The 57,671-nt window shown below is 72.4% G+C and carries 45 protein-coding genes (1 of these 45 running past the window's edge); 31 read left to right on the top strand and 14 right to left on the bottom strand.

All coding sequences use genetic code 11. The features are described 5' to 3' along the window. Both ACIBSV_RS32295 and ACIBSV_RS32290 read right to left on the bottom strand, forming a co-directional pair. Positions 1 to 766, bottom strand: partial view of a hypothetical protein gene (locus tag ACIBSV_RS32295; RefSeq protein WP_395869346.1) — the start only. It extends 854 nt beyond the left edge of the window; only the first 766 of its 1,620 coding nucleotides appear in the window; its start codon is at positions 764 to 766; its stop codon lies beyond the left edge, outside the window. 155 nt (positions 767 to 921) lie between these two features. Continuing rightward, positions 922 to 1,476, bottom strand: a complete 555-nt coding sequence (locus ACIBSV_RS32290) for a hypothetical protein (RefSeq protein ID WP_395869344.1) — start codon at positions 1,474 to 1,476, stop codon at positions 922 to 924. 358 nt (positions 1,477 to 1,834) lie between these two features. Here ACIBSV_RS32290 and ACIBSV_RS32285 point away from each other — a divergent pair, with 358 nt between their 5' ends. Beyond that, complete coding sequence (locus ACIBSV_RS32285) at positions 1,835 to 2,428, top strand: TIGR00730 family Rossman fold protein (RefSeq protein ID WP_395869342.1); 594 nt, start codon at positions 1,835 to 1,837, stop codon at positions 2,426 to 2,428. A gap of 69 nt (positions 2,429 to 2,497) precedes the next feature. Here ACIBSV_RS32285 and ACIBSV_RS32280 read toward each other — a convergent pair whose 3' ends face one another. Both ACIBSV_RS32280 and ACIBSV_RS32275 read right to left on the bottom strand, forming a co-directional pair. Next, positions 2,498 to 4,114, bottom strand: a complete 1,617-nt coding sequence (locus ACIBSV_RS32280; RefSeq protein WP_395869340.1) for a hypothetical protein — start codon at positions 4,112 to 4,114, stop codon at positions 2,498 to 2,500. A gap of 70 nt (positions 4,115 to 4,184) precedes the next feature. Continuing rightward, positions 4,185 to 5,561 (bottom strand): MFS transporter, encoded by a 1,377-nt coding sequence (locus ACIBSV_RS32275; protein WP_395869338.1) that lies wholly within the window; start codon positions 5,559 to 5,561, stop codon positions 4,185 to 4,187. Between the two features lie 121 nt (positions 5,562 to 5,682). On the opposite strand from ACIBSV_RS32275, the gene ACIBSV_RS32270 reads away from it, so the two are divergent. The 7 genes from ACIBSV_RS32270 (at position 5,683) to ACIBSV_RS32240 (ending at position 13,916) form a co-directional block, all read left to right on the top strand. After that, positions 5,683 to 6,207, top strand: a complete 525-nt coding sequence (locus ACIBSV_RS32270; RefSeq protein WP_395869336.1) for a winged helix-turn-helix transcriptional regulator — start codon at positions 5,683 to 5,685, stop codon at positions 6,205 to 6,207. Between the two features lie 210 nt (positions 6,208 to 6,417). Then, positions 6,418 to 7,914 carry a hypothetical protein gene (locus tag ACIBSV_RS32265; RefSeq protein ID WP_395869334.1) on the top strand — a complete coding sequence of 499 codons (1,497 nt, stop codon included), beginning with the start codon at positions 6,418 to 6,420 and terminating at the stop codon, positions 7,912 to 7,914. A 321-nt stretch (positions 7,915 to 8,235) separates the two neighbouring features. Then, a complete protein-coding gene (locus ACIBSV_RS32260; protein ID WP_395869594.1) occupies positions 8,236 to 8,916 on the top strand; it encodes a ribonuclease HII in 681 nt (226 codons plus the stop codon). Between the two features lie 77 nt (positions 8,917 to 8,993). Continuing rightward, on the top strand, positions 8,994 to 9,902 hold the full coding sequence (locus ACIBSV_RS32255) for a DUF2510 domain-containing protein (protein WP_395869332.1): 909 nt from the start codon (positions 8,994 to 8,996) through the stop codon (positions 9,900 to 9,902). Between the two features lie 165 nt (positions 9,903 to 10,067). After that, entirely contained in the window at positions 10,068 to 12,635 is a 2,568-nt protein-coding gene (locus ACIBSV_RS32250) for a TerD family protein (protein ID WP_395869330.1), read from the top strand. A 231-nt stretch (positions 12,636 to 12,866) separates the two neighbouring features. Then, positions 12,867 to 13,451 carry a hypothetical protein gene (locus ACIBSV_RS32245; RefSeq protein ID WP_395869328.1) on the top strand — a complete coding sequence of 195 codons (585 nt, stop codon included), beginning with the start codon at positions 12,867 to 12,869 and terminating at the stop codon, positions 13,449 to 13,451. A 96-nt stretch (positions 13,452 to 13,547) separates the two neighbouring features. Next, positions 13,548 to 13,916, top strand: a complete 369-nt coding sequence (locus ACIBSV_RS32240; protein ID WP_395869326.1) for a hypothetical protein — start codon at positions 13,548 to 13,550, stop codon at positions 13,914 to 13,916. Between the two features lie 13 nt (positions 13,917 to 13,929). On the opposite strand, the gene ACIBSV_RS32235 is transcribed toward ACIBSV_RS32240, so the two are convergent. After that, positions 13,930 to 14,592, bottom strand: a complete 663-nt coding sequence (locus ACIBSV_RS32235; protein WP_395869324.1) for a hypothetical protein — start codon at positions 14,590 to 14,592, stop codon at positions 13,930 to 13,932. 201 nt (positions 14,593 to 14,793) lie between these two features. Continuing rightward, positions 14,794 to 16,941: a RecQ family ATP-dependent DNA helicase gene (locus ACIBSV_RS32230; protein WP_395869322.1), complete on the bottom strand. Its 2,148-nt coding sequence runs from the start codon at positions 16,939 to 16,941 to the stop codon at positions 14,794 to 14,796. Positions 16,942 to 17,111: 170 nt separating this feature from the next. Between ACIBSV_RS32230 and ACIBSV_RS32225 the strand changes: the two genes are divergently transcribed. The 4 genes from ACIBSV_RS32225 (at position 17,112) to ACIBSV_RS32210 (ending at position 22,290) form a co-directional block, all read left to right on the top strand. Continuing rightward, on the top strand, positions 17,112 to 18,083 hold the full coding sequence (locus tag ACIBSV_RS32225) for an aldo/keto reductase (protein WP_395869320.1): 972 nt from the start codon (positions 17,112 to 17,114) through the stop codon (positions 18,081 to 18,083). Positions 18,084 to 18,274: 191 nt separating this feature from the next. After that, positions 18,275 to 19,372, top strand: coding sequence for a DUF4192 domain-containing protein (locus ACIBSV_RS32220; RefSeq protein ID WP_395869318.1), 1,098 nt, complete (start codon positions 18,275 to 18,277; stop codon positions 19,370 to 19,372). A 149-nt stretch (positions 19,373 to 19,521) separates the two neighbouring features. After that, positions 19,522 to 21,465: a glycogen debranching N-terminal domain-containing protein gene (locus ACIBSV_RS32215; RefSeq protein ID WP_395869316.1), complete on the top strand. Its 1,944-nt coding sequence runs from the start codon at positions 19,522 to 19,524 to the stop codon at positions 21,463 to 21,465. A 117-nt stretch (positions 21,466 to 21,582) separates the two neighbouring features. Beyond that, positions 21,583 to 22,290, top strand: a complete 708-nt coding sequence (locus ACIBSV_RS32210; RefSeq protein WP_395869314.1) for an NUDIX domain-containing protein — start codon at positions 21,583 to 21,585, stop codon at positions 22,288 to 22,290. 70 nt (positions 22,291 to 22,360) lie between these two features. On the opposite strand, the gene ACIBSV_RS32205 is transcribed toward ACIBSV_RS32210, so the two are convergent. Continuing rightward, the gene (locus tag ACIBSV_RS32205) at positions 22,361 to 22,813 is read right to left on the bottom strand and encodes a hypothetical protein (protein WP_395869312.1); all 453 of its coding nucleotides are present in this window, start codon (positions 22,811 to 22,813) and stop codon (positions 22,361 to 22,363) included. A 189-nt stretch (positions 22,814 to 23,002) separates the two neighbouring features. Between ACIBSV_RS32205 and ACIBSV_RS32200 the strand changes: the two genes are divergently transcribed. The 6 genes from ACIBSV_RS32200 (at position 23,003) to ACIBSV_RS32175 (ending at position 31,098) form a co-directional block, all read left to right on the top strand. Beyond that, positions 23,003 to 24,619, top strand: a complete 1,617-nt coding sequence (locus tag ACIBSV_RS32200) for an ATP-binding cassette domain-containing protein (RefSeq protein WP_395869310.1) — start codon at positions 23,003 to 23,005, stop codon at positions 24,617 to 24,619. Next, positions 24,616 to 25,377, top strand: coding sequence for a hypothetical protein (locus tag ACIBSV_RS32195; RefSeq protein ID WP_395869308.1), 762 nt, complete (start codon positions 24,616 to 24,618; stop codon positions 25,375 to 25,377). Before ACIBSV_RS32200 ends, ACIBSV_RS32195 begins: the two co-directional genes overlap by 4 nt. A gap of 150 nt (positions 25,378 to 25,527) precedes the next feature. Continuing rightward, positions 25,528 to 26,382, top strand: coding sequence for a FadR/GntR family transcriptional regulator (locus ACIBSV_RS32190; RefSeq protein ID WP_395869307.1), 855 nt, complete (start codon positions 25,528 to 25,530; stop codon positions 26,380 to 26,382). 225 nt (positions 26,383 to 26,607) lie between these two features. Then, on the top strand, positions 26,608 to 28,239 hold the full coding sequence (locus ACIBSV_RS32185) for a SpoIIE family protein phosphatase (RefSeq protein ID WP_395869305.1): 1,632 nt from the start codon (positions 26,608 to 26,610) through the stop codon (positions 28,237 to 28,239). A gap of 259 nt (positions 28,240 to 28,498) precedes the next feature. Further along, a complete protein-coding gene (locus tag ACIBSV_RS32180; protein ID WP_395869303.1) occupies positions 28,499 to 30,073 on the top strand; it encodes an RNA polymerase sigma factor in 1,575 nt (524 codons plus the stop codon). Positions 30,074 to 30,303: 230 nt separating this feature from the next. After that, positions 30,304 to 31,098, top strand: coding sequence for a S1 family peptidase (locus tag ACIBSV_RS32175; protein WP_395869301.1), 795 nt, complete (start codon positions 30,304 to 30,306; stop codon positions 31,096 to 31,098). A gap of 133 nt (positions 31,099 to 31,231) precedes the next feature. Here ACIBSV_RS32175 and ACIBSV_RS32170 read toward each other — a convergent pair whose 3' ends face one another. Then, the gene (locus tag ACIBSV_RS32170; protein ID WP_020555816.1) at positions 31,232 to 31,462 is read right to left on the bottom strand and encodes a hypothetical protein; all 231 of its coding nucleotides are present in this window, start codon (positions 31,460 to 31,462) and stop codon (positions 31,232 to 31,234) included. Positions 31,463 to 31,848: 386 nt separating this feature from the next. On the opposite strand from ACIBSV_RS32170, the gene ACIBSV_RS32165 reads away from it, so the two are divergent. The 3 genes from ACIBSV_RS32165 to ACIBSV_RS32155 all read left to right on the top strand — a co-directional run bounded on the left by ACIBSV_RS32165 (position 31,849) and on the right by ACIBSV_RS32155 (position 36,340). Further along, positions 31,849 to 33,969: a type IIA DNA topoisomerase subunit B gene (locus tag ACIBSV_RS32165; RefSeq protein WP_395869300.1), complete on the top strand. Its 2,121-nt coding sequence runs from the start codon at positions 31,849 to 31,851 to the stop codon at positions 33,967 to 33,969. 380 nt (positions 33,970 to 34,349) lie between these two features. After that, complete coding sequence (locus ACIBSV_RS32160) at positions 34,350 to 34,730, top strand: DUF485 domain-containing protein (RefSeq protein ID WP_395869298.1); 381 nt, start codon at positions 34,350 to 34,352, stop codon at positions 34,728 to 34,730. Between the two features lie 17 nt (positions 34,731 to 34,747). Beyond that, entirely contained in the window at positions 34,748 to 36,340 is a 1,593-nt protein-coding gene (locus ACIBSV_RS32155) for a cation acetate symporter (RefSeq protein WP_395869592.1), read from the top strand. Here the strand turns inward: ACIBSV_RS32155 and ACIBSV_RS32150 are convergent. Then, entirely contained in the window at positions 36,334 to 37,299 is a 966-nt protein-coding gene (locus ACIBSV_RS32150) for a sucrase ferredoxin (RefSeq protein ID WP_395869296.1), read from the bottom strand. The genes ACIBSV_RS32155 and ACIBSV_RS32150 overlap by 7 nt on opposite strands. 114 nt (positions 37,300 to 37,413) lie before the next feature. Here ACIBSV_RS32150 and ACIBSV_RS32145 point away from each other — a divergent pair, with 114 nt between their 5' ends. Next, positions 37,414 to 37,887 carry an HD domain-containing protein gene (locus ACIBSV_RS32145; RefSeq protein WP_395869294.1) on the top strand — a complete coding sequence of 158 codons (474 nt, stop codon included), beginning with the start codon at positions 37,414 to 37,416 and terminating at the stop codon, positions 37,885 to 37,887. Positions 37,888 to 37,974: 87 nt separating this feature from the next. Here the strand turns inward: ACIBSV_RS32145 and ACIBSV_RS32140 are convergent, their stop codons facing one another. Beyond that, entirely contained in the window at positions 37,975 to 40,443 is a 2,469-nt protein-coding gene (locus tag ACIBSV_RS32140; RefSeq protein WP_395869292.1) for a DNA topoisomerase (ATP-hydrolyzing) subunit A, read from the bottom strand. Between the two features lie 250 nt (positions 40,444 to 40,693). Here ACIBSV_RS32140 and ACIBSV_RS32135 point away from each other — a divergent pair, with 250 nt between their 5' ends. The 4 genes from ACIBSV_RS32135 (at position 40,694) to ACIBSV_RS32120 (ending at position 46,294) form a co-directional block, all read left to right on the top strand. Then, entirely contained in the window at positions 40,694 to 40,939 is a 246-nt protein-coding gene (locus ACIBSV_RS32135) for a DUF2630 family protein (protein WP_395869290.1), read from the top strand. 128 nt (positions 40,940 to 41,067) lie between these two features. Further along, positions 41,068 to 42,387: a M16 family metallopeptidase gene (locus ACIBSV_RS32130; protein WP_395869288.1), complete on the top strand. Its 1,320-nt coding sequence runs from the start codon at positions 41,068 to 41,070 to the stop codon at positions 42,385 to 42,387. After that, positions 42,384 to 43,748 (top strand): M16 family metallopeptidase, encoded by a 1,365-nt coding sequence (locus tag ACIBSV_RS32125; RefSeq protein WP_395869286.1) that lies wholly within the window; start codon positions 42,384 to 42,386, stop codon positions 43,746 to 43,748. Before ACIBSV_RS32130 ends, ACIBSV_RS32125 begins: the two co-directional genes overlap by 4 nt. Positions 43,749 to 43,825: 77 nt before the next feature. After that, entirely contained in the window at positions 43,826 to 46,294 is a 2,469-nt protein-coding gene (locus tag ACIBSV_RS32120; RefSeq protein ID WP_395869284.1) for an HAD-IC family P-type ATPase, read from the top strand. A gap of 68 nt (positions 46,295 to 46,362) precedes the next feature. On the opposite strand, the gene ACIBSV_RS32115 is transcribed toward ACIBSV_RS32120, so the two are convergent. Continuing rightward, the gene (locus tag ACIBSV_RS32115) at positions 46,363 to 46,782 is read right to left on the bottom strand and encodes a hypothetical protein (RefSeq protein WP_395869282.1); all 420 of its coding nucleotides are present in this window, start codon (positions 46,780 to 46,782) and stop codon (positions 46,363 to 46,365) included. Between the two features lie 176 nt (positions 46,783 to 46,958). Between ACIBSV_RS32115 and ACIBSV_RS32110 the strand changes: the two genes are divergently transcribed. After that, positions 46,959 to 47,645 (top strand): hypothetical protein, encoded by a 687-nt coding sequence (locus ACIBSV_RS32110; protein WP_395869280.1) that lies wholly within the window; start codon positions 46,959 to 46,961, stop codon positions 47,643 to 47,645. Positions 47,646 to 47,689: 44 nt separating this feature from the next. On the opposite strand, the gene ACIBSV_RS32105 is transcribed toward ACIBSV_RS32110, so the two are convergent. Continuing rightward, on the bottom strand, positions 47,690 to 49,414 hold the full coding sequence (locus tag ACIBSV_RS32105) for an AMP-binding protein (protein WP_395869278.1): 1,725 nt from the start codon (positions 49,412 to 49,414) through the stop codon (positions 47,690 to 47,692). 210 nt (positions 49,415 to 49,624) lie between these two features. Between ACIBSV_RS32105 and ACIBSV_RS32100 the strand changes: the two genes are divergently transcribed. After that, complete coding sequence (locus ACIBSV_RS32100; RefSeq protein WP_395869276.1) at positions 49,625 to 50,920, top strand: four-carbon acid sugar kinase family protein; 1,296 nt, start codon at positions 49,625 to 49,627, stop codon at positions 50,918 to 50,920. A gap of 79 nt (positions 50,921 to 50,999) precedes the next feature. Here the strand turns inward: ACIBSV_RS32100 and ACIBSV_RS32095 are convergent, their stop codons facing one another. Then, positions 51,000 to 52,010 carry a pseudouridine-5'-phosphate glycosidase gene (locus ACIBSV_RS32095; protein WP_395869274.1) on the bottom strand — a complete coding sequence of 337 codons (1,011 nt, stop codon included), beginning with the start codon at positions 52,008 to 52,010 and terminating at the stop codon, positions 51,000 to 51,002. Between the two features lie 30 nt (positions 52,011 to 52,040). Then, complete coding sequence (locus ACIBSV_RS32090) at positions 52,041 to 52,379, bottom strand: VOC family protein (protein ID WP_395869272.1); 339 nt, start codon at positions 52,377 to 52,379, stop codon at positions 52,041 to 52,043. A gap of 123 nt (positions 52,380 to 52,502) precedes the next feature. Between ACIBSV_RS32090 and ACIBSV_RS32085 the strand changes: the two genes are divergently transcribed. The 3 genes from ACIBSV_RS32085 (at position 52,503) to ACIBSV_RS32075 (ending at position 57,581) form a co-directional block, all read left to right on the top strand. After that, positions 52,503 to 55,235: a GNAT family N-acetyltransferase gene (locus ACIBSV_RS32085; protein ID WP_395869270.1), complete on the top strand. Its 2,733-nt coding sequence runs from the start codon at positions 52,503 to 52,505 to the stop codon at positions 55,233 to 55,235. Between the two features lie 595 nt (positions 55,236 to 55,830). Beyond that, positions 55,831 to 56,418, top strand: coding sequence for a DUF5998 family protein (locus ACIBSV_RS32080; protein ID WP_161365428.1), 588 nt, complete (start codon positions 55,831 to 55,833; stop codon positions 56,416 to 56,418). Continuing rightward, positions 56,415 to 57,581, top strand: coding sequence for an alkaline phosphatase family protein (locus ACIBSV_RS32075; protein ID WP_395869268.1), 1,167 nt, complete (start codon positions 56,415 to 56,417; stop codon positions 57,579 to 57,581). Before ACIBSV_RS32080 ends, ACIBSV_RS32075 begins: the two co-directional genes overlap by 4 nt. Positions 57,582 to 57,671 lie beyond the last annotated feature (90 nt).

Below are 57,671 nucleotides of genomic sequence, written 5' to 3'. Positions count from 1 at the left end.
GGACCAGGGCCAGGCCCACTCCGGCGAAGCCCAGGATCGCGGCGAACCGCCACAGCGGGAAGGAGAAGTCGCCGCCGCCGGGGAAGATCAGGGACATCACCAGGCCGATCACGGCCGGGGCGAGGCTGAACCGGGTCGCCCACACCCGCTCGGCGGGTACCCAGGCGAGCGCGATCATCAGCAGGAACGCGGCGGCCAGCGGACTGGCCAGGCCGCAGAACCCGGCCGCGACCGCCGCCCACGCGCGATGCCCGGAGCGGGCACCCAGGATCGCCATCAGCCCGGCGGCGACGCCGAGCACGAACGGGGTCCGCCCGATCAGGTACTCGATGCTGACTATCACCGCGAACCAACAACTGCCCACCCGCCGGGCCAGGTCGCCGCGGCCCAGCCGCAGCCGGGAGAACGCCCACGCCGCGGCGACGCAGGAGATCGCGGTGAGCAGGCGGGTGCCGATCCCGCCGGCCAGGATCGGGGTGATCACGCTGTAGCCGGGCAGCAGGTGTCCGCCGTACCACTGGTTGTTCCACAGCACGGCGCCGTGGTCGCGCACCAGCCAGGCACGGAAGATCTGCGCGGGCCAGTCGGCGCCGTTGATGCCCAGCACGGTCAGCAGGCCGACCAGGGCCAGGGTGATCACGTAGGGATGCTCGGCGACGGCGATCAGGACCCCGCGCAGGTGCCGCCGCCGGGTGCGGCGAGCGGTGCCGCCCGCATCCGACGTGGGCTCCCCGAGGGGTATGCGGCCGTCCAGAGCATGTGTCATGACGGCCTAGTTTTTCAGATCGGGGCCGATGAGGTGCAGGTGGGCACTGAGGTAGGACACCGGATTGTCCGATGTATGGCGTGCCATGGCGCAATGTCCACCGTGGAATCACCGGTGCGGTGCGAAAAAATCCTTCGTTCGGATGAAACGCCGGCTCAGACCACGGGGCCGGACGAGGGGTCCGGCGGGGGGCCGGACGGGTCATCCTCGGGGGGCTCGGGCGGGTTGGGCAGCCCCGCACGGGCGCGCAGGTCGCGCGGGTCGCGCGGGCCCTCGATCCGGCGGATCACCGAGAGCGCGGCGGTGTGGAACGCCTCCAGGAACGCCTGCGCGGTGGATGCCGGCCACTCGGCGCGCTGCACCGCGTGCATGTTGTGATCGGTGTCGCACCAGCACGCGACCTCGACGGTGGCGGTGACGCTGACGAACGGGCCGTCCAGTTGCCACACGTCCAGGCCCAGTTCCAGCCAGTCGCCGTCGGCCTCGTACAGCAGCAGCGCGGTGCCCAGGATGTGCGGGGACGGCTCGGGCTCGGGCTCGGGACTCAGCGGGTCCGGTTCGTTCCAGAACCAGCGCGCGGGATCGTCGAGGGAGCGGCGCAGATCGAGCGCTTGAGCGGCGGCGACCAGGCGTTCACGGCCATGGTCGTCGAGATCGGGAAACAGCCGCTCGAACGGGATGTCCGAGGCAGGGCGCTCGGTGGCGGGCACGCGGGCATTCTGCCGTGGCGGGGGGTCTTCCCGTCAACGTCGGGTTGCGTGACCACCACCGACGTTGGCCGAATTTGCCCGCCTATGCCGGGACTGTACTGGCGCCATATCGCGAGAGAGGCGATTCATCGACTCGATTCGCCATCGATTCGGCACCGACTCGGAGACCTCGCGGTACACGCTTGCGCGAGTGGTCCGCCGCCGGGTCCGAGGCCGGCGCTCGGCGTCCGCGGCTCGGGTTCGGGCTCGGATTCGTGTCGGGATTCGGGCTCGGCGTGTCGGGGCCGGGTTGGCAGACTGCGTACCGAACCATTTCGGTACACACCACTTCGGTGGTCTGCAACGCAGGGAGCCTGGCATGCGGGTAGCGGTTTTCGCGGGATCGGCGTCGGGTGCCTCGCCCGGGTTCCGGGAGGCGGCGGTCGAGCTCGGTCGTGGGCTCGCCGAGGCCGGCGTCGGGATCGTCTTCGGCGGCGGGCACGTGGGTCTGATGGGCGCGGTCGCGGACGCGTGCCTGGCGGCGGGCGGCGAGGTGATCGGGGTGATGCCGCGCTCGCTGGTGGAGCGCGAGATCGCGCACCGGAGCCTGACCGAGCTGCTGATCACCGAGACCATGCACGAGCGCAAGGCGGCGATGGCGGACCGGGCGGACGCCTTCGTCGCGCTGCCCGGCGGCGCGGGCACGCTGGAGGAACTGTTCGAGGTGTGGACCTGGCAACACCTGGCGATCCACGCCAAACCGGTCGCGCTGCTGGAGGTGGGCGACTTCTGGCGCCCGCTCCTGGACGCGCTGGACACGATGACCGCGAACGGCTTCCTCAAGCCGGAGCTGCGCTCGACCCTGCTGGTCGCGCGGGACAGCGCGGACCTGCTCGGCCAGGCGAAGGCGTGGCGGGCCCCGACGCCCAAGTGGGTGGGCGGCTTGGACCCGGCGGCGCCGCCGAGGCCGTGAGCCGGCGGGGCGGTCCGCGCGGACCGCCCCGGGACCGGTCCGCGGGTGCGGCACCGGATCAGGGTGCGATCAGGGTTTGCCGCCCATGCCCTTGAAGAGTTTGGCGTCGCGCGCGGACACCGTGACCGGGCCCGGCCGATCGACGGTGATCTCGCTCCACTCGTCCGCGGTCGACTTGATCACGATCTCGGGTCGGTCGGGGGTCACCCAGAACGTCGGGTGGATCTTGACCACGAACGTGCCGGCCGTGTGCGCGTCGAAGGAGAACCGGCTGGGCGTCAGCTCGGTCAGTTCGCCCGGCCCTATCACGATCGGCGTCGCGTTCTCCACCTCCCAGATCTTCCAGTGCCCGTCCGTGTAGACCGGCTTGAGCCACGGAATGCCGTTGCGGATCAGGTCCGCCTCGGGAATCGCCGAGGGGTCGATCGGGATGTCCGGCAGCGCCACGAAGCGCACGCCCGTGTCGTCGATCCAGTCGCGGTACTCCTGGAGCGTGAGGTCCTTCTGGTAGAGCACCGCGTTGTAGTTGCGGTCCAGTTGACGCTCCCAGCCCCGGGCCAGGGGCATCTTCTCGGCGACGAACACCGACTCCCAGTGCCCGCGGGTGAACGGGATCTCCACCCGACCCACGGGGTGGGTGTTGTTCTTCTGCAGGAATTCGAGCATGCCCGTGTAGTACTGCGGCTTCTCGCCGGGCGAGTCCTTGATGTCGTGCGTGATGGCCAGCGCGGCGGACTGGAACTGCCAGACCAGCAGCGGCAGGGCCAGCAGCACCACCAGCCGGCGCCGGCCGACCGAGAGCAGCACGACCGCCATCAGGGGCCCCGCGGTCAGCTCGCCGAGCCGGGCCAGGTTGCCGCCGAGCGAGGTCGGCACGAAGAAGAAGATCACCGCGGTCGCCGCGTACAACCACAGGAATCGCCGGGCGCTCTGCTGCTCCTTGGGCAGTATCAGCAGGCCGACCGCGGCGAACGCCAGGATCGGCAGGAACCGCCACCACGGGAAGGGGAACATCCCCTCGTTGGGGAACGCGAGCGCGGCGACCAGGCCGATCGCGGCGGGGGAGAAGCACAGTCGGGTCGGCCAGACCCGCTCCCTGGGCACCCAGGCGAGCGCGACCAGCATCAAGAACGCGCCGGACAGCGGGCTGGAGAGGCCGCACAGGAGGGCGGCGAAGCCGGCCCAGAGCGGGTGCCGGCGGCGGGCGGCCAGTATCGCGAGCATGCCCGCGGCGACACCGAGCGCGAACGGCGTGCGGCCGATCAGGTAGTCGACGCTGCACATCACCGCGAACCAGCAGCTCCCCACCTGGCGGGCGAACTCGTTCGCGCCGACCCGGAGCTTGTCCCAGGCCCACGCGGACGTCACGCAGGACAGCGCGGTCAGCGTCGCGGTGCCGATCTTGGAGGCGATCACCGGCGCGAGGATGCTGTAGCCCGGCAGCAGGTGGCCGCCGTACCACTGGTTGTTCCACAGGTAGGTGCCGTGGTCGCGGATCAGCCAGGTCCGGAAGTACTGCGCCGGCCAGTCGGGGCCGTTCACGCCGGTGACGATGATCAGGCCGATCAGGCCGGCGGTGATCAGGTACGGACGTTCGACTATCGCGTTCCCGAGTGCCCGAAAACGACGGCGACCCGCCGGCGCTGCGGGTCGTTCCGTCGTTGGGCTCTGCACATCGCTCGTCACATGACCCGAGTTTTCCAGACGCGGCGCTCGACGTCGCCGGCGGGTGTCCGGGATAGGTGCTTTTGTGGGTTTATTCGCTTTGGCGAAGAGTGAGGGTGACGAGGGCGCCGAGTACGGCCAGGCCGACCGCGACCAGGATCGCCAGGTCCATGCCGCCCGCGTCGACCAGGGCGACCACCAGCGCCGCGCCGATCGAGGCGCCCATGTAGCGCGCGGTGCTGTTGGCGCCGGAGCCCATGCTCGCCCGCTCGGCCGGCACGCTCTCCACCGCGAGGCGGGCCAGCGCGGTGTTGACCAGGCCCACGCCGAAGCCGCCGACCAGCAGGCCCGGTACCGCGCGCGACCACGAGTCGGCGGGGGTGAGGCCGTACAGGCCCAGAAAGCCGACGGCGGCGACGAGCAGGCCCGCGGCGAAGCGGTGTCGGGCGTCGGGCAGCACGTGCACCCGGCCGAACGCGAACGAGGTGAGCGCGGCGGCGGCCGACCACAGGCCGAGCAGGAGCGCGGCGCCCAGGCCGCTCAGGCCCAGGGTGCCCTGGAAGACGGTGCCCAGGAAGGCGGCGATGGCGATCACCGCGACGCCCGTGATCAGCGCGCCGAAGGTGGCGACGGCGAACGCGGGCCGGGCGAACATGCGCAGGTCCAGCATCGGCGCCCGGCCGCGCAGGGCGGTCGCGACGTAGCCCGCGAGCAGGAGCACGGCGATCACCATCAGCGTGTCGACGACCGGTCGTTGCCAACCCTGCCGGCCCTCGATCAGCGCGGCGGTCAGCGCGATCAGACCCGGACCCAGGGTCAGCGTGCCCCACACGTCCGGCCGGCGCGGGTGCTCGGCGCGCGATTCGGGCATCCGTCGGGCGACCGCGGCCACCGCGAGGGCGGCGACGACGGTGAACCAGTAGGGCGCGGAGCGGTGTGCCAGTGCCAGTCCGGCGCCGATCAGCGGCCCGACCACCATGCCCGCGCCGATCGAGGAGCCGTACGCGGCCATCGCCCGGCCGCGCGCGGCGCCGTGGTGGTTGTGGGCCAGCAGGCCGAGCCCGGCGGACATGATCGCCGCGCCCGCGACGCCTTGGAGGGCGCGTCCGACCACGTACAGCGGCAGTGAGGGGGCCAGTGCGGTCAGCGCCGAGGCCAGCGCGAGGCCGAGCGTGCCCGCGGTGAAGACCCGGCGGCGACCGAAGTCGTCGGCGAGGCTGCCGGTGATCAGCAGGGCCGCGGACAGGCCCAGGCCGATCGCGCTGAGGATCCAGGCCGGGCCGCCGGGGCCCGCGTGCAGGTCGCGCACGGTGTCCGGCACGATCGCGATCGGCATCGTGTAGGTGGCCAGCAGCAGCAGCGTGCCCAGGGCCACCACCGGGACGGTCGCGCCGGGCGAGCCGCCGCCGGCGACGGGTGCGGATGGCCGGTACGCGGTGCGCGGTGCGGTGGATGTGGCGATGGACATGGCGGTGCTCCCCGGATCGTGACTCCTGGCCGAGTCGGTTCGTTGAATGAACCAACGCTGCCCGGAGAACGTAGCACTTGATGGTTCGGTGAATGAACCGACCCGGGGTTAAAGTGCTCGTATGGCTTTGGGCAAGGACTACGGGCAGCAGGACTGTGCGCTCGCTCGCACCCTGGAACTCGTCGGCGAGCGCTGGACGCTGCTGATCGTGCGGGACGCGTTCTACGGCGTCCGGCGCTACAGCGATTTCCTCGCCCATCTGGACATCCCGCGGGCGGTGCTCTCGGGCCGGTTGCAGACGCTGGTCGACGCGGGGGTGCTCGACAAGCGCCGCTACCAGGAGTCCCCGCCGCGGGACGAGTACGTACTCACCGAACGCGGCGTCGACCTGTGGCCGATCATCCGCACGATGGCCCGCTGGGGCGAGAAGCACGTGCAGAACGGGGTGGTCTGCCGAATCTTCCGGCACCGAGGCTGCGGCGGGACGGTGGACCCGAACGGGGTCTGCGCGGTCTGCGCGGCGATGGTCACCCCGGGCGAGACCGAGGTGGCCCCGGGCCCCGGCGCCGACCTGCTGCACCGCGACGACGCGGTCACCCGCGCGATGCGGGTGCCGCACCGGCTGCTGGAGCCGCTGCTGCCCTGAGCAGGCGATCCGGGGCCGGCGACGTGCACTCGGGCGACTCGGGCGGACCCGCGACCGGGGCTTCGCGCCGGCGACGCGGCGACCCGGACCCGGTGCCCGGATCGGATACCCCGGCCGGTGCGGCCGGATCGCGACGGGATCCGGCGGTTGCCGAGAGGCAGGCCCTAGGGTCGTCCTCGAACGGGTGAGTCATCGCTTAGAGGGGGATCCATGGGCGCAGGGACGGGGCTTCGCGCACTCGCCGGAGTGGTGCTCCTGGGCGTGCTGTACGTCGTGCTCGCGCTGCCGCTCCTGTTCGTGACGTTCGTGGTCGGCGCGATCGTCGACCACGGGCGGTTCTTCACCTCGGGCGCCGCCGTGTTGTGGGCGCTCGGCGCGGTCGCGCTGGTGGCGCTGCTGGTGGAGCTCACCGGACCGCGCCGGCTTCCGGCCGGGCTCGCGGTGGACGCCGAGGCGCAGCCGGTGTTGTGGGAACTGGTTCGGGACGTGGCCGCCGATCTGCGGGTGCCGGTGCCGGACGGGATCGTGCTGACCGGCGGCGCGGGTTGCGAGGTGCGGGCGGTTCGCCGCCCCGGGACCTGGCTGCACCGTCATCTGGTGCTGGGCACCGCGCTGCCGTACGTGCTGACCGGCCGGCGGCTGCGGGTGGTGATCGCGCACGCGCTCGGACACGGTCGCCGGCGCCGTCCGCCGCTCGCGGACCGGATCGCGTGCCACGGGGTGGACGCGGTGGTCGGGCTGGCCGAGGCACTCGACGGGCGCGGTCGCCGAGGTCGCGCGGCGGCCGGCTACGCGGCGCTCTACCAGCGGGTGTGCGCACCCGTGGTGCGTTTCGAGGAGCGCGCGGCGGACCAGGCCGCGGCCCGCGCGTACGGCACCGCGGCGGTGACGGACGCGCTGGGCGAACTCGCGGCGGTCCGGGCGGACTGGGGCCGATTCCGGGACGACCTGGTGACTTTGGGGATCGAGGCGGGCTGTGTGCCCGGCGATCCGATCGCCGGCTTCCGGGCCTTCCGGGCCGCCCGCGGCGATGCCGAGTCGGCGCCCGACGCGGCGACGGCGGCGCGGATCGAACGGCTGCGCGCGCGGCCGTCGGACGGCCGGGGCACCCCCGGCGGCACCGACCTGGCCGGCGGCACGCTGCTGGTCGAGCCGGTTCGCCTGCTCGCGCACGTACACCCGTACCTGCTGGTCACCGACGACGACGGGCACCTGGGCCCGCGCGGGTTCGCGGCGTTGGACGGCATGGTCAAGCTGGCCGAGGAGGCGTACCTGGAGCACGTGGTCGGCTTCGCCCAGGCCCGTCGGGCGGCCGCGCTCGGGATCTCCGCGCGGCGTGCGGGCGTGGAGTACCCGGTGACCCTGGGCGGCGTGCTGGGGCTGCTGGTCGAGGGCCGGGGGGACGAACTGATCGCCGCGCACGGCGAGGGCGCCGCCGACGCGCTGGCCGCGCTGCTCGCCCGCGCGTGGGTCGAGTCCGGGCGCGGCCGGCTGCGGCCGACCTGGACCGGCACCGACACCGTCACCGACCACCTCGGCGCCGAACTGGACCCGATTGCCTCGGCCGAGGCCGCGCTCGCCGGGTCGGCCGGGGCCAGGGCGCTGCGCGAGCGCTTGGCGGCGGCGGGCGTCTCGACCCACTACGAGCCCCGACCGCCGGTGTCGATCGCCGTCGGCGAGCGGGAGACGGTGGTCGGCAGGCGCTGATCGTTGACCTACGGTGGTGGGGTGAACGAGTCGAGCACCGAGCACGCGGACGTACCCGGGATCGACGCCGATCCGGGCTCCGCGCACACGACCACCACGCGGCAAATCGTCGAAGGGACGGCTGCCGCCGCGCGCATCGTCGCCGGCGAGCCGGCGGCACCGGGGACGCGAGCGGCACCCGGGAAGCTCGCGGCGAGGAAGGCCGCAGGCAAGAAGGTTGCCGCGAAGAAGGTCGTCGCAAAGAAGGTTGCCGCGAAGACGGTCGCCGCGAAGAAGGTTGCCGGCAAGAAGGTCGTCGGGCCGCGCAAGCCCGCCGGTCGCATCGCGCCGCCGACCTACGACGTCGAGCGCGAACTGATCACCCGGGGCGCGCAGGTGATCGCCGGGGTGGACGAGGTCGGGCGCGGCGCGTGGGCGGGCCCGGTGCTGGTCGCGGCGGCGATCACCGACCTGTCCGTGCCGCCGGCCGGGCTCACCGACTCCAAGCTGCTCACCGTGCGCCGCCGCGAGGAGGTCGCCGCCGCGGTCGACCCGTGGGTGCGCGCGTACGCGTTCGGGACCGCGGACCCCGAGGAGATCGACACGCTCGGGATGACCGCCGCGCTGCGGCTGGCCGCCGAACGCGCGCTGACCGCGCTGCCGGTGCGTCCGGACGCGATCGTGCTCGACGGCAAGCACGACTTCCTCGGCGCGCCGTGGTCGGTGCGCTGTGTGATCAAGGGCGACCAGTCGTGCGTCAGCGTCGCGGCCGCCTCGGTGCTCGCCAAGGTGCACCGCGACGGCATGATGGCCGGGATCGGCGAGGGGTACCCCGAGTACGGCTTCGCCGGCAACGCCGGCTACCCGGCGCCGGTGCACCGCGCCGCGCTGGCCGAGTACGGCCCCACGCCGCACCACCGGATGTCCTGGGCGTACTGGGACGACCTGCCCGCGTGGCGACACCTCAAGCGACCCCGGGTCGAGCTCGTCGACGACGGCCAACTCGGCTTCGACCTGGGCTGATCGGCGTCGGTTTCCGAACGGTCACATTTGCCGGGGGACGCTCGTGCGCCGCACGGGCCGGTTGTAGCGTCACGCGGGTGACTGCCTCGATTCCTCCCGGCTGGTACGAAGACCCGTCCTCGCCCGGTTCCGAGCGCTGGTGGGACGGCGCGCAGTGGACCGCCTCGACCCGGGCCCGCGCGCAGGGCGAGATCCCGCCGCCGCCGGTCGGCGCCCCGCCGGCCGCGATGCAGGCGGGCTACCCCCAGGGCGGATACCCCGGCGGCTACCAGCCGATGGGCCCGCCGCCGGGCGCCGTCCGGCCCGGTCGCGGCAAGGCGATCGGCCTGACCGCGCTGGCGCTGGTCGTGGTGGGCGGCATCATCGCCGCGCTGATCGTGGTCCTGAGCGGGGACGACGGCGGCTCCGGCGGTAAGTCGGCGGCCACGGACGGCACGGTCACCGACCCCACCACCGGACTCACCGTGCCCAGGTTCAAGGGCTGGGTCGCCCCCGACCCCGACGACGCGCCCGCGGACCAGGCGGTGGAGCGCCCCTGTCCCAGCAAGTCGGCGACCCGCAGCGGGTCCGGAGCCGAGACGAAGCTGCAGGCCGAGCGCAAGTGCTATCGGGCCGGCCTGGAGCTGGTGACCCACAAGGCCGACTCCTTGGACGAAGTGATCGCCGACCTGAAGAAGGAGGTGACCGGAAGCAAGGGCAAAATCAAGGTGGAAACCATGGAACTGGACAAACCGATCACGGTGGACGGTCACCCGGGCTACGTGCTGCGGGCCAAGGTCAGCGGCAAGCCCGAGGACCTGAGCCTGGACTCGGACACCGCCTGGGCACAGGCGGTGGTGATCGACGCGAAGAACGCGGACGGCGAATACCCGTGCGTGCTGCTCAAGATGGAGATCTCCGCCTCGGCACCGGACAAGGCCACGCTCGACACGGTGCTCAAGGGCATCAAGGTCGGTACGCCGCAGCCCTCGGAGAGTACGTCCTGACCCTGCGTCATATCTGACGCGACGTCACCAGCGGTACGGTACGCCCGATCGGTCGCGCCGTACCCCGCATCGGTCGCGAGCGCGTACCGTGGACGCGCGCGCCGCAGGTCGGGCTTGCCGGGATGCGACTGAAGGAGGCCGCATCGGGCACATCATCATTGGGGGGTGACTGTGCGCATCGGTGATCGCCTCGCATGCCCCGGCTACTCGGTGGTGGCCGTGGAGACGACGGGTTTGTCCCCGCATCGACATCGCATCATCGAGATCGCGGTCGCGCAATGCGATCTCGACGGACGCGTGACCGAGTTCTTCACGACCCTGCTCGACCCGCAGGGTCCGGCCGGCGACTTCCAGGCGCACGGCCTGTTCGACGACGACGTGGTCAGCGCCCCGACGTTCGCCGAGGTCGCGCCGTGGTTGGTGAACCTGTTCCGGCAACGGGTCGTGGTCGCGCACAACGCGCGCTTCGACATCGGCTTCGTCGAGCGCGAGTTCCAACGCCGGGGCCGGCCCACCGTGCCGCCGCTGACCACCCTGTGCACGATGCGCGAGGCGCCGCACCACCTGCCCGAGGCGCCGCGCTTCACGCTGCTCGCGTGCTGCGAGGCGGCCGAGGTGCCGGTGGACAGTGGGCACGGCGCCGCGGCCAAGGCGATGGGCACCGCGCGGCTGCTGGAGCACTACCTGCGCCAGGGCGCGGGCGAGGCCCGGCACTGGCAGCAGGCCCGGACCGTGGCGGCCTCGCTGAACTGGCCGCGCCGCAGCGCCGATTTGTCGCGGGTGTTCACCCGCGACGACGCGCACATGGCCCGTCGGGCGCGTGAGGAGGCCGAGCAGGTGCGCCGCCGGGACGCGGTGTCGTACCTGGAGAAGGCCCGCGCGTACGGTCCGCCGACCGGTGTGGGCGAGGGACCGGACAGCTACCTCGCGGTGCTCGACGCGGCCCTGGAGGACCGGGTGATCACCCCGCAGGAGGCCATCGACCTGGCCGAACTCGCGGTGTCCCTGGGTATTTCCGAGGAACAGCGCAAGGACCTGGACCGGCTGTACGTGACCGCGCTGGCCGCTTCCATGGTCGCGGCCGGACCGGTCGACCGCGAGGAGCGGGCCGACCTGACCCGGGTCGCCGCGCAGTTGGGCATCCCGCGCATCGCGCTGGACGAGATCGTCGGGATGGCCCGATCCACGGTCGAGCAGGGTCGCGGCGGGCCGCGCATCCTGGCCCGCGGGCGCCCGCTGGAGTCGGGTCTGGCGGTGCTCTTCCACGGCTATCTCGCGATCACCCGGGGCGAGTTGGAACGCCGGATGGCCCGCGCCGACCTGTCCGTGGCGTCCGGCATCCACGATCGGGTGGACGTGCTCGTGGTGGCCGACCCGGACGAATCCGCGGACCGGACCTACTGGGCGCGCCAGCGCGGCATCCGGGTCCTGATCGAGCCGGTGTTCCTGGCGCTGCTCGCCGACCTCGAGCGTGGGCGCAGCAGCGCGGCAGACGCGGCCTCCCAGGTGGCCGCCGCCTCGCTCGCGCACGCCGTGCCCAGGGCGCCGCGCACCACCAGTGGCTTCCTGCTGCCCCGGCCGGGCACCTCGGCGCCGGCCGCCGCATCCTTCGCACCCAGTCCCTACCGGCCCTACGACACGCCCGTGGACGGCGTCTCGGACGTGCTGCCGACCGAGGCATTCGCGCCGACCGAGGCCTTCACCGCGGGCGAAGCCGCCGCGCCGACCGAGGCGTTCACGCCCACGGAGGCGTTCGCGCCGACCGAGGCGTTCGAGGTCACCGAGGCGCAGTCCACGCCGGCCACGCCGGTGTCCGGGTCCGCCTCCGCCACCACGCCCGCTCCGGTGCCGGGCACCGGGGCCACGCTGCCGAGCATCCCGCCGCCGCCGACCGCCGCCGATCTGCCGGTGGCGCCCGGAGCCTCGGCCGCCGAGGTGCTCCAGGCCACCGTCCCGGACGTGCTCCCGCCGCCGCCCGAGGTGCCGGCGACGCACGACACCCAGCCGACCACGCCGCCGCCGGTGCCGGGCCCGGAGACGCCGCCACAGCCGATGCCGACGGTGCCGCCGGTCCGGGACCGGCCGCCGGCCGCCGCCGAGTCGACGCCCGCGTCCACGCCCGAGCCGGTTCCGCCGCGGCCCGTCGTGCCGCCCCGGCCCGCGGACGCGCCACCGCGCGCGCTGACCCGGGGCCAGGCCGTCACGATCGAGGACCTGGGCCCGTTCGCGGGCACGGTGCGGATCGAGGCGGCGTGGTGGGCGCCCGGTCAGGCGGACGGCGACACGGTGGCCCTGGTGTTGGACGACGACCGCCGAGTGGGTGACGACGGCGACCTGGTGTTCTTCAACCAACCGGTGCACGCCAGCGGCGCCGTGCGGTTGGCCGGCAAGTTGCAGACCGGGACCACCAACGACGTGGAACCGGGCTCCGATTCGGTCGAGATCGACGTCACCACGCTGCCTCCGGGCCGCAGTCGAGTCCTGGTCGCGCTCGCGCTGGACGCCACGAGTGGCACCACCTTCGCCCAGGTACCCGTGACCGTCGGTATCGTCGACCCTGTGACCTGCCGCCGACTCGCCGAATTCCGGTTGAGCGGAGGCGATGAGACCGTCATGATCCTGGCCGAGGTCTATCGGCGCGGCGACTCCTGGCGCCTGCGCTCGGTCGGCCAGGGCTATGCGGAGGGCCTGGCAGCTTTGGTGATCGAGCACGGGGTGGTGGTGGACGATTGATCCGGCCGAGCTGACGGGGCATCGTAGGATGCGCCGTCGTACGCCCGGGCCACACCCCAGGAGCACCCTGGGTGGGCACGCCCCGCGCGGCTTTGATAGGACTGCCACCATGCCGCGCGTGTTCTCCGGGGAACGGGACTCCACCGATCCCTCCCCGCGTCTCCTCACCGCCGGGCATCCCGGTACCGCCACGAACGAACCGAGCCTTCCCCAGACATGACTGTGAATCCGGTGACTGCCGAAAACACCGCGGACGCCAAGTCCGCACCCGAAACCCCGTCCGTGCCGCGCCCGTCCGGCGCGGTGCCCAAGCCCGGACCTCGGCCGGGCCCGAAGCCGGGCCCGCCCAAGCCCGCCGTGCCGCGTCAGGCGACCGCGGCCACGGGACCCGGCCCGACGAAGCCCGGCAAGCCCGCGAGGCCCGCCCCGGCCGCGCCGCGCGTCACGCTGGTCCCCGCGACCGAGGAGAACGTCTTCGACGCCGCAGACGACGCGGTGGACGCGCTCCTGGAGGCCGGCACCGAGCCCGGGTCGATCCTGGTGCTGACCACGGGTGGACCGCACCCGTGGCAGCAGCACGAGGAGACCTTCGGCGCGGCGCAGTACTGGCGCCAGTACGACGAGGGCAAGGACGTCTTCTACGCGTCGCTGCCCGCCTCGCGTCCGCTGCGCCGGGCCGCGGTCGTCGTCGTGGTCAACGGATTCGCCGACCAGGGCGACGCCGCGAAGATCCTGACCGCGGCGCTGACCGCCGGGGCGTCGGTGACGGTCTGCGGCGACATCGAGCGCGTGCGGGCGCTCACCGGTGTCGCATAGCACGTCGTAGCACGCAGGGGGCCCGTCCGTATCCGGTCCGGTCGAACTCGGGCCCCCTGCCCCGCGAATCGCCAAGGTCGGCTACGGTTCGTTGCCATGTCGGAATCGCCGTCGATCGCGCAGCTCCTTGACCGGTTCCTCAGCGACCAGGAGGACCGGCTGAAAATACAGCAGTACCGGGCCTGTAGCACCGTCATCGACATGTTGTCGGGCTATCTCAACCGGTACGCCTACATCACCCTGATCGGGGCCGAACGCCAGGAATGGGACCGCGCCTTCTCGGCCGGTGACGACCGGGCGTTCTGCAACGTGTTCGGGGTGCGCAAGTTGATCGCCGGGATAAAGCCGTTCCACGCGCAACATCTGCGCACTCGGCTACAGAGCCCGGAGCTCGTCCAGGACCACGCGTTGACGGTCACGACCGATCTGGTCGACTGGCTCGCGGCGCGCGGCCTCACCGCCTGATCGGACGCGTCCGTCAGGACGCGGAAGGTCGGACCAGGGGAGCGGGCCCCGCCTCCGGCAGGTAACGCACGTGCGGCAGTCCAGCCGCGGGGCGGGCCGGGGCGATGCCCGCTGCCCTGATCGGCGTACTGCCGCCGGGACCGCCGTCGCGGCCCGTGCGCAGCGCCGGGGTGCGCCCGGAACGCCCGTCGGCCACCAACTGCCAGCCGTCCCGCGCGACCACCGCGAACGCGCCGCAGCGCAGCCCGTGCAGCACGCACGCGTCGTGCAGCCCCCACATCCAGCGGCCGTCGTCCGCCTCCCACTCGCGCGCGCCCTCGCGGTGGATCGCCAACACCGTCGTGTGTGTCGGGGTGCCCCGGCGCAGGTCGTCCGGGACGATCAGGCGCAGGTTCGCCAGGATCATGTTGCGGCACCGCCAGCCGTCGGTGCGCCCCTCGCCGAAGGCGAAGGAGGCGCTGGCCACCGGGCGTTCGGACCGATCCAGGACGGCTACCACCGCCGTGCGGGCGACCGGCCGGTGCAGGTCGTACAACCGTTTGATCAGCGTTCGGGGGTCGCGCAGCAGCGGGATCCCGCGCGCACGCCAGGATTCGGGGTCCAGCCAGCGGGACGGGCCGGCGGTCGCGGCGCCGGTGCGAGTGGGCGCGGCGGCGGCAGTGGTGGCGATGTGCACGGTCCTCCTTCCGTCCGGAACGGAGAGCGGGCGCACACTCCGACTACGGGTTGCTCGCGGCGGAGCGGCGCCGACGGGGCCCGCACGGGAATGTGAAGAGAACGCCTTGTCGATTCTTGCGTGAGGCCCGCGAACTCGGCAACACGTACAGGTGATCATTCGGTACGTGCGCGTGACCGCTCGGGGTCCGCCGGCGCGAAGTCACCCCTCCATCGTGAGCACCAGGGGCAACACCTGGACGGCGCCGGCCCGGCGCAGCAGCCGGGCCACCACGGTGAGCGTCCACCCGGTGTCGGTGCGGTCGTCCACCAGCAGGACCGGGGCGTTGAGCGCGGCCACCCGCTCGGCGAGCTCGTCGGGCAGCACGAACGCGTCCGCGATCGAGCGCAGGCGCTGTGCGCTGTTGCTGCGCGGCGCCGGGCCGCCCGCCCCGGGGGCGTACTCGACCCGGCCGAGCCAGGGCAGCCTGCCGACCGCGGCCAGGCGTTCGCCGAGGCTGTCGATCAGCGCGCCGCGGGTGTGCGAGGCGATGGTCACCACGCCGCCGGGCCGGCGCTGCCAGCCCCACGCGGCCAGCACCTGGACGACGGCGTCGAACGCCGCGTCCGGAATCGGCCCGTCGGGGGCGCCGGGGGCCAGGATCGGGCGCAGCCGGTTGCCCCAGCCGATGTCCGAGGAGCGGCCGAGCGCCCGGCCGGCCGCGGCCTGTTCGCCGTCGGGGATGCGGCCCTTGAGTTCGACGCCGGCGACCGCCATGCCGGTGGGCCACATCCGGCGCGCCTCCACCTCGACGCCCGGCCGGCCGAGCGCCGCGCGGGCCGCGTCCAGCGAGGCGGGGTCCACCCGCGCGTCGTGCCGCGGCCCCGCGCACGCGTCGCAGCGCCCGCACGGGGCGGCGCCCGGGTCGTCCAGGCAGCGGCGCAGGAACTCCATCCGACAGGTGCCGTCGGCCTGGTAGTCGCGCATGGACTGCTGTTCGTGCTCGCGGGCCGCGGCCACTCGTGCGTAGCGCTCGGCGTCGTACTCCCACGGGCGGCCGGTCGCGATCCAGCCGCCGCGGACGCGCTTGACCGCGCCGTCCACGTCGAGCACCTTGAGCATCAACTCCAAGCGGTTGCGGCGCAGGTCCACGAGCGGTTCCAGGGCCTGTGTGGACAGTGGGCGGCCGGCGCCGGTCAGCGCGGCGAGGGTGCGCTCGACCTGCTCGCGGGCGGGGAAGCCGAGCGAGCCGAAGTAGCGCCAGATCGCCTCGTCCTCGCGCCCGGGCAGCAGCAGTACGTCGGCCCGGTCGACGGCACGTCCGGCGCGGCCGATCTGCTGGTAGTAGGCGATCGGCGACTGCGGGGCGCCCAGGTGCACGACGAAGCCCAGGTCGCCCTTGTCGAAGCCCATGCCGAGCGCGGAGGTGGCCACCAGCGCCTTGACCCGGTTGGCCAGCAGGTCGGCCTCGGCGACCCGGCGCTCGGCGTCCTCGGTGCGGCCCGAGTAGGACGCGACGGCGTGTCCGCGCGAGCGCAGGAACGCGGTGACCTCCTCGGCCGCCGCGACGGTGAGTGTGTAGACGATGCCCGAGCCCGGCAGCTCGGGCAGGTGGGTGTCCAGCCAGGCCAGCCGGTCGGCCGGGTCGGGCAGCCGCAGCACGCCGAGCGAGAGGCTCTCCCGGTCGAGGGTGCCGCGCAGTACCAGCGCGTCACCCGCGGGGTCGAGCTGCTCGGCCACGTCGGCGCTCACCCGCGCGTTGGCGGTCGCGGTGGTGGCCAGGACCGGGACGCCGGTGGGCAATTCCTCCAGGAGGGTGCGCAGCCGGCGGTAGTCCGGGCGGAAGTCGTGCCCCCAGTCGGACACGCAGTGCGCCTCGTCCACCACGAGCAGGCCGGTCGTGGCGGCCAGCTTGGGCAGCACGGTGTCGCGGAAGTCGGGGTTGTTCAACCGCTCGGGGCTGACCAGGAGCACGTCCACGCTGCCCTCGGCCACCTCGGCCTGCACCGCGTCCCAGTCGTCGACGTTGGCCGAGTTGATGGTGCGGGCCCGGATCCCGGCGCGGGCGGCGGCGTCGACCTGGTTGCGCATCAGTGCCAGCAGCGGCGAGACGATCACGGTCGGTCCCGCACCGAGCTCGCGCAGCAGTGCGGTGGCCACGAAGTAGACCGCGGACTTGCCCCAGCCGGTGCGCTGCACCACCAGCACGCGGCGGTGGTGCGCGACCAGGGCCTCGACCGCCCGCCACTGGTCCTCGCGCAGCCGCGCGTCGCCGCCGGCCAGGTCCCGCAGCACGGCGTCGGCGCGGGCGCGCAGGTCCGTCGTGGTGTCGAGGCGGGCGTCGGGGGTGGTGGAGCGGTCCTCGGTCATGCCTCCCTTTGTAGCCGCCATCGGCGACATCGCGAAAAGGAAGCGGAGGTGGTTTGTGCATAAACGTATCGGCTACCGCCGCCGGCGGGCCCGGGTCGGGACCTTGGCCGGGCGCGCCGGGCGCGCGATGGTGGAAGGGACCGAAACCCCTACGGCGACGGAGGCGCGACGTGCGCTACCTCGAAGTGGACGGATTCCCGCGGGTGAGTCGGATCGGACTGGGCACGTGGCAGTTCGGCTCCCGGGCGTGGGGCTACGGCGACGCGTACGCGTCGGTGACCGCCCACGCGCTGGTCGGCCGTGCCCTCGAACTGGGGGTGACCCTGTTCGACACGGCCGAGATCTACGGGCTCGGGCGCGGCGAACGCATCCTGGGCGAGGCGCTGGGGGCGGACGCGGACCGGGTCGTGGTGGCCACCAAGTTCGTGCCCGTGTTGCCGGTGACCCCGGTGGTGCGCGGCCGGGCGTATCGCAGCATGGCCCGGTTGGGTCTGGACCGGATCCCGCTCTACCAGGTCCACGTCGCCAACCCACTGGTGTCGATGGACACGGTCATGAGTGCGCTGGGCGCGTTGCAGGACGAGAAGGTGGTCGACGAGGTCGGGGTGAGCAATCACGACCTCGCCCGGTGGCGCCGGGCGGAGCACGCGCTGGGCCGGCGGGTGCTCTCCGACCAGGTCGAGTTCAGCCTCGCGGCGCCCGGACCGCTGCGCGATCTGGTGCCGTGGGCCGAGCGCAATCGGCGCCTGGTGATCGCGCACACCCCGCTGGCCCGGGGACTGCTCGGGTCGCGCTACGACGAGTACAACCGGCCGACCGGGTTCCGCGCGCGCAGCACGCTGTTTCGGCCGGAGAACCTGCGCCGGGCAGGCCCGCTGCTGGAGTTGCTGCGCGAGGTGGCGGTCGGGCACGACGCGACGCCCGCGCAGATCGCGTTGGCGTGGACGCTGCATCGGGGCCCGGTGGTGGCCATTCCTGGGGCGTCCACGATCGAGCAGTTGGAGCACAACGTGGCGGCGGCGGAGATCGAACTGGCCGACGAGGAGTACCGGGCACTGACCGCGCAGGCGGAGGTCTTCGCGCCGTTGCGGGGGCCGGCGGCGATGTGTGGGCGGGTTCCGGGCGGGGCGCGGGCGCGGTAAGGAGGGCGCCGTCGTCGGACCGCACGGTTGCCTGCCGCCTCGTCTGCGCCTGCTGTCCTCCGGCCTTGACCGTGAGATCGGCTGGGCTTCGGTGGCCTGTTTTGTCAAGACCGGTATCCACAACAGCTGATTCATGCACAGTCGGCCGGTGTGTGCCGGAATCGGGTCGGCAGCCGGCGCAGGCTCGCCGTATGAACGACACCGATGGCTTCGACCGCACGCCCTTCGTGGTGATGTCCCCGCAGTCCGTCCTGCGGGTGCGCTCGCCCGCCGATCTGGTGGAGGCCGTGCCCTATCTGATCGGGGTGCGGCCCACCGACAGCGTTGTGCTGCTCGGCATCCTGCCCGGTGAGCGCAGTCGGGTCGGACCGGTGCTGCGGCACGACCTGCCGCCGCCCGCCGACTTCGAGCAGGCCGCCGACCACTTTGCGCGGCTGCTGGCGCGCACCGGCGCGCGGGGTGTGGCCGTGGCGATATACGCGGATGGCGCGCAGCCGGCGGGGTCGGCTGCAGCGGGCGAGGCCGGGCCGGCGCCGGCCGTCGAGCGGTTGCGGCCGTTGCACACGGCGATCGCCCGGGCCTGCGCCCGCCACACGATCGAGGTGCGCGAGGCGGTGTGCGTGACCGCCGAGCGCTGGTGGTCCTACGGCTGTACGGACGCCGACTGCTGCCCGTCCGAGGGCACCCCGCTGCGGACCGGGCGCGACTCGACGGTGGCCGCGACGGCGGTCTGGGCGGGCCTGCCCGAGCCGGTCTCGCTGGCCGAACTGGTGCGCCGCTTCCGCCCGCCGGAGTACGCGATGCGCGAGTTGATGATGCGGGCGTACACGAGTGTGCGAAGCGATCCGAAGGCATACTCGCCGGAGCGCACGCTGACCGCGTTGACCGGTCACCGGGCCCGGTTCCGGGCCGGCGACACCACGATCGAACCGGCGGAGGCGGCGCGGCTGGTGCTCGGGTTGGGCGATGCGCGGGTGCGCGACGAGGCGATGGCCTGGCACGGCGAGCAGTCGGGCGACGCCGACGACCAGGCGCTCCTCGCGCTGTGGACGGCGCTTGCCCGTCGGGCCTTCGCGCCCGCCTCCGCGCCGCCGCTCACCCTCGCCGCGTGGGCGGCCTGGACGATCGGAGACGGTGTGCTGGCCCGGGTCGCGGTGACCGGCGCGCTGCGGGCGGACACCGGATACACGATGGCGCGACTGCTGCACTCGGCGATCAACAGTCCGCTGAGCGCCGCCGAGGTGCGCCGAAGGATCTTCCGCGATGCCGTGACCAACCGGGCGCCGTGACCGTTGGGGGGCCGGGGGCAACGTGTCGACCGGCCGGTCGACGTCGGGAGCCGCGGGCCATCCGGCGTGCCGCCGACTCCGGTGCGGGTGGTCCGGGTCCCGACCCCGCGCGAGACCCACGAGAGAAGCGGGAGACGAGAGCGGTGACCGTGAGCACGATTCCCCACCCCGTCGCGCACGACGCACTCGTCTGTGTGGACGCGCCCGGCATGGCGATCAGTGGGCGCGACGGACAACTGCGCGGGCAGGGCGTGTCGGGCATCTACCACGACGGGCGGCGCACGCTCTCGCGCAACGTGCTCACGATCGGCGGTATCGAACCCGAACCGCTGTCCGGGCACGTGGTCGCGGCGGGTGCGGTGCGCTACCTCGCGATGCGCCGGTTCGCCGCGGACGGCACACCCGACCCCGCGCTGGTGGTCGAGCGCACCCGGTACGCCGACGGCCGCGAGCGGCTCGTGGTGCGCAACACCGGCCGCCGCGCGTTGTGCTTCCCGGTCGAACTGGCCCTGGGCACCGACCTGATCCCGCTCGCCGCGCTGCGGGCCGGACATCGATCGGTCGAGTTGCCCGCCCGGGTGGCCGCGGCCGGCCTGGGGTGGAGCGCGCCGGACGGAATGACCGTGCGGGCGAGTGCCGAGCCCGCGCCGGACACCGCGCTGGCCGCCACCGCGACGCTGCGCTGGGAGGTGGACCTGGAGCCGGCCCGCTCGTGGGCGGTCGAACTGCGGGTGATCGCCGAGCCGGCACCCGGCCGACCCGGTCCACGCGCCTTCGTGGGGCAACCGCCGTGGACCGAACCCCGGGTGCGCTGCGACGACGTGCGGGTCGCGGCCTGGGTCGAGCAGGGGCTGCGCGACCTGCGGGCACTGCTCGTGGTTCCCGATTCCGATCTGCCGACCGCGCCGATGCCCACCGCCGGCGCGCCGTGGCAACTGGCCCCCACGGGGCGCGACGCGCTGTGGACCGCCCGGATGTTGCTGCCGCTGGGCACCCGCTTCGCGAGCGGCGTGCTGCGGTTGCTGGCCGCGCGCCAAGGGGTGCGCTCGCAACCGCGCGACGGCGAGGAGCCCGGGCGGATCCCGCACTTTCTGGGCCGGGTCGGCGAGCGGCCACGCTACGACTGCGCGGGCTCGACCGCGCTGTTCGTCACGCTCTTCGGCGAGGCCTGGCGCTGGGGGTTGCCGGCCGCCGAGACCACCGCGCTGTTGCCCGCGCTCGTCCGCGCGCTCGGGCACCTGTCGCGCACGCTGGGCGAGCGACCCGGCGATTTCGTGCGACTCGGTCCCGAGGGACCCGCGCCGTGCGAACTCCAGGCCCAGACCTACCAGGCCGCGTGGCACGGCGCGGCTCTGCTGGACGCGTACGACCTGCCGGGCGGCGGCGCGCTGCGCGAGCGGGCGGAGCACCTCGGCGTCGCCTTCCGCAAGGCGTTTCGGGCGGAGGACGCGGCGGGGGAGTTCTACGCCGCGGCGCTGGATCCCACCGGCCGACCGATCACCGTGGCCTCGTCCGCGATGGCCCACCTGCCCGGCAGCGGCATCCTGGACGACACCGGGAACCGGGCGGTGGCCCAGCGCCTGACCGCGCCCGACCTGGACTGCGGATGGGGGCTGCGGGCCACCTCGGCCCGGACCCCGGGCTACCACCCGCTCGGCACCCTGGGCGGCGTGGTGCGTACCCACGACACCTGCGTGGCTGCCGCGGGGCTGGCCGAGGCGGGCCATCTCGACGCCGCACAGCGGCTGTTCGCCGGCCTGCTGCACGCCGCGCCGTGGTTCCAGTACCGGCTGCCGGAGATGCACGCGGGCGAACAGCGCGTGGACGGCCACGCTCCGGTGGCGCACCCTCTGGCGTGTCGCCCGCTGGCGCGCGCGGCCGGAGCGATCCTGCCGGTCCTGGTGGCCTTCGCCGGGATCCGCCCGGACGCGCCGGCGGGCCGGATCACCGTGCGGCCCGCCGGCGCGCTGGACGTCGGCGAACTCGAACTGCGCGATCTGCGGGTCGGCGGCGAGCCGTTCACGGTCCGGGTCAACCGGGCCGGGCAGGCGATCGTGGAGGAGGCGGCGGCGGGCATGCAACTGGCGATCTGAACCGGCCCGCCCGGTGACGCGACGCCACCACCCGCCTGCGCGCGGTGTGCCGACCTTCCGGAATCCGTTTTATCGTCAGCCAGACAGCTAGTGCCCTCCGGGCACTAGGATCGCCCCATGCCGCGCTCCGAGACCTCGATCTTTCCGCCCTTCGGAGTCACCGTGGATCTCGTGGTCCTCACGGTGCGCGAGCACGCCCTGAGCGCCTTGACCATCCGCCGGGGCGAGCCGCCGTTCCAGGGCGCGTGGGCACTGCCGGGCGGTTTCGTGCGCGAGGGCGAGGGCCTGGAGGCCGCCGCGGCACGCGAACTCGCCGAGGAGACCGGCCTGGACCGACTGCCGGTGCACTTGGAGCAGCTCGCCACCTTCGGCGACCCCGGTCGCGACCCCCGGATGCGCGTGGTCAGCGTCGCCTACCTGGTGCTGGCCCCGGATCTGCCCGCCCCGCGCCCCGGCGGCGACGCGGCCGGCGCGCGCTGGTCCTCGGTCGGCGAACTGCTCGGCGACGGCAGCCGGCTCGCGTTCGACCACGGACGGATCCTGGAGGACGGCGTCGAACGGGCCCGCTCCAAAATCGAATACTCCTCGCTGGCCGCCGCGTTCTGCCCCGAGGAGTTCACCGTCGGCGAGCTGCGTCGGGTCTACGAGGCGGTGTGGGGCGTGGCTCTGGATCCGCGCAACTTCCACCGCAAGGTCACCGGCACCCCCGACTTCCTGGTCCCCACCGGTGGCACCACCACCCGCCAGGGCGGCCGGCCGGCCCAACTGTTCCGCCGCGGCTCCGCGGAGAAGCTCAACCCGCCGATGTTGCGCCCCGAGGCCTGACCGGACGGGCCCGATCCGCCCTCGCGCCACTGACGCGTTCATCCCACGATTTCGTTCGGCCCCGGCTCGTTCAACCCTGGCCGCCCAGGTCGAGCCCGACCGCGTCGTAGGCGAGTTGCGCGTCGCGGCTGCGGTGTCGGCCGAGCAGCGCGAGCAACTCCACCACACGCGGGCGCAGCGCCGGCCAGCCCCCGGTGTCCTGCGCGCCCTGAGCGATCCCCGCGACCAGGTCGTCGAGGAGCACACCCAGCCGGGCGTGCTCGCCCCGCAGTCGCCACACCGCGGGTCCGAACCGGGGATCCGCGTGACGCACCTCCTCGTAGAGGCCGCCGGGGCCTTCGGTGGCCGCGACGTGTTCGTACAGATCGGCCCGCAACTGCCGCAGCCCCGCGCACAACGCGGCCACCCGACGCGGGCCCGCCTGGTCGGCGACCAGACCGTCACGGACGATCAACAACGCGTCGTCGAGGTCGCCCCGCCTGCGGCGGACGGCGTCCAGGACGCCCGGATCGGGAAGAGACATGCCGACCTCCAGAGGCGGTACTCGGCGGTATCTCGATGGTCCTCCAGGACCCGGCAGCCTGTCCAGGTTCGGCGGACTTTTCCGCAGCTCGCCGATATGCAAGTAAATGCCGGGAAAATTGTGGTTTCGCAGATATGTTGCCAAAGATCCATAGATCTCCCGTAGCCGGGGTGACGAGGAGCGATGGCGATGGCGATGATCCAGGCACGTGCGCTGACCAAGAGATACGGCGGCATCGTGGCCGTCGACGACCTGTCCTTCGACGTACTCCCCGGCAGGGTCACGGCACTGCTCGGGCCCAACGGCGCGGGCAAGTCGACCGCGCTGCGGCTGATGCTCGATCTCGAACGCGGCGGGGGCGAGACCCGGTACGACGGTCGGCGCTACCGCGGGCTGCGCCGACCCGGCACCGAGGTCGGCGCATGTGTGGGGGCCGGCGGGGCACATCCGGGCCGGCGGGTGCGCGCGCACCTGGCGATGCTCGCGTCGGCCGGCCGGATCCCGTCCCGCCGGGTGGACGAGGTGCTCGACCTGGTCGGGCTGACCCCGGTGGCCGGGGCCCGGACCAGGGTGCTCTCGGCGGGGGCGCTCGGCCGACTCGCGCTGGCCTCGGCCCTGCTCGGCGACCCGGGCACGCTGATCCTGGACGAACCCGCGACCGGCCTGGACCCGCAGGGGCTGCGCTGGTTGCGCGACTTCCTGCGCGCCTACGCGGCGGAGGGCCGCACCGTCCTGGTCGCGGGGCACATCCTGGCCGAGACCGCGCGGTGCGCCGACCGGGTCCTGGTGATCAGTCGAGGTCGCCTGGTCGCGGACGAGTCGGCGACCGACTTCCTGCGCCGCGGCGTGCGGGAGGGAGTGTCCGTGCGCACTCCGCAGGTCGCCCGGTTGTCCGCGCTGCTGCGGGCCGAGGGTGTGCACACCACCCGCCCCGGCGGCACCACGCTCACCGTGCTCGGCGCCGACCGGGCCCGAGTCGGCGAGATCGCCTTCCGCGGCGGGATCCTGCTGCACGAGTTGGCCGAACGCGAGCCCGGGGTGGGCGACGCGTTCATCGACGTGATCACCAAGCGGCGCGAGCGCGTCCGGACCGACGCCGACGCCGACGTCGACGGGGCCGGTGTCGAGCCGCCGGTCGAGACCGTCTCGGCGGACCGGCCCACCGAGGAACTCGCCGTCCCCGGCGCCGACCCCACCCGTGTGGCGGGGGTGAACCCGGCGACGACCACGGCGACGGTACTCCTGGAACCCCTGACCCGGCCCGACCCGCCACCTCTTGTCGACGGCCGCGTCGACCTCGAAGCCGAGCCGGGATCGCCCCGGCCCGGACCGACGCAACCCGGACCGACCCAACCCGGACCGACACAACCGTCACCGGCCGAGCCCCACCCCGCCCTGCCGGGACACCCGGAACCCCGGCCGACGCGGCAGGCCCAGGCGGCGGCTCCGGCCGAACCCCGGCGCGCCGACCCACGAGCGTACGCCGCGCCGGAAGCCGGCCCCGGCGCCGCGTGCGCCGCCTCGACCGAGCCGCACCAGGGCCTCGACCGCGGCTTCGCCCAGGAAGCCGACCACGACATCGACCGTCGCGCCGACCCGCAGGCCGCGCCGGACGGCGCGGCACACTCGCGCCGAATGGACACGATCGCCGACGGGGTCGGCGCCGGTGGAGGCGTCGGTGCCGGCGTCGGGATCGAGCCGGATTCCGGCGAGCCCGCCGCCGCACTGCCGCCCAGGCGCCGATTCGCCCGCACCTGGCGCTCCGCCGGGCGCGCCGAGCAGACCGACGAGGTGAGAAGCGCATGAGCGCGATCCGATACGAACTCACGCGGGCCCGCACCCTGCGCGCCACCTGGTGGGGCCTGCTGGGCCTGCTCGCGCTCGGCGCGGGCGCGACCTGGGTGGCGGCCCGCCAGGCCGGCGCCGTCCCGATCGGCTCCGGCGAGGTGGCCCACCTGGTTACCGCGGGTCCGGGCCGAACGCCGGTGCTGGTCCCGGCGATCATGCTGATGACGGCGCTCGCCTGCGCGCGCGAGCAACGGCGGGACGCGCTGCCGACATTGCTGCTCGCGTTGCCCCGACGCGGTCGGGTGTTCCTGGCCAAGGTGGTCGGCACCGCGCTCGCGGCCGTCGTGCTCGCGGCTCTGGCGGTGGGCGCGAGCGTCGGCACGGCCCGCGCCGTGTTCGGCCCCGCCTTCCCCGACCGCGCGGCGATCGAGGCACCCGCACCCCGGATCCTGGCCGGATTCGTCGCCTACGTGCTGCTCGCCGCCGTGTTGGGCCTGGCGATCGGTACCCTCTCGCGCGGCACCGCGCTGATCGCGGTCGCCGCCGCGGCGCTGCCCGCCGGGGCCGAACGACTGATCGCGGCGGCGATCGAGGCCGGAGTCCCGGAGTCGTATCGGGACCTCGTGCGCTACCTCCCGTTCCGCGCCGCCGACCGCATGCTCGTCGTCTCCGACGGTGGCGGGCTGTCGCCGGTGACGGGTGGCGCGGTGCTGGCCGGCGTCACCCTCGTGGTCACCGTGCTCGCGCTGATCACCTTCGTGCGTCGCCGGGCCTGAGCGCTCCGGACGGACGTCACACTTTCGGACGATCGACCCGCAAGGTAGATCACCCTTTCGTGTGTTTTTCAGCCGAGAGCGGGTTTGCTGCTCAAGCCCGACCCGTTCGAGGCCGAGATGGAGAGCGTGAGTATCGCTGCCCATCAGACAATGACCCACGCCCCGGCGAGCGGCTCGGCCGACGCGTTCCGCGCCGGCGAGCCGGGCGCCGCCGGCACCGACCCGATGTCCCGCCGGCCGTACGTGTGGGACGGACCCGACCTCGAACCGGCCCGTGCCGTGCGCAAACCCGGCGTCGGCCGAGGCCGCGGCCTGCACGGCCAACTCGTCCAGCAACTCGGCCAGATGATCGTCGCGGGCGAGGTGGGCGCCGAACGCCCGCTGGTGCCCGAGGAGATCGGCCAGCGCTTCGAGGTCTCCCGGACCGTGGTGCGCGAATCGCTCCGGGTCCTGGAGGCCAAGGGCCTGGTCAGCGCCCGGCCCAACGTCGGCACACGGGTGCGCCCGGTGAGCGACTGGAACCTGCTCGACCCCGACGTGATCGAGTGGCGCGCGTGCGGCCCGCAACGCGACTCGCAGCGCCGCGAACTCTTCGAACTGCGCTGGGGCATCGAACCGCTGGCCGCGCACATGGCCGCGTGCCGCAACCACCCCGAGATCGTCCGCCGGCTCGCCGACGTCGTGGAGATCATGCAGCGAGCGGTCGCCCAGCCCGACCCGCTGACCTTCAGCCGCGCCGACGCGGAGTTCCACGGCCTGCTGCTCCAGGTCGCGGGCAACCGCATGCTCGATCACCTCGCCGGCATCCTGGCCGCCGCGCTCCAGGTGTCCGGTGGCCACGTGGCCGGCTGCGAGCACCTGTCCGAGGCGTCCGTGGCGCTGCACGCGCGCCTGGTCGACGCGGTCGCCGCCGGCGACGGCGAGAGTGCCGAGGCCGCCATGCGCTCGCTGCTGGCCGTACATCCCGAGGTGGACCGCCAGTTCCCCGCTCCCCGCGAGGGCTGATCGGCGGCCGAGGGCGCAGTGCCTGCCGGAACCGAGGACACGCACGCATCGCCCCTTCGCCGGCCCGTCGTACGGGTCGACGAAGGGGCGCGCGTATGTCCGACCCGCCCGATTTGGCGACGTACGGAGAGTTCAGGCCAATCCTCCCGGTGAGGGGGTTCGCGTGCGTACTCTCGATATCTGACTCGCCGGCTCGGAGTTGCCAACAGGTGGGGTTGTGAGGCAATGAACGACGACAAGGTCGGATGCGAGCGGCCCGCTGTGCTCGACGCGGCGCTGCTGGCCACCTTGACCAGCCAGGGATCGACGGCATTCGCGTTCTACGACCGGCGGTTGCACTGTCGGCGGGTCAGCGGCGCGCTCGCCCGGCTGGCCGGGCTCTCGGTCGAGGACCTGCTCGGCCGACGTCCCGGCGAGGTCTACCCGCCGGCCCGCGCGCGCCGGATCGAGGCGACGATGACCCGGGTGCTCACCCGCGGCGAACCGTACGTCGAGACACACGTGAGCCGCGACCACGGCGATCCCGCCGACCGGGTCGGTTCCAGTCGCGGCGACGCACGCGAACGGGCGTACGAGTCGCAGTGGTTGCCGGTGCGTGACCCGGTCGAGGACACCGGACCGGTGCTCGGCGTGCTTTTGGTGGTGCGCGACATCACCGAGCAGCGGCGCTGCGAGGACCTGCTGCGCTCCAGCCAGTGGCGCACCGCCAGGCTCCAGGCGATGACCGCGCGGATCGCCGGCACGCTCCGGGTGCCCGAGGTGGAGGAGGCGGTCGGCGAACTCGGCATCGGCATCGCCGCGGCCCGCTCGGAGGCGTATCTGCTGGACGAGACGGCGCCGGTGTACCCATGGCCGAACGTGCCGGCGCAGCGCACCGTCACCCGCCGGCGCGGCCTGCCCGCGCACTGGTCGGCGGACCTGGTCGCCGCGGTGACCGACGGGATCGCCCGGTACGTCTCCCACCACGGTCCCGGCGCCTCCCGGGTGATCCTGCCGCTGGTCGGCTCCGGCGCGCCGCTGGGCGTGCTGCGCTACACCTTCGACGACGGACGCGCGTTCGACCCGGACGACCGGATCTTCCTCGAGGCGTTCGCCGGGCAGTGCGCGCTCGCCATCGAGCGCTCCCGGCTCTACGAACGCGAGCACCGCACGGCCGTCGCCCTGCAGCGCAGCCTGCTGCCCGAGCGGTTACCCGCGGTGCGCGGCGTCGAGTTCGGCTACCGCTATCTGCCCGGGGCGCCCGACTTCGAGGTCGGCGGCGACTGGTACGACGTGTTCCAACTGCCCGACAAGCGGGTGGCGATCGTGGTCGGCGACGTGATCGGCAAGGGCCTGACCGCGGCGGCCGGCATGGGCCGGGTCCGCTCGGCGCTGCGCGCGCTCGCCTTCACCGACCCCGAGCCCGCCGCCGTACTCACCGGCCTGGACCGGCTGTTCACCGCGACGGAGGACGACGAGTCGCTCACCACGCTGGTGTACGCCGTGATCGACCCTGCGACCGGGCTGCTCGTCCTCGCCGACGCGGGGCACCTGCCGGTGGTGGTCGTCTCCGCCGACGGCAAGGCCAAACTCGTCGAGATCGGCGAGGAGTCGACGCCGCTGGGAGTCGCCGAACATCGGACGCAGCACACCATCCGACTGGATCCGGGAGACATCCTGATCGGCTTCTCGGACGGTCTCGTGGAGACCCGCGGACGCGGCATCGACGAGGGCCTGGACGACCTCGTGGAGGTCGCCCGGGGGGCCAACGGGGGCCTGGAGGCGCTGTTGACGAGCATCCTGGACGGACTGCTCGGCGACCGGGACCGGGACGACGATGTGACCATCCTGGGGGTGCGGATCACCGGGGACGTATGAGTCGGATCCCTCACACAGGGTGTGGCGCGCGCCGCAAGAGGGAATCGTGTGAGCTGCGCCACCGAATGGGTGCGTAACACTTCTCCGCCTGGCCCGATGAGTACGAAGGTGGCAGCCGTTCGGGAATAGCAAAACAAGCCGATGCGCTGACTTTCGAGTGCAACCGGTTTGCCGGAACCACGCTGTCCGCCCGAGTGTCGTTCGCTTGGCGGCGCCTGCCTGTTCACCAGGCCGTGACGCCGTCCAGATCGTCGAGAGGTTGTTTGTGTCGGCCAGCACATCCCGTTCGCTCCCGCCCGAGATCGCCGAATTCGTCAACGTGAAGTCGTTGATCGAGCGGGGTGAGGCCCAGGGGTACATCGCCAGCGACGAGGTGCGCCAGGCGTTCGAGGCCGACCAGATTCCGGCCACCCAGTGGAAGAACGTCCTGCGCAGCCTCAACCAGGTCCTCGACCAGGAGGGTGTGACCATCATGGTCAGTGCCGCGGACTCGGCGGCGCCCAAGCGCACCCGCAAGAGCGTGGCGGCCAAGAGTGCCGCCAAGCGCACCGCGACCAAGACCGTCGTCTCCAACCGCGCCTCCACCGCGGTCACCGTGATGGCGGACGCGGAACCGGTCACGCCCGACGAGAGCCCCGCGCCGACCGCCGTCGCCCAGGCCGCCCCGGCGGCGCCCGCCGCGCCGCGCAAGAGCGCCGCGAAGAAGACCGCCGCCGCCGGCACCGCCAAGAAGGCCGCGCCGAAGAAGGCCGCCGCGAAGAAGACGGCCGGCAAGGCCGGTGAACCCGACGCGGACGCCGAGGAGTTGCCGGACGAGTCCGAGGTCGTGGTCGAGGACGCGGTGCCCGACGAGCCGGAGAGCAAGGGCTTCATCCTCTCCGACGACGAGGACGACGCCCCCGCGCAGCAGGTCGCCGCGGCGGGCGCGACCGCCGACCCGGTCAAGGACTACCTCAAGCAGATCGGCAAGGTCCCGCTGCTCAACGCCGAGCAGGAGGTCAACCTCGCCAAGCGGATCGAGGCCGGCCTGTTCGCCGAGGACAAGCTGGGCTCCGGCGACAAGTTGCCCCCCAAACTCCGGATGGAACTGGAGATCATCGCCGAGGACGGCCGCCGGGCCAAGAACCACCTCCTGGAGGCGAACCTGCGCCTGGTGGTCTCGCTCGCCAAGCGCTACACCGGTCGCGGCATGCTCTTCCTGGACCTGATCCAGGAGGGCAACCTGGGTCTGATCCGCGCCGTGGAGAAGTTCGACTACACCAAGGGCTACAAGTTCTCCACGTACGCCACCTGGTGGATTCGCCAGGCGATCACCCGGGCCATGGCCGACCAGGCGCGGACCATCCGCATCCCGGTGCACATGGTCGAGGTGATCAACAAGCTGGCCCGCGTGCAGCGCCAGATGCTCCAGGACCTGGGCCGCGAGCCCACTCCGGAGGAACTGGCCAAGGAACTCGACATGACCCCGGAGAAGGTCATCGAGGTGCAGAAGTACGGCCGCGAGCCGATCTCCCTGCACACCCCCCTCGGCGAGGACGGCGACAGCGAGTTCGGCGACCTGATCGAGGACTCCGAGGCCGTGGTCCCCGCCGACGCGGTCAGCTTCACGCTGCTCCAGGAGCAGTTGCACTCGGTGCTCGACACCCTCTCCGAGCGTGAGGCGGGCGTGGTGTCGATGCGCTTCGGGCTCACCGACGGTCAGCCCAAGACGCTCGACGAGATCGGCAAGGTCTACGGGGTCACCCGTGAGCGAATCCGCCAGATCGAGTCGAAGACGATGTCCAAGCTGCGCCACCCGTCCCGCTCCCAGGTGCTGCGCGACTACCTCGACTGAGCGGGATCGCCGCACCGTGCGTGGAGGTCACCGGCCCCGGATACACCATCCGGGGCCTTCGTGTGTGCGTTTCCGAGTGAAATCACCCGTTCGCCCGGAGTGAGGATTCCGGAGAGCCACGCTGGGGCACCGGCTTCTACCTGACGGTAGCCGGCGAGAGGTTCCCCATGATGGTGCGAGCGCCCGAGCGGAACAGACGCAGCAGTTTCCGGCGGTACACACGAGGATCGATGGCCGCGCTCGCCGCGGTCGCCCTGGCGGCGGTCCTGACGGCGGCCTCGCCCTCGGGGCCCCCGCGCGCGGTGGTCGGCGGCAGCCCCGCGGACACCGCGACCTATCCGTTCGCCGTGGCCCTCTCCAGTCGCGCCGAGTACGGCTCCGCGCGATCGGGGCAGTTCTGCGGCGGCACGCTGATCGCGCCGACCAAGGTGCTGACGGCCGCGCACTGCATGTACGACGCGAACGGCAAGCGGGAGGACCGCGCGGATCTGAAGGTGATCCAGGGTCGGACCGATCTGCGCACCAAACAGGGCCGCGAGGTGGTGGTCGGCGAGGTGTACGTGAACCCGAACTTCGATCCGAGCCTGATCTCCGGCGACTGGGCGGTGCTCACCCTCGACGAGCCGCTCGGCACGGGCGTCGCGTCGATGGTGGAACAGGACGCGGACGTCTACGCGAGCGGGACCGCGTCGACCGTGGTGGGCTGGGGTGACACCACGGGTCGAGGCGACTACTCCTCGACACTGCGCCAGGTCACCGTGCCGCTGGTGTCCGACGCGACCTGTCGCACGGCGTACCCCGGCGGACGATTCGGGAGCTATGACGCCGCCGCGATGGTGTGCGCTGGTGAGCGACTGGGCGGCAAGGACGCGTGCAGCGCCGACAGCGGCGGGCCGCTTCTGGTGGCGGGTCGGATCGCCGGGATCGTCTCGTGGGGTGAGGGATGCGCGTTGGCGGGTAAACCGGGCGTGTACACCCGGGTCGCCGCGTTCGCCCGGGACATCCGGGATGCCGCCGGATTGTGAGGGATATCACGGACCGCGAGGGCGCCGACCGCCCTCGCGGGTGACGACGACAGACGCCGATGGCGGCCACCTCGCGGTGGCCGCCATCGGCGCGATGTCTGCTCGTCGGGATCTCAGAGGGTCGGCTGTCTGGTCAGTTGTCGTCGTCCGGTGCGGTAACGGGGACCGCCGTGAGGCGGTCGGTCTCGTCCTGTATCTCCACGGCCACCTTCCGAAGCTCAGGCTCGAACTTACGGGCGTGGTGCGCACAGAACAGCAGTTCGCCGCCGCTGGAAAGGACTACCCGAAGGTATGCCTGGGCGCCGCACCGATCACAACGGTCGGCGGCCGTCAACGGACTGGCGGGTGTCAGAACCGAATTCACGTCGCCTCTTCTCTACTCGACGAAGCCTTCATCGATGTCCAACATCAAATCAGCCTCGAACGTTCCCGGGGTGATCGTGTCATGTTCAACAGCTTCTCGGCACACCCCTTCTGCAACTCATTCCTTGTGCATAGGACGTGCCCTGTGCGCGTACGGTTCATGCCGGCCACCCGATCGGGTGGTCGAAGATGTGTTCGGATGCCGGCTAGGATGCGGCGGCGAGCCGTCGCCGGGCTGTCTTCCGGCCCCGGTAGCCTTGCTCTCCGGCGCGACGAAGGTGATCACAGGGCCCGTTTTCGCGGGCTCGGAGCACCGCCGACGCGCCGCACGGATCGACGCGTTCGCGGCGATCCGACTACGCGACTACATGCGAGGAGTTGCACCGCGTGACCGCCCAGACGACCGCGCAGTCCACCGCGCTCCTGGCGGGCGAGCCCGACCACTCGAACTACACCGCGCGGCATCTCCTCGTTCTCGAGGGTCTTGACGCGGTCCGCAAGCGGCCCGGCATGTACATCGGCTCCACCGACAGTCGGGGCCTGATGCACTGTCTGTGGGAGATCATCGACAACTCGGTGGACGAGGCCCTCGGGGGCTTCGGAGACCGGATCGAGGTGCTCCTGCACGCGGACGGCTCGGTGGAGGTTCGGGACAACGGTCGCGGTATCCCCGTCGACGTGGAGCCCAAGACCGGCCTGTCCGGTGTCGAGGTCGTCATGACCAAGCTGCACGCAGGCGGCAAGTTCGGCGGCGGTTCCTACGCCGCGTCCGGCGGCCTGCACGGCGTCGGCGCCTCTGTGGTCAACGCCCTGTCCGCCCGACTCGACGTCGAGGTGGACCGGAGCGGGCACACCCACGCCATCTCGTTCCGCCGCGGCGTGCCCGGCGAGTTCGCCACCCTCGGCGCGGACGCTCCGTTCAGCGCCGGTAACGGACTGCGCAAGATCAAGAAGATCTCCAAGGCCAAGTCCGGGACCCGGGTCCGCTACTGGGCGGACCGGCAGATCTTCCTCAAGGACGCCGCGCTCGACCTGGAGCAGCTCCACTCGCGAGCCCGGCAGACCGCGTTTTTGGTGCCCGGACTCACGATCGTTGTTCGCGACGAGCGTAATGGTGCGAATCCGGGCGAAGCGGACGAACAGGTATTTCACTACTCCGGCGGGATCAGCGAGTTCTGTGAATACCTCGCTCCCGACCGCGCGCTCTGCGACGTGTTGCGCTTCACCGGCTCCGGCACGTTCAAGGAAACCGTGCCGGTGCTCGACGAGCAGGGCCACATGGTGCCCACCGAGGTGCAGCGCGAACTGGGTGTGGACGTGGCGCTGCGTTGGGGTACGGGATACGACTCGACCCTGCGCTCCTTCGTCAACATCATCGCCACGCCCAAGGGCGGCACCCACGTCGCCGGGTTCGACCAGGCGCTCCGGCGTACGGTCAACGACGTGCTGCGCTCGACCAAGCTGCTGCGCGTGGCCGAGGACGACATCACCAAGGACGACGCGACCGAGGGTCTGACCGCCGTGGTCACCGTGCGGCTGGCCGAGCCGCAGTTCGAGGGTCAGACCAAGGAGGTGCTGGGCACCTCGGCCGCCGCGCGGATCGTGCAGAACGTGGTGGCCAAGGAACTCAAGGCGTTCCTGACCTCCACCGCGCGCGACCACAAGGCGCAGTCCCGCGCCGTCCTGGAGAAGGTCGTCTCGGCGGCCCGCACCCGGATCGCCGCGCGGCAGCACAAGGAGGCCCAGCGGCGCAAGACGGCCCTGGAGACCTCGGCGCTGCCGGCCAAGCTGGCCGACTGCCGCAGTGACGACGTGGACCGCAGCGAGTTGTTCATCGTCGAGGGCGACTCCGCGCTCGGCACCGCCAAGCTCGCCCGCAACTCGGAGTTCCAGGCCCTGCTGCCGATCCGCGGCAAGATCCTGAACGTGCAGAAGGCGTCCGTCTCGGACATGCTCAAGAACGCCGAGTGCGCCGCGATCATCCAGGTCATAGGTGCGGGCTCGGGGCGCACCTTCGACATCGACCAGGCCCGCTACGGCAAGATCATCTTCATGGCGGACGCCGACGTCGACGGGTCGCACATCCGCTGCCTGCTGCTCACCCTCTTCCAGCGCTACATGCGTCCGATGGTCGAGTCCGGCCGGGTCTTCGCCGCGGTCCCGCCGCTGCACCGGATCGAGCTGTCCCGGCCCAAGAAGGGCCAGGAGAAGTACGTCTACACGTACTCGGACGCCGAGCTGAAGCGCACGCTGCTGGAGTACCAGCGCAAGGGCATCGCCTGGAAGGACCCGATCCAGCGGTACAAGGGTCTGGGCGAGATGGACGCCGATCAGCTCGCGGAGACCACGGTCGATCCCCGGCACCGCACGCTGCGCCGGATCAACCTCGGCGACCTCGAGGCGGCCGAGCGCGTGTTCGACCTGCTGATGGGCAACGAGGTGGCGCCGCGCAAGGAGTTCATCACCAACTCCGCGTCGCTGCTCGACCGCTCGCGGATCGACGTCTGAGCGAACCGGACACCCGGGCATACGCCGGGCCGGAGGGATTCGTCCCTCCGGTCCGGCGTTTTTTCATGGTCAGGACATCAGGGCCAAACGGTCCGTATATCTGCGATAGAAGGACGAATGTCACTCATTGGCGTGTGACCGGCCGGTCTCCCGTGTCGGCGGGGCGCGGGATCTCGTTGGCCAAGCGATTCCACGACGCATGGCGGAGCCAGGAGTGCGGCCGTGCCGGCGGTTCATCCGTACAGGTGAATTGTGCAGAACCTGGCCGTGCGGCCCGCGCCCGCTGACCATGCTGAAAACCGGTCCCGTCGAACGCCTGTCCAGGGCGCTCGGAGTCGGGACACAGCCGCGCGGTTCGGCGATCGACGAGGAGAGCTACGGTGACGACCAGTTCGTACCGACCCACACCCACCCGGGGTGTGCCGATCGGCGACCCGGAGCCGGATCCGCGCGCGGACATCTACCTGCGGGTGCAGGCGAGCCCCGAGTTCCAGGAGATCCGGCGGCGCTATCGAGACTTCGTCTTCCCGATGTCGCTCGCGTTTCTCGGGTGGTACCTGCTCTACGTGTTCGCGTCCACGTTCGCGCGCGACTTCATGGCGCACCGGATCCTGGGCGCGTTCAACGTCGCGCTGGCCTTCGGTCTGCTCCAGTTCGCGAGCACCTTCCTGATCACGTGGTCGTACGCCCGCAACGCGCGCGGCAAGCGTGACCGGGCGGCGCTCAACCTGCGCTGGGAGACCCAGGAGATGTTCCGGTGAACGGTGCGTACCTCGCGGTGGCCGGCGGCCACCGCGGCCTGACCGGCCTGTTGTTCGTGGTCTTCGTGGTGATCACGCTGGGCATCACCGTGTGGGCCAGCCGGAACAACCGCACGGCCAACGACTTCTACGCCGGCGGGCGGGAGTTCTCCGCCTCCCAGAACGGGCTGGCGATCGCGGGCGACTACATGTCGGCGGCGTCGTTCCTGGGCATCGCCGGACTGATCGCGCTGTTCGGCTACGACGGCTTCCTGTACTCGATCGGCTTCCTGGTCGCGTGGCTGGTCGTGCTCATGCTGGTGGCCGAACTCGTGCGCAACTGCGGGCGGTTCACGATGGCCGACGTGGTCGCGTTCCGGATGAGCCGCAAGCCGGTGCGGACCGCGGCGGGCGCCGCGACGATCGTGGTCTCGATCTTCTACCTGATCGCGCAGATGGTCGGCGCGGGCACGCTGGTCGCGCTGTTGCTCGGGGACAGCGGCGGCTCGGCGCAGACCTGGACGATCGTCGGCGTGGGCGCGCTGATGGTGGTCTACGTGACCTTCGGCGGGATGAAGGGCACCACCTGGATCCAGATCGTCAAGGCGGTGCTGCTGCTCGGCGGCGCGATCCTGATGACGTTCCTGGTCCTGCTGCGTTTCCACTTCGACCCCGACGAGTTGCTGGACACCGCCGCGCACACCAGCGGCCACGGACAGCAGTTCCTCGAGCCGGGTCTGAAGTACGGCAAGAACCTGACCAGTCGGCTGGACTTCATCAGCCTGGCCATCGCGCTGGTGCTGGGCACCGCTGGACTTCCGCACATCCTGGTGCGCTTCTACACGGTGCCCACCGCGCGGGCCGCGCGGCACTCGGTGATGTGGGCGATCGCGCTGATCGGCACGTTCTACCTGCTCACCATCGTGCTCGGGTTCGGCGCCGCGGCGGTGCTCGGGTCGGACAAGATCCGCAAGTCGAACGCGGCGGGCAACACCGCGCTGCCGCTGCTCGCGGAGGAACTCGGCGGCGGGCCGGACACGTTCGGCGGCGTAGTGCTGCTCGCGGTGATCGCGGCGGTCGCGTTCGCGACCATCCTGGCCGTGGTGGCCGGGCTGACCCTGGCCTCCTCGGCGTCCTTCGCGCACGACCTGTACACGAACGTGATCCGCAAGGAGGCGACCGACGAGAAGAGCGAACTGCGGGCCGCCCGGATCTCGGCGATCGTGATCGGCGGGATCGCGATCGGGCTGAGCCTGTCCGCGCAGAAGCTCAACGTCGCGTTCCTGGTCGCGCTCGCCTTCGCGGTCGCCGCGTCGGCGAACCTGCCCACGCTGCTGTACACGCTGTTCTGGCGGCGGTTCAACACCAACGGCACGGTGTGGGCGATCTACGGCGGGCTCGGCTCGGCGCTGGTGCTCGTGTTGTTCTCGCCGGTGGTCTCCGGCGGCAAGACGCCGCTGGTGACCGGGATCGACTTCCACTGGTTCCCGTTGGAGAACCCGGGAATCGTGTCGATCCCGATCGGCTTCCTGTGCGGCTGGATCGGCACGCTGCGCTCGGACGAGGAGGCGGACGCCGCCAAGTACGCCGAGATGGAGGTCCGTTCGCTGACCGGGGCGGGCGCCTACTGACGGTGCGTCAACAGCCGGGCCCGCATGCTGGTCGGGAGGCCCTCGTCCTTGCCGCAACTCTCCGGCCGGGCGGGGGCCTCCCGGCGTGCGTCCACCGCGACGGTCCAGGTGCGGCCGTCGGTGTGGTCGACCCGCACGGTCCACCCGCCGTCGTCCTCGGCCCGCTCGTCGTACACCGACAGCGCGTCGGCCCGGCGCTCGCCGCAGTCCGTGCGGACCGCGAGCTCGGCGGCCTGACCGGCCCGGGAGTAGGTGGCCCGGCCCCGGCACCGGTCCGGCAACATCTCGCCGCGGCGCGCGGCGGCGATCACGGCGCGGGCCGAGGTGGGGTCCAGGCGGCCGTACAGGTAGCCCTGGGGCAGCACGATGGCGGTCGGGGCGAATCGGTGCCCACCCAGGTGGGTGACCTCCCAGGCGGCCTCGGGGAGGCTCGCGGCGAGCGCGGCGGCCAGCGGGCGGCCCTCGACCGCGCAGCACCGGTCGCGCTTGCCGTTCGTGCAGACCAGGATCAGCGGCTCGGCGACCGGTTCGCCCAGTGCGGGCTCGGCCGGTCCGGCCAGCGCGGCGAGGTCGAGCGTGAGCAGGTCGGCGGCGCCGGCCACCCGCAACCGGCGCAGCCAGGTGCCGCCGGGCTCGGTCCAGGCCAGGAAGACGGTCCGCGGTCCGTCGGAGGCGGTGCCCGCGTCGGCCGGGCCGCCCGCGTCGTCGGCCCGGGGGTTCGCCTCGTCCGGTCGCCGGCCCGCCTGGTCCGGTCGGCGGATGAGGGCGGCGCGGAAACCGGCCCTGCCGGCGCGCTCGTCCAGCTGCCGGCCCACCCCGTCGTCGAGCCCGCGACTGCCGGTCAGGGCCTTCGCGGCCCACGGTCCGGGGTGCTCGACCAGCAGCCAGCCGCGCGTGGTCGGAGCGGTGCCGGCCATCGGCTCGGCGAGTTCGTGCGAAAGAAAGACGCAGGTTTCCACGACTGTGCACCGTATAGCTTTCACTTGCCGATCGGCCCGATCGGCCCCGCCCCGAGCGCCCGGATCCGATGATCCCGGTACGGTTGTTGCACACGGTAACGATGGGAGGCGGCCATGCCCCAGGGACGGCCCGACGGGAGAGCGGCGATAGCCGGCTTCACGTTGGACGACGCGGTGGCGCTCGCCAGGGCCGCGCACGACGGTCAGTTGGACAAGGGTGGTCACCCGTACATCACGCACCCGCTGCGGGTGATGCGGCAGGTCGAGGGCACGTACACGCAGATGGCGGCGGTCCTGCACGACGTGATCGAGGACACACCGGTGGGTGCGGACGATCTGCGCGCCGCCGGTGTGCCGGAGCGGGTGGTGGCCGCGGTGATCGCGCTGTCCAAGCTGCCCGGCGAACCGCTGGAGGTCAGCATCGAGCGCGCGGCGGCGGACCCGATCGCGCTCGTGGTCAAGCGGGCGGACATCGCGGACAACCGCTCCGAGGCCCGACTCGGGCAACTCGACGCGGCGACGCAGGTGCGGTTGCGGCACAAGTACACGCGCTCGATCGAGCTCCTGGAGGAGTTCGCCGCGCGCTGACGAACGAGGCCGGCTCGGCCGGCGATCGAACGGGACGAGACCCCCGCGGCGAGGGACGCCGCGGGGGTCTCGGTGTGCGGGGCCGGCTCAGACGGTGCCCGGAGGGCCGCCGACCACCTCGACATGCTTGACCAGTGGCGTGCCGGAGCCGTCCCGGCGCGGATCCGGGGCGGGCAGTTCGACCGGCGCTCCCTTCGCGTCCGAGCCGCGGATCGGTGCCCGGCCCGCCCAGGCCAGGCGCAGCGTGGTCTCGCCCTTGAGGAAGCGCTGGCAGCGCACCCCGCCGGTGGCTCGACCCTTGCGCGGATACTCGGCGAACGGGGTGACCTTGCAGGTGCCGTACTCCGAGCCGAACAGCGCGTCCCCGCTGTAGGCGGCGACCGTGACCACCATCGCGTCGGCGCCCGGATCCACCGCGGTGAACGAGAGCACGGACTGTCCGGTGCCGAGCTTGATCCCGGCCATGCCGCCCGCCGGGCGGCCCTGCGGGCGCACCATCGAGGCCTGGAAACGCAACAACTGGGCGTCGTCGGTGATGAAGACCAGGTCCTCCTCGCCGGTGCGCAACTCGACCGCGCCGACGATGGCGTCGCCCTCGCGCAGCGTGATCACCTCCAGGTCGTCCTTGTTCGCCGGATAGTCCGGCACGACCCGCTTGACCACCCCCTGCGCGGTGCCGAGCGCGAGCCCGGGGGAGTCGGCGGACAGGGTGGTCAGGCACACCAGTCGCTCGTTCGACTCCAGCGAGACGAACTCGGACAGCGGTGCGCCGCCGGCCAGGTTCGGCGCGGTCGCGGTCTCCGGCAGCGAGGGCAGGTCGACCACGTTGATCCGAAGCAGCCGGCCGGTGCTGGTGACCGCGCCGACCTCGCCGCGCACGGTGGCCGCGACCGAGGACACCACCAGATCGTGTTTGGATCTGGCCCCCTCGGGCGGCAGCGGGCCGCCGGTGGAGGTGCGGGCGAGCAGGCCGGTCGAGGACAGCAGCACGGTGCACGGCGCGTCGGTGACCTGGAGCGGAACGGCCGCGGCGGGCACGTCCGCCGATTCGAGCAGGACCGTGCGGCGCGGCGTGCCGTACTTCTTGGACACCGCGGCCAATTCGTCCGAGACCACCTTCCGGAGCAGCTTGTCGTCCTCCAGGATGGTGGTCAGTTCGGCGATCTCGGCGCGCAAGCGCTCCTGCTCGGCCTCCAGTTCGATCCGGTCGAACCGGGTGAGCCGGCGCAGCGGGGTGTCCAGGATGTAGGACGCCTGGATGTCGGAGAGCGAGAACGTCTCCATCAGACGTTCCTTGGCCTGCGCCGAGTTGTCGCTCGAGCGGATCAGCTCGATCACGCGGTCGATGTCGATCAGCGCGACGAGCAGGCCGTCGACCAGGTGCAGGCGCTCCTGGCGCTTGCGGCGCCGGAACTCGCTGCGCCGGCGGACCACCTCGAAGCGGTGGTCCACGTAGACCTGGAGCAGTTCCTTCAGGCCCAGCGTGAGCGGCTGGCCGTCGACCAGCGCGACGTTGTTGATGCCGAAGGTCTCCTCCATCGGCGTCAGCTTGTAGAGCTGCTGGAGGATCGCCTCGGGGTTGAACCCGTTCTTGATCTCGATGACCAGACGCAGGCCGTGCGAGCGGTCGGTGAGGTCCTTCAGGTCCGCGATGCCCTGGACCTTCTTGGCCTGCACCAACTCCTTGATCTTGGCGATCACCCGCTCCGGGCCGACGTTGTACGGCAACTCGGTGACCACGATGCCCTTGCGGCGCGCGGTGACCGACTCGACCGTCGCGGTGGCGCGGATCTTGAAGGTGCCGCGGCCCTTCTCGTACGCGTCGCGGACCCCGCCCAGGCCCACGATCCGACCGCCGGTGGGCAGGTCGGGGCCGGGGACGTGGCGCATCAGGTCGTCGAGTGTGGCGGTGGGGTGTCGGATCAGGTGACGCGCGGCGGCGACCACCTCGACCAGGTTGTGCGGCGGCATGTTGGTCGCCATGCCGACCGCGATCCCGGACGCCCCGTTGACGAGCAGGTTCGGGAACGCGGCGGGCAGGACGCCCGGTTCCTGTTCCTGGCCGTCGTAGTTGGGGCCGAAGTCGACGACGTCCTCGTCGATCGAGTCGACCATCAGCATCGCGGCCGAGGACAGCCGGGACTCGGTGTATCGCATCGCGGCGGGCGGGTCGTCGCCGCCGAGCGAGCCGAAGTTCCCGTGGCCGTCGATCAGCGGCAGGCGCATCGAGAACGGCTGCGCCATGCGCACCAGGGTGTCGTAGATGGGGCCGTCACCGTGCGGGTGCAGCTTGCCCATCACCTCGCCCACGACGCGGGCGCACTTGACGTACCCCCGGTCCGGGCGCAGGCCCATCTCGGCGGCTTGGTACAGGATGCGGCGATGCACGGGCTTGAGCCCGTCGCGGGCGTCCGGCAGTGCCCGCGAGTAGATGACCGAGTAGGCGTACTCCAGGAAGGAGCCCTGCATCTCGTCGACGACATCGATGTCGAGGATGCGTTCCTCGAAGTCGTCCGGTGGCTGCGGACCGGAAGTTTTCGTACTACGGCGGGCCATGCGCGGCGTTGCTCCTTTGCTTCTTCGGGCCGGCGCCGGGCCGTGTCTCCCGTGTCCGCCCGAGGGCGGCGCGGCCGGGGACGGCCCGCACGGCGTGCCCATTGTGACGCGCCGGTGCGACATGTGAGTGCATCGACCCGGGTGACAGCGTGCTTGAGGGCCGTGCGAGGAGGGAAGGACAGCCTCTTGGCCCACGGTTGTGCCGCACTCTCCGGCCGCCGTCCGAGCAGGAAGAACGAAGGGTTTCCCGATGGACGACAAGCAGATCCGCGAACGCATCACCGACATGGTCGAGCAGGAGCGTGCCCTGCGGGACCAACTTGCGCAAGGCGTGATCTCGTCCGGTGAGGAGCATGCCCGGTTGGCCGAGGTGGAGGCCGAACTCGACCAGTGCTGGGACCTGCTGAGGCAGCGTCAGGCATTGCGGGACGCCGGCGGGGACCCGGCGACGGCCGCGGCGCGGCCGGCGCGCGAGGTGGAGGGCTATCAGCAGTAGTCGTCCGCGGGCGGGCTTCGCCGATCGCGAACAGCCCGAAAGCGGGAGTCGAACGGGCACCGCGCGTCGTTAGGGTGAGGGTGGCCGCCGGCGCGGCGGTCACTCTCCAGGAGAGGACGGTTGGGCATATGGCAGGACCGGCGACTGCATCGTTGGGGTTCACCGCGACCACGCACACCCTCGGCAACGGGCTCCGCGTGGTGCTCTCGGAGGACCACGTCGACCCCGTGGCCGCCGTCTGCCTCTGGTACGACGTGGGCTCACGGCATGAACGGCCCGGGCGGACCGGCCTCGCGCACCTCTTCGAGCACCTGATGTTCCAGGGTTCGGCCAACGTGCACGGCAACGAGCACTTCGAGTTCGTGCAGTCAGCGGGCGGTTCGCTCAACGGCACCACCAGCTTCGAGCGCACGAACTACTACGAGACCATGCCCGCGCACCAGTTGGAACTCGCGCTGTGGCTGGAGGCGGACCGCATGGGCGGGCTGCTGAAGGCGCTGACCGAGGAGAGCTTGGACAACCAGCGCGACGTGGTCAAGAACGAGCGCCGGCAGCGCTACGACAACGTGCCCTACGGCACCGCGTGGGAGCGGCTGGTGGCGATGGCCTTCCCCGAGGGCCACCCGTACCACCACATGCCGATCGGCTCGATGGCCGACCTGGACGCCACCTCGCTCGCGGACTGCCAGGCGTTCTTCCGGACCTACTACGCGCCCAACAACGCGGTGCTCGCGATCGTCGGCGACGTGGATCCCGAGCAGACGCTGGCCTGGGTGGAGAAGTACTTCGGCACCATCCCCGCGCATGACGGCAAGCCGGTGCCCGCGGACGGCACGCTGCCGCCGGTCCTGGGCGCCGAGGTGCGCGAGACGGTGCACGAGGAGGTGCCCTCGCCGGCCCTGATGGCCGCCTACCGGATGCCGGCCGACGGCACCCGGGGCGCGGACGCGGCGGACATCGCGCTGACCGTGCTCGGCGAGGGGGAGAGTTCGCGGCTGAACACCCGGCTGGTGCGGCACGACGAGCTGGCGATCTACGCCGGGGTGGGCCTGATGCGCCTGTCCGGCACCGCGTCGGTGGCGATGTTGGACGTCAAGGCGTCCGGGTCGGGCGCGGTCGGGGCGATCGACGCGGCGCTGGCCGAGGAGTTCGCGCGGTTCGCGGCCGAGGGTCCGACCCCGGCCGAACTCGAACGTGCGCAGGCCCAGTTGGAGCGGGCCTACCTGGACACGATGGCCACGGCCGGCGGCCGGGCGGACGAACTGTGCCGCTACGCGACGTTGTTCGGCGACGCGAACCTGGCGTTCACCGCGCTGGACCGGCTGCTGGACATCACGGCCGAGGAGGTGCGGGCGGTCGCCGCCGAGCGCCTGGTGCCGGACAACCGTGCGGTGCTCGTGTACGAACCGACCGACGACGCGGACGAGAACGAGGAGCAGGTCGCGTGACCCAGACCGGCGAGATGGTGTTCCACCCGCGCCCCGGCGCGGGCCCGGCCCGCGAGTGGACCTTCCCCGCGCCCGAGCGCTCGGTGCTGGGCAACGGCCTCGCGGTGCTGCGCGTGGACCGACCCGGCCAGAAGGTGGTGGCGGTCGAGCTGGTGCTCGACTCGCCGCTGGCCGCCGAGCCGACCGAGCGCGAGGGCGTCGCGACCATCATGGCGCGCGCGCTCACCGAGGGCACCGACAAGATGGGCGCCGAGGAGTTCGCCGCCGAGTTGGAGCGCTGCGGCGCGACGATCGACACCGACGCCGATCATCCGGGCGTGCGGGTCGCGCTGGATGTGCCGGCCTCGCGCCTGGAGCGGGCGCTGGGGTTGCTCGCGGACGCGGTCCGGGCGCCGGCGTTCCCGGCGGACGAGGTGGACCGGCTGGTGCGCCAGCGGCTGGACGAGATCGTGCACGAGCTGGCCAGTCCGCCCCGGCGGGCGGCGCTCGCGCTGAGCGCGACGCTGTTCGACCCCTCGGTGCGACTGTCCCGGCCGCGCGCCGGCACCTCGGAGAGCGTCGCGCGGGTGGACCGCACGGCCGTGTGGGACTTCTTCACGGCGCACGTGCGTCCGCAGACCGCCACCCTGGTCGTGGTCGGCGACTTCGAGGGCGTGGACGTCACCGGTGTGCTGGAGCGCACGATCGGCACCTGGCACGCGGAGCCGGCCGAGCCCTCGCGACCGGCCCCCGTGCTCGCCGACGACCACGCCCGGGTGCTGATCGTGCACCGGCCGGGCAGCGTGCAGACGCAACTGCTGGTCGGGCGCACCGGACCGGGCCGCGAGGACGCCTCGTGGCCGGCCCTGACCATCGGTACGTACTGCCTGGGCGGCACGCTCACCTCGCGCCTGGACCGGGTGCTGCGCGAGGAGAAGGGCTACACCTACGGCGTGCGCGCGGGCAACCAGTCGTTGCCGGTGGGCTCGCTGCTGGCGATCCACGGCTCGGTGGAGACCGACGTCACCGGGCCGGCCGTCGCGGACCTGGTCACCGTGCTGCGCACGCTGGCCGCCGAGGGCCTGGAGGACGTCGAGCGGGACGCGGCGGTGCAGAGCATCGTGGGCGTCGCGCCGCTGAAGTACGTGACGCCGCGCGCGGTGTGCGACTCGCTCGCGGACATGGCCGCCGAGCGGCTCCCGGACGACTACCTGCCGGAGCTCTACCTGCGGCTGGCCGACGTGGCCACCAAGGACGCCGCCGCGTCGGCGTCCGCCGCGTTCGACCCCGAGCACCTCGTGGTGGTCCTGGTGGGCGACGCGGACAAGATCCGCGAGCCGCTGGAAGCACTCGAAATCGGACCGGTCACGGTCGTCGAATAGGCGCGTGCGGCGGTGGGCGGATCCCAACGGGCGGCCCACCGCCAACCGCGATCTCCCGGGGCACTTAACGTAGACCCATGACTCAGCCGTTGCCGGGCGCCGGGCCCGGAGAGACGACAGCCATTCCGCCGGTCGACGGACCCGACGGGAAACAAGGCGATGCCCCCGTGCCGCTCGGCGTCGGACTGACCGCCGCGGACGTCGCGGAACGGGTCGCCAGGGGCGACGTCAACGACGTTCCCGTGCGCTCCAGTCGCTCGACGTCCGAGATCGTCAAGGCGAACGTCTTCACCCGGTTCAACGCCGTCATCGGCGTGTTGTGGCTGATCATCCTGTCCGTCGGGTCGGTCAAGGACGGCCTGTTCGGTTTCGTGATCATCGCCAACACCGGAATCGGGATCATCCAGGAGATGCGCGCCAAGCGCACCCTGGACCGGCTCGCGGTGATCGGCGAGTCCAAGCCGGTGGTGCGCCGGGACGGGCGGGCCGTCGCGCTGTCCCCCTCGGACCTCGTGCTCGACGACGTGATCGAGCTGGGCGCGGGCGACAAGGCAGCGGTGGACGGCGTGGTCGTCGAGGCCGACAACCTCGAGATCGACGAGTCGCTGCTCACCGGCGAGGCCGACCCGGTGATCAAGCGCCCGGGCGACCCGGTGATGTCCGGCAGCTTCGTGGTGGCCGGCAACGGCGCGTTCACCGCGACCCGGGTGGGTCGCGAGGCGTACGCCGCGCAGCTCATGGAGGAGGCCAGCAAGTTCACGCTGGTGGCCTCGGAACTGCGCAACGGGATCAGCACGATCCTCAAGTACGTCACCTGGATCCTGTTCCCGGCCTCGATCGCGCTGATCATCAGCCAGTACCGGCTGGAGGACACCACCTGGCGCGAGGCCGTCACCCGGATGATCGCGGGCATCGTGCCGATGGTCCCCGAGGGCCTGGTGCTGCTCACCTCGCTGGCGTTCGCCGTCGGTGTGGTGCGTCTGGGTCGCAAGCAGTGCCTGGTCCAGGAGTTGCCCGCGATCGAGGGTCTGGCCCGGGTCGACGTGGTCTGCCTGGACAAGACCGGCACGCTCACCGAGGGCGGCATGAACGTCGCCGAGGTGCGCGAGCTGGCCGAGGGCCTGCCGGTGCGCTCCGCGCTCGGCGCGCTCGGCACCACCGAGCCGCGCCCGAACGCGAGCCTGGCCGCGATCATCGACGAGTGCCCGGCCGAGCACGGCTGGACCTCGGTGGAGAGCGTGCCGTTCTCGTCCGCGCGCAAGTACAGCGGCGCGACGTTCGAGGTGGCCGGTGCCCGCGCCACGTGGTTGATCGGCGCCCCCGAGGTGCTGGTGACCACGCAGGCACACGGCGAACTGCTCGCCGACGCCGAACGGCTGGGCGGACAGGGCCTGCGGGTGTTGATGCTGGTCCGCACCGACGCCCCGCTCGCGGACACCGTGGACGCCCTCGTCGGCGGCCCGGACGGCGCCGACGTGACGCCCGCCGCGCTGGTGGTGCTGGAGCAGCGGTTGCGGCACGACGCCGGCGCGACGTTGGACTACTTCGCCGATCAGGGCGTGGCGGCCAAGGTGATCTCCGGCGACAACGCGATCTCGGTCGGCGCGGTGGCCGCCAAGCTCGGCATCAAGGGCGCCGAACACCCGGTGGACGCGCGCACGCTGCCCACCGATCAGAACGAGCTGGCGGACGTGCTGGAGGCCAACACGGTCTTCGGCCGGGTCACCCCGCAGCAGAAGCGGGACATGGTCGCCGCCCTCCAGTCGCGCGGGCACAACGTGGCGATGACCGGCGACGGCGTCAACGACGTACTCGCGCTCAAGGACGCCGACATCGGTGTGTCGATGGGCTCGGGCAGCGAGGCCACCAAGGGCGTCGCGCAGATCGTGCTGCTGGACAACAGCTTCGCGACGCTGCCGTCGGTGGTCGGCGAGGGCCGCCGGGTGATCGGCAACATCGAGCGGGTCTCCAACCTGTTCCTGACCAAGACCGCCTACTCGGTGCTGCTGGCCATCCTGGTCGTGATCGCCAACGTGCCCTACCCGTTCCTGCCCCGGCACCTGACCCTGCTGGCCTGGTTCACCATCGGTACCCCGGCGTTCTTCCTGGCCCTGGCGCCGAACAAGGAACGCGCCCGTCCCGGCTTCGTCAAGCGGGTGCTGCGCTACTCGGGCCCCTCCGGGGTGATCGCCGGCACGGCGACCTTCACCGCGTACCTGCTGGCCCGCTCGTACTACGGCGCGACGGACGCCACCCGTACGGCCGAGACGTCGATCGCGACGCTGACGCTGTTCCTGGTCGGCCTGTGGGTGCTCGCGATCATCGCCCGTCCGTACACGTGGTGGCGGATAGCGCTGGTGCTGGTGATGGGTGCCGGGTTCGCCACGGTGATCTCGGTGCCATGGCTCCAGGACTTCTTCGAACTCAAGCTGGTCGGTACGCGGATGCCGTGGACCGCGGTCGGCCTCGCGGTGGCCGCCGGAGTGCTTCTGGAGATCGTCGCGTACTGGAACAAGCGCCGCCTGGCGAGCGAGGTGGCCGCGTAGGCGCATCGGGTGCGGGTCGGGCATCGGCCCGGCCCGCACCCGATGCGGACCGCCCCGCCACCGCGTTCCTAGGACAGGCCCCGGCGGTCCCTGCCCCGCTCGGCGAGGGCCAGGGCCACGCCGAGCACGGCCGAGCCCCCGGCCAGGCCCGCGATGAAGGCCCGCCGTCCGCGCGGCAGCCTCCCGCGGTACGCGCAGGTGATGAGCGTGTCGCCGAGGTCGGCGGCGGAGCCCGCCAGCGCCCAGGCGCGGATCGGTTCGCCGCGGCCCGCCGCGAACATCGCGCCGGCGCCGAGCGCGAGGTCGCGTCCGCCGAGCGCGCGGGCGAAGACCAGCGCGCCGGTGCGCTCCGCGTCGTCGCCGATCCACGGTCGGGACACCCGCACCGGGTCGAGCAGCGCGACCACGCCCAGCGCGGCCCGGGCCCCGCCCCAACCGAACGTCGCGGTGCGTACGAGCCCGTCGGATTCACTCGGCGTAGTCGTCACGGTCGTCACCGTATCGCTCCCGCGGCACTTCAGCGGTCATCCATTTCGTGCATTAGCCTCGCTCTGCCGCACACACGCATCGGCGACATCGAGCGATCCGCGCCGTCGTGACGTTCCGTCACGTATCCACGGGGGTGGAGGAGGCGCCGGTCGCCCCACGGGGATGGAGAACCACGTTGTACCTGCGTAAGCCTGCCGTACCGGGCCTGTTGATCGCCGCATCCGTCATCACGCTGTCCAGCGGATGCGGTCTGGTCGACAAGGTCAAGGGCGACGACGACAAGAAGAAGGACCCGGCCACGGCCGCGCCCCAGGCGGGCGGCGGCTCGACCGGCGGCGCGAGCGGCGCGCCGGCCACGCAGCCCGGCGGGGGCAAGGGCACCGCGCCCGCAACCGCGCCGGCGACCGGCAAGCCCGGCGGCACCGTCGATGTCGGCGCCAAGGACTTCTGCAACCTGCTCACGCCCGCCGAGCTCAAGGGTGTGCTGGGCAGCGAGGTTCCGCGCACCAAGAACGACCCCACGCTGCATAGCTGCCGCTACTACGGCCCGGGCGACTCGTCGCTGCTGACCGTGCAGTACTTCACCCAGAGCAGCAGGCTCTCCGGCACGGCGGAGAGCGTGGCGGCCAAGAACGACGCGTCCAAGTACGGGAAGCCGATCACCGATCTCGGCGCGTTCCCGACGCTGTACGTGGCCGGGGACGGCGCCTATCCGGCGCCCTCGGTGCCCGAGGTCTACTTCGTCAAGCCGCGCGGCACCGACCTGATGGTCGAGGCGCACGTGTCCCTCGCGCCCGCGGCGAAGGGCCTCCCGCGTACGCAGCACATCGCGATCGCCAAGATCGTCGCCGACAAGATCTGAGCGCGTTCCGGGGCCGGGCCTGTGGCGGCCCGGCCCCGGTCCGGTCAGCCCTTGAGCTCCGGGAAGTCCTCCTCGAACCACTCCAGCGCGCCCCGTCCGGCCAAGTCGCCCTCGTGCAACTCGCGCTCGCGACCCCGCAGTTCGACCCGGCGGATCTTGCCCGAGATGGTCTTGGGCAACTCCGCGAACTCGATCCGGCGGATCCGCTTGTACGGCGAGAGCACCTCGCGCGCGTGCCGCAGCACGGACAGCGCGGTCTCACGGGTGGGCTCGTGCCCGGCGGCGAGCACCACGTACGCCTTCGGCACCGCGAGCCGCACCGGATCCGGCGAGGGCACCACCGCGGCCTCGGCCACCGCGTCGTGCTCGATCAGCACACTCTCCAGCTCGAACGGCGAGATGCGGTAGTCGGACGCCTTGAACACGTCGTCGGAGCGGCCCACATAGGTGATGTAGCCGTCCGCGTCCCGGGTGCCGACGTCGCCCGTGTGGTAGAAACCGTCGCGCATCGACTCGGCCGTGCGCTCCGGGTCGTCGAGGTAACCGGTCATCAGACCCAGCGGGCGTGCCGCGAGTTCGAGGCAGATCTCGCCCTCGGCGCCCTCGCCGGTGACCACCTCGCCGGAGATCGGGTCGAGCAGGGCGACGGTGTACCCGGGCAGCGGCCGGCCCATCGAGCCCGGCCGGACCTGCTGTCCGGGCGCGTTGCCGATCTGCGCGGTGGTCTCGGTCTGGCCGAAGCCGTCCCGGATGGTCAATCCCCAGGCGGTCCGCACCTGTTCGATGACCTCCGGGTTGAGCGGCTCGCCCGCGCCGATCACCTCGCGCAGCGCGGTGCGCCACGCGCCGAGGTCCTCCTGGACCAGCATCCGCCACACGGTCGGCGGCGCGCAGAACGAGGTCGCCCCACAACGCACCATCGTGTCCAGCAACGGGCGTGCGGCGAATCGCTCCTGACGCACGATCAGGATCGTGGCACCGGCATTCCAGGGAGCGAAGAAATTGCTCCAGGCGTGCTTGGCCCAGCCGGGCGAGGAGATGTTCAGGTGCACGTCGCCCGGCCGCAGGCCCAGCCAGTACATCGTGGACAGGTGCCCGATCGGATAGCTCGCCTGGGTGTGGCCCACCAGCTTGGGCTGCGCGGTGGTGCCGGAGGTGAAGTACAGCAGCAGCGGGTCGGTCGCGGCGGTCGGCCCGTCCGGCACGAACGCCTCGTCCGCGCCCTGTGAGTCGTGCGCGTCGGCGAACGCGAGCCAGCCGGGGCTCGGTTCGCCCACCGCGATCCGGGTCCAGTCGCCGGGCACCTCGGCGAAGCCCGGGGTCACCGCCGACTCGGCGATCACGTGCGCGACGTCGCCGCGGGTGACCCGGTCGGTCAGATCGGCGGGCGCGAGCATCGTGGTGGCCGGGATGATCACCGCGCCGAGCTTCATCGCGGCCAGCATCGCCTCCCACAACTCGACCCGGTTGCCCAGTACCAGCAACACCCGGTCGCCGCGCCGCACCCCGCGCGCCCGCAACCACGACGCGACCCGGTCGGAGCGCCGGGCCAGTTCGTCGAAGGAGACCTTGGTGTCGGTGCCGTCCTCGGCCACGATCCACAGCGCGGTGGCGTCGTTTCCGCGCGCGTTCGGGTCGAACCAGTCGAGCGCCCAGTTGAATTCGGTCGGCTCGGGTCGCGGGAAGTCCCGGCACGCGGTGGGCTGGTCCTCGCGGTGTTCGAGCAGGAAGTCGCGCGCTGCGCGAAACGCCTCGGTCGCACCCGTCATCGCCGAATTCCTCCGTCTGTCGTGCGGTGTCGCCTTACCGCAGCACCGCTGCATCGGTGCAGGAACGCACCCTCGCATCACCCGTTCGAGCGGTCAACGACCGGCTCCGGGCTCCTCACGTTGACCGTCGCGGCGCCGGGCCGCAAGACTCCGAGAGGCTACGGAAACAAGCGTACAAAGATGATCTTGATCCGACATTCGGGACCGTAATTGACAGACAGTACGGGGCGATCCGGCCCGCGCGTGCTCGTCCTCGCCGACGACCTCACGGGCGCCAATGCCACCGCGGTGCGCTTCGCCCGGCGGGGGATGCGCACGCTGGTCACCGGCGGTCCACCTCGGGCGTGCGCCGGCGCGCCGGAGGTACTCGTGTTCGATCTGGCCACCCGGCACCTGCCCGGGGTGCAGGCCGCGCGGCGGGTGGTCGCGGGCGCGTCGGTGTTCCCGGACGCGCCGCTGGTGGGCAAGCGCATGGACGGCACACTGCGCGGCAATCCCGGCGCGGAGACCGGCGCGCTGCTGCACGTGCTCGACGCCCGTCCCGGGCCGCCGGTGCGCGCGTTGGTGGTGCCGGCCCGTCCCGATGCCGGCCGGCCCGTCGAGGCCGGTGTCGCGCACGCGCACGGCGTCCCGATCGCGGACGGCGAAGTCGCCCGCGACGGGTTCGGCCCGGTGACGTCCGCGGCCGTGATCGAGGCGTTCGACACGATCGATCGGGCGATCGCGCACGTCCCGCTCGACGTCGTGCGCGGCGACCCGCCCGGCCTGGTCCGGGCCCTGTGCGATCCGGCCGCCCGGGTGCTGGTCTGCGACGCGGTCACCGACGCCGATGTGGAGACGCTCGCACTGGCGGCGGCGACCGGCGCGCTCGCGGGGGAGTCGCGCTGGCTGCCGGTGGATCCCGGGCCGTTCGGCGCGGCGCTGGCGAGCGCGCTGGGCACGGTGCCCACCGGTCGACCCGTGCTCGGCGTCGCGGGCAGCCTCAGCCCGCTCGGCCGCGAGCAGATCGCCTGGACCCGGCGCCGACTGGGCGCGCGGTGGCTGGAGGTGGGCGACGCGCCCGATCCGGTCCGGGTCGCGGCCGACCTGGTGGCGCTGGCCCGCACCGGCACACCCCTGGCCGGGATCCGCACCCTGGTCCCGGACCGGGCCGATCCGGTGGTCTCCGCCCGGCTTCCGGTGCTGCTCGGCGAGGCGGTCGGGCGCGCGCTGGCCGCCGCGCCGTTCGCGGGGGTGTACGCGACGGGCGGGGACATCGCGGGCGCGGTGTGCATCGCGCTGGGCGCGGACGGGCTCGCGGTGGAGACCGAGGTGCAACCGCTGGTGCCGGCCGGGCGACTGGTTGGAGGGCCGTACGACGGGCTGCCGTTCGCCGCGAAGGGCGGCTCGGCGGGGGACCCGCACGCGGCGGTGGCCTGCGTGTTGCACCTGCGGATGAGCTCCACCGTCCGTACGGCCCGGCCGGCGGCGGTCACGACGTCGCAGATCGACGCCGGACGGTGGTAGGAGCACGCTCCCGCGACGGGCGCCCCACCCGGCCGGCATCGGCCCGGAGTCGGCGGTGCCGGCGCCCCGATCGGGCCGCTCAGGCGATGGTCAGGGCCTGCGCGATGCGGGCGGCCAGGTCGGCGTTGTTGAGGATGAGGGCGATGTTGGCGTTCAGGCTCGCGCCGCCGGTCTCGCGGTGGAAGACGTCCAGGAGGAACGGGGTGACCGCCTTGCCGCGGATCCCGCTGTCGGCCAGCGCGGTCAGCGCCCGACGCAACACCCGATCGTGCAGGTCCGGGTCCACCTGATCGGCCCGCGGCACCGGATTCGCCACCACGAGGGCGTTCCGCCCCAGGCCGAGCGCCTCGTGCGCGCGCACGACGTCGGCCACCTCGTCCGCGGTGTCCACCCGCCACTCCAGCCGGTGGCCGGAGTCGGCCAGGTAGAACCCCGGGAACGCGTGCGTACCGAAACCCATCACCGGCACGTTGAGCGACTCCAGCCGCTCCAGCGTCGCGCCCACGTCCAGGATCGACTTGACCCCCGAGCACACCACGGTGAGCCCGCAGCGGGTCAGCGCGATCAGATCCGCCGACTCGTCCCAGCTCTCCCGCGCCTCGCGATGCACCCCGCCCAGGCCGCCGGTGGCGAACACCCGGATGCCCGCCTGATGCGCCAGGTGCGCGGTCGCGCCCACGGTGGTCGCGGCGTGCCCGCCCCGGGCGGCGACCAGGGCCAGGTCGCGCATCCCGGCCTTGAGCACGTCCCGGGACATGGCGACGAACTCGAGCGTCTCGGCGTCCAACCCGATCGACGGTCGGCCGTGCACGAGCGCGATCGTCGCCGGGACCGCGCCCGCGGCCCGGACCCGTCCCTCGATCTCGCGGGCGATCCGCAGGTTGTCCGGGCGCGGCAGCCCGTGCGCGATGATCGTGCTCTCCAGGGCGACCACGGGTCGGCCGGCGGCGAGCGCGTCCGCGACCTCCGGCAGGATCCGCAAGCCGTTCACCGGTAGGACGCTACCGGGCGCGAGCGGCAGCGGCGGGGCATACGCGCCGGGACGCGTGGGTTCGGCCTCGCCCCGGCGCTCGGACACTCCGATGATCATGGCTATCCGCCGTCCCGTCGCGACCCGTGGTCAGCGTCGCGGTTGGTACAACACGGCGGCCCATCCGTCGGGCCCGGTCACCTGAACCCGCACCTCGTGCGGTCCCTCGACCGACTCGCCCACGGTGAACCCGCCCTCGCGCAGCGGCGCCAGGGCCGCCTCCAGGTCGGCCACCTTGACCATGACCGAGGCCGACTCGCCCTCGCGGTCGGTGCCGGCCAGCGCCAGTCGGCCGCCGTTCACGTCGAACTGCGCCCAGCGTTCGCCGTCGACGAAGGTCGGTTCCGCGCCGAGCACCGCGGTCATGAACCGCACCGCCGCGGCCATGTCGGCGACGGGGAAAGCGGCGGACAGGCCCTGAGCGGACATGGGTTACCTCCTGCGGCGAGACCGGGCACGGTATCTGATGGTCTATCAGGCGCGCCGGACACTCACCGAGTCGGGGCGGCTCGAATCCGCCGGCGACGCGTCGCAGGGGCTAGCCTCGCAAACGTGGAGCCCACCGACACCGCAGGTCCGTCGCCGAAGCCGCCCGAGCACTGGGAGGCCGACGTCGTGCTGCGCGACGGCGCCACCGCCCACGTGCGTCCCGTCGGTCCGGACGACGCCGGTCGCCTCGTCGACTTCTACGCGCGCGTCTCCGCCGAGTCGAAGTACCTGCGCTTCTTCACGCCCTACCCCCGGCTGTCCGACCGCGACGTGCGGCATTTCACCACGCACGACTGGGTCGACCGGGTCGGCCTGGGCCTGTTCGTCGGCGACGAGATGGTCGCGATCGTGCGCTACGACCGGATCGGCCCGGACGGACGCGCGGTGCGCACCGGCCCGCAGGGCCGCTCCTCCACCGCCGAGGTGGCCTTCCTGGTCCAGGACGACCAGCAGGGCCGGGGCGTGGCGTCGGTCCTGCTCGAACACATCGCCGCGGTCGCCCGCGAGCGCGGCATCCGACGCTTCGTGGCCGACGTGCTGCCCTCCAACCGTCGCATGGTCACGGTGTTCACCGAGGCCGGCTACACGCAGCAGTCCGCGTTCGAGGACGGCGTGGTCCGGCTCACCCTGGAACTCGCGCCCACCGAGACCTCGCTCGGGGTCATGCTCGGGCGTGAACACCGCGCCGAGGCACGCTCGATCGCCCGACTGCTCACCCCGCGCTCGGTCGCGGTGATCGGCGCCAGCCGGCGCGAGGGCACGGTCGGCAACACGCTCCTGGCCAACCTGCGCTCGGGCGAGTTCACCGGCGAGGTGTACGCGGTCAACCCGAAGGCGGGCAGCGAGCCGATCGACGGCGTGCCGACCTACGCCTCGGTGCTGGACATCCCCGGGGGAGTGGACCTGGCGCTGGTGGCGGTCCCGGCGGACGCGGTGCAGCAGGTGGTCGAACAGTGCGGGCGCAAGGGGGTGCACGGTCTGGTCGTGGTGTCCTCCGGTTTCGCCGAGACCGGTCCCGAGGGCCGCGAACGGCAGCGGCGCCTGGTCCGCGCCGCGCGCCGGCGTGGGATGCGGGTGATCGGACCCAACTGCCTCGGCGTGCTGAACACCGACCCGGACCTGCGGGTCAACGCGAGCCTGTCGCCACGGATGCCGCGCCGCGGCCGGGTGGGCATGTTCGCCCAGTCGGGCGCACTGGGCATCGCGATCCTGGAGTCCACCGTGGGCCGCGGGATCGGGCTCTCCACCTTCGTGTCGGCGGGCAACCGCGCCGACGTCTCCGGCAACGACCTGTTGCAGTACTGGGAGGACGACCCGGCCACCGACGTGGTGCTCCTGCACCTGGAATCGATCGGCAACCCGCGCAAGTTCACCCGGCTCGCCCGCCGGGTCTCCCGGGCCAAGCCGGTGGTCGCGGTCAAGTCCGGGCGGCACAGCCAGGGCGTCCCGCTCGGGCACGTCACCCGCGCGTTGACACTGCCCGACTCGGCGGTCGACGCGCTGTTCCGCCAGGCGGGCGTGATCCGGGTGCCCACCGTCGCCGAACTGTTCGACGTGGGCCAACTGCTCGCCTACCAACCGTTGCCCGCCGGCGACCGGATCGCGATCATCGGCAACTCCGACTCGCTGGGCCTGCTCACCCAGGACGCGTGCGCGAGCGCGGGCCTGCGGCCCCGGCGCCCGGTCGACCTGACCACCTCCGCGACCGCCGACGACTTCCGCGACGCGCTCGCCGACGCGCTGGCCTGCGCCGAGACGGACGCGGTGATCACCGTGTTCATCCCGCCGCTGACCACCTCCGGCGACGAGGTGGCGAGCGTGATCGCGGAGATGGCCGGGCACGCGGCACAGATCGGCAAGCCGCTGCTGACCACCTACCTCGCGCACGAGGGGCTGCCCACACAACTGCGCCGGCTGGACGCGGACGGTGTGCCCGCGCTCGGCTCGGTGCCCTCCTATCCGGCCCCGGAGAACGCGGTCCGCGCGCTCGCCGAGGTGGTGCGCTACGCCGCGTGGCGCCGGCGACCCACCGGATCGGTGCCCGAACACCCCGAGGTACGCACCGATCAGGCCCGCGCGCTGGTCCGCGCCCGACTCGGCGCCGCGGACGCGGTGGGCCTGTCCCCGGCGGACGCCGCCGACCTGCTGGCCTGCTACGGCGTCGAACTGCTGCCCGCGGTGCGGGTGGACAGCGAGGACGCGGCGGTCCGCGCGGCGACCGAACTGGGCTACCCGGTCGCGCTCAAGACCATCGCCGAACACCTGCGGCACCGCGTGGACGTGGACGGGGTACGTCTGGACATCGGCGCGGAGGCGGGACTGCGCCGGGTGTTCCGGGAGATGACCACCCGCCTGGGCGGCCCGGACCAGGCCCGGCTGGTGGTGCAGCCGATGGCGCCGCACGGGATCGCCACCGTGCTCGGGCTCACCTACGACGAGTCGTTCGGCGCGGTGTTGTCCTTCGGACTGGCCGGCCCGGCCACCGAGCTGCTGGGCGACGCGGCCTACCGACTGGTGCCCGCCACCGATCAGGACGTGGCGGATCTGGTCCGCGAGGTGCGGGCGGCGCCGATGTTGTTCGGCTACCGGGGCGCGCGCCCGGTGGACGTGCCGGCCCTGGAGGACGTGCTGTCGCGGCTGTCCCGATTGGCCGACGACCTGCCCCAGGTCACGTCCATCGAACTGAACCCGGTGATCGTGGCGGCGGAGGGCGCGCACGTGCTCGGCGCGCAGATCCGACTGTCCCGCCCGCCGGCCCGCACCGACCTCGGCCCCAGGTCGCTGTCCCGACCGTAGCCGGCGCCGTGGCACGTCGAGCGGCGCGCCGATCCCGGCTGATCCCGGCTGATCCCGGCGGAAGCCGTCCGGAGATGCGGAACCGCCGCCGTACTCACATGCCACCCCGAGCTGTGGCACCTACGTACGGCGGCGGCTCCAGGCCGGATCCGCTCCGCGGCATGCCCCTCCGCGCCTGCCCTCCACATGGCCGCGCAATTCATGCCGTTCGACGCTGTCCGGACCAGGCCGCCCCGCGCCGGTCGTTTCCCCGAGTGTCCCCGGCGGTGAGGCGGTGTCACTCGCTCCCTCCCTCGAGGACGCGAGTGTCGCGAGAGTTCCGTCGGTGCCACCGTGTCGACGGCGCGTCCCTGTTGCCCCGCCGGTCCTCTCAGGAGACGAGTCAACCCCGCCGGGGCCTCCACCGGGAGGGCGCACGGAAGGCGCACGGTGGCGATCCGTAGATGTCGCACCAACAGTGCGCATCCACCTCACCCGTTCGGTCCTGTCATTACATCGACAAACCGTCACCATTTGGCAACGGCAGGTGCGCAACCCCACCTTCGAACGGGGCGGATGGCGCACGTGTGCCCTTGGAGGTGCCAGGATGGGGGGTATGGCTAAGACCACCACCTCGACCCAGGGGCTGCGCACGGCCATCGAGCGCAGCGGTTACTACCCGAGCCTCGTTGCCGACGCGGTCGAGTCCACGATCGGCACCGAGCCGGTCGACGCTTTCCTGGTGCACCAGGAGACCACGTTCGATTCCAATGAGGTCCGCCGCCACATCACCGTTCTGGTGCTCACGCCAGGCCGTTTCCTGGTCAGCCACACCGACGAACACGCACCCGACGACACGTCGCCCACTCCCTACGCGACGACGTCCACCGAGACCGTTCGGATCGACCGCCTCGAGTCGGTCGTGGTCAGTCGCGTCGTGGGCAACCCCGCCGAATACGTTCCGGGAGCCCCGCCCCGCGAGGCCGTGCTCACCATCGGGTGGGGCGCGGTCGGCCGGATCGACCTCGAACCGGCCGGGTGTGCCGACCCGAACTGTGAGGTCGACCACGGCTACACCGGCTCGTTGACCGCCGACGACCTCTCGCTGCGGGTCAGCGAGGCCGCCGACGGTCCGGAAGCGGTGGAGCGCACCCTCACGTTCGCCCGCGCGCTGTCCGAGGCAGTGGCCGGCATCAACCAGTGAGTGCCTCCGTCTGGCTCGACGAACAACCCCCGGTCCCGTTGCCTCGCTACGGGACCGGGGCGTTGTCCGACCTGATGCCCTCGATAGCCGCCTCCCTCGGCATGCGCGGAGAGGAGAACACGCTCGGCCTCGCGCCCGCGCGCGCCGCGTGCGTGTTCCTGATCGACGGCCTGGGCTGGGACCTGCTGCGCGAGCATCCGGTCGAGGCGCCGTACCTGCACTCGCTCCTGGAGACGTCGTTCGCGGGCAGCGGCCGGCCCCTGACGGCCGGCTTCCCGGCGACCACCGCGACCAGCCTCGCGTCGTTCGGCACCGGGCTCACCCCGGGCGTACACGGCCTGGTCGGCTACTCGGTGGCGGTGCCCGGCGAGAACCGGCTGATGAACCAACTGCGGTGGGTCGACGACATCCGTCCGCGGGACTGGCAGCCGTACCCGAGCCTGCTCGAGCGGGCCGCCGCCGCCGGGATCACCGTCGCGCAGGTCAACGACGGCATGTTCGAACACACGCCGCTGACCAGGGCGGTGCTGGGCGGCGGTCGCTACATCGGCGCCGAATTCGGCGCGCCCAGGGTCAAGGGCGTGCACAAACAACTCGCCCAACCGGGGCCTGTGCTGGTGTACACCTACGCGAGCGAACTCGACCGCTGCGGCCACGGTATGGGCGTCGACTCGCCCGAATGGCGCGCCGAGCTGCGCCGGATCGACGGCGTCGCGCGGGCGATGGCCGAGGGGCTGCCCGCCGACTCGGTCCTGTACGTGACCGCCGACCACGGCATGGTCGACGTGGCGCCCGAGCAGCGGATCGACGTGGACACCGACCCCGCCCTGTCCGCCGGCGTCGCCCTTTTGGGCGGCGAGTCCCGCGCGCGGCACGTCTACACGCGCCCGGGTGCGACCAGGGACGTGCACGCGATCTGGGACGACATGCTCGGCGACCAGATGTGGGTGGTCACCGGGGAGGAGGCGATCGAGTCCGGCTGGTTCGGCCCGGTCGTCGAGGACCGGGTCCGTGCCCGCGTCGGTGACATCGTCGCGGCGGCCTTCGGCGACATCGCGGTGGTCGCCTCCCGCCGCGAACCGGGCGAATCCCGCCTCACCGGCGTGCACGGCTCGATGACGTCGGCGGAGCAACTGGTGCCGCTGCTGGAGGCGCGCGGCTAGGCCCAATACCGGTGTTTTAGGTCTTTCTGCGGCGGGTTGGGGTGGTGCGGGTCGGTCCGACGAGCGTGACGTCGGGTGGGTTCGGTGGGG

Origin of the sequence: Embleya sp. NPDC050154, assembly GCF_044460165.1 — a bacterium.
Classification (GTDB): domain Bacteria; phylum Actinomycetota; class Actinomycetes; order Streptomycetales; family Streptomycetaceae; genus Embleya.
This window is presented reverse-complemented; position numbering and strand designations above follow the sequence as displayed.

What these genes read in the sequence shown, in the direction of transcription:
- ACIBSV_RS32285 (WP_395869342.1), top strand. Translation starts at nt 1,835, where the DNA reads ATGCGGGTAGCGGTTTTCGCGGGATCGGCGTCGGGTGCCTCGCCCGGG.
- ACIBSV_RS32275 (WP_395869338.1), bottom strand. Translation starts at nt 5,561, where the DNA reads ATGTCCATCGCCACATCCACCGCACCGCGCACCGCGTACCGGCCATCC.
- ACIBSV_RS32270 (WP_395869336.1), top strand. Translation starts at nt 5,683, where the DNA reads ATGGCTTTGGGCAAGGACTACGGGCAGCAGGACTGTGCGCTCGCTCGC.
- ACIBSV_RS32265 (WP_395869334.1), top strand. Translation starts at nt 6,418, where the DNA reads ATGGGCGCAGGGACGGGGCTTCGCGCACTCGCCGGAGTGGTGCTCCTG.
- ACIBSV_RS32240 (WP_395869326.1), top strand. Translation starts at nt 13,548, where the DNA reads ATGTCGGAATCGCCGTCGATCGCGCAGCTCCTTGACCGGTTCCTCAGC.
- ACIBSV_RS32230 (WP_395869322.1), bottom strand. Translation starts at nt 16,941, where the DNA reads ATGACCGAGGACCGCTCCACCACCCCCGACGCCCGCCTCGACACCACG.
- ACIBSV_RS32220 (WP_395869318.1), top strand. Translation starts at nt 18,275, where the DNA reads ATGAACGACACCGATGGCTTCGACCGCACGCCCTTCGTGGTGATGTCC.
- ACIBSV_RS32210 (WP_395869314.1), top strand. Translation starts at nt 21,583, where the DNA reads ATGCCGCGCTCCGAGACCTCGATCTTTCCGCCCTTCGGAGTCACCGTG.
- ACIBSV_RS32205 (WP_395869312.1), bottom strand. Translation starts at nt 22,813, where the DNA reads ATGTCTCTTCCCGATCCGGGCGTCCTGGACGCCGTCCGCCGCAGGCGG.
- ACIBSV_RS32200 (WP_395869310.1), top strand. Translation starts at nt 23,003, where the DNA reads ATGGCGATGATCCAGGCACGTGCGCTGACCAAGAGATACGGCGGCATC.
- ACIBSV_RS32195 (WP_395869308.1), top strand. Translation starts at nt 24,616, where the DNA reads ATGAGCGCGATCCGATACGAACTCACGCGGGCCCGCACCCTGCGCGCC.
- ACIBSV_RS32190 (WP_395869307.1), top strand. Translation starts at nt 25,528, where the DNA reads ATGACCCACGCCCCGGCGAGCGGCTCGGCCGACGCGTTCCGCGCCGGC.
- ACIBSV_RS32185 (WP_395869305.1), top strand. Translation starts at nt 26,608, where the DNA reads ATGAACGACGACAAGGTCGGATGCGAGCGGCCCGCTGTGCTCGACGCG.
- ACIBSV_RS32175 (WP_395869301.1), top strand. Translation starts at nt 30,304, where the DNA reads ATGGCCGCGCTCGCCGCGGTCGCCCTGGCGGCGGTCCTGACGGCGGCC.
- ACIBSV_RS32145 (WP_395869294.1), top strand. Translation starts at nt 37,414, where the DNA reads ATGCCCCAGGGACGGCCCGACGGGAGAGCGGCGATAGCCGGCTTCACG.
- ACIBSV_RS32140 (WP_395869292.1), bottom strand. Translation starts at nt 40,443, where the DNA reads ATGGCCCGCCGTAGTACGAAAACTTCCGGTCCGCAGCCACCGGACGAC.
- ACIBSV_RS32135 (WP_395869290.1), top strand. Translation starts at nt 40,694, where the DNA reads ATGGACGACAAGCAGATCCGCGAACGCATCACCGACATGGTCGAGCAG.
- ACIBSV_RS32130 (WP_395869288.1), top strand. Translation starts at nt 41,068, where the DNA reads ATGGCAGGACCGGCGACTGCATCGTTGGGGTTCACCGCGACCACGCAC.
- ACIBSV_RS32120 (WP_395869284.1), top strand. Translation starts at nt 43,826, where the DNA reads ATGACTCAGCCGTTGCCGGGCGCCGGGCCCGGAGAGACGACAGCCATT.
- ACIBSV_RS32105 (WP_395869278.1), bottom strand. Translation starts at nt 49,414, where the DNA reads ATGACGGGTGCGACCGAGGCGTTTCGCGCAGCGCGCGACTTCCTGCTC.
- ACIBSV_RS32095 (WP_395869274.1), bottom strand. Translation starts at nt 52,010, where the DNA reads ATGATCATCGGAGTGTCCGAGCGCCGGGGCGAGGCCGAACCCACGCGT.
- ACIBSV_RS32090 (WP_395869272.1), bottom strand. Translation starts at nt 52,379, where the DNA reads ATGTCCGCTCAGGGCCTGTCCGCCGCTTTCCCCGTCGCCGACATGGCC.
- ACIBSV_RS32080 (WP_161365428.1), top strand. Translation starts at nt 55,831, where the DNA reads ATGGCTAAGACCACCACCTCGACCCAGGGGCTGCGCACGGCCATCGAG.